Consider the following 57,671-nt stretch of genomic DNA (forward strand, 5'->3'; position numbering starts at 1 on the left):
GCACTCGCTGAGCCCTGGCGGAGGAGTAAAGGCACACCGCCGCGGCGGTGGCCAGGTTGAGACTTTCAGCCTGTCCGTAGATGGGCACTCTGACCACATCGTCCGCCTCGGCGCGTATCTCCTCCGGCAGTCCCCAGGCCTCGTTCCCGAAGATCCACACAGTCGGTCCGGAAAGATCCACGTCGTCGAGCGTGTGCTTGCCCGCGCCGTCGGCCGCCAGCACGCGCATGCCCCGCTCCCTCAGTTGACGCACGGCGGCGGCGACCGGTGCACCGATGACGACCGGCAGATGAAACAGGCTGCCCGCGCTGGCGCGTACGCACTTGCCGTTGTAGGGGTCGACGGAGGCGTCGGTGAAGATCACCGCGTCCGCCCCGGCGGCGTCGGCCGCCCGCATGACGGTGCCGGCGTTGCCCGGGTCGCGTACGTGCGCCAGCATCGCGACCAGCTTCGGCTCCCCGGCCAGCGCCTCCTCCAGCGGCACGTGCACGAGCCGGCACACCGCCAGCAGCCCCTGCGGGGTCACCGTCTGGGACAGCTCGGACATGACCTCGCCGCTGGCCCGGTGGACGGGCACCCCCTGCAGCGTGGCCTGGGTGATGAGCTCGGCGTGCCGCAGCTCGGCCTCGGCCGTGGTGAACAGCTCCAGCGTCACCCCGTCGAGCTTGAGCGCCTCGCGCACCGCCTGCGGCCCTTCGGCCAGGAACCTGCGGTCCTGCTCCCTGAAGGCGCGCTTGGTGAGCCTGCGTGCGGCCTTCACCCTCGGCGACTTCACGTTGGTCAGCTCGGACCCGGCCATGCTCTCCCCCTGATCGTGCGTGGATATAACAAAAGGGCCCACCGTGACGGTGGGCCCTCTGTGTCTGAAGGCGACCTCAGCTCGCGGTGGCCGGAGCGTTCACGTTCGCCGGGAGCGCCTTCCTGGCGGCCTCGACGAGCGTGGCGAAGGTCGCGCCGTCGTTGACCGCGAGGTCAGCGAGGATCTTGCGGTCGACCTCGATGTTGGCCAGGCGCAGGCCCTGGATCAGGCGGTTGTAGGTGATGCCGTTGGCGCGGGCAGCGGCGTTGATCCGCTGGATCCACAGACGGCGGAACGCACCCTTACGGTCCTTGCGGTCCCGGTAGGCGTACGTCATCGAGTGGAGCATCTGCTCCTTGGCCTTGCGGTACAGCCGCGACCGCTGGCCACGGTAACCGCTCGCCCTGTCGAGGACGACCTTGCGCTTCTTCTTGGCGTTGAGCGCCCGCTTCACGCGTGCCATGTTTCTTCTCCCCGGGGGTTCGCGCTACTTGGCGAGCAGCTTCTTGATCTTCTTGGTGTCTGCCGGCGAAACGACGACTTCACCCTTGAGACGACGCGTCAGCGTGGACGACTTCCACTCGTTGTAGTGCGCGCGGCTGGCGCGGCGGCGCTTGAGCTTGCCGGTGCCGGTGAGCCGGAACCGCTTCTTCGCACCGCTGTGCGTCTTCATCTTCGGCATGTCGCCGTCTCTCCTCAATTCGGTCGTGCCGGTGGCCGGGCCGGTGCTGGCCGGCCCGGTCGCGGCTGGTTCGTCTGCCGGTGGCTGCCGGGGCGCGTGGTGTGAGGCTGACCCCAGCCGCAGGTCACGCTTCCTGTACGGAAGGTTCCGCTTCCTGTACGGAAGACTCCTCTTCCGACGCGGAAGGCTCCTCGCCACGCTGCGCCTTGGCGGCAGCCTTTTCGGCCTTGGCCTCGGCCTTCTTCTTGTGCGGACCGATCACCATGATCATGTTACGGCCGTCCTGCTTGGGCTGGGACTCCACGAACCCGAGCTCCTGGACGTCCTCCGCCAGCCGCTGCAGCAGCCGGAAGCCGAGCTCCGGCCGGGACTGCTCACGTCCGCGGAACATGATCGTGACTTTGACCTTGTCCCCCGCCTTGAGGAACCGCACCACGTGACCCTTCTTGGTCTCGTAGTCGTGCGGGTCGATCTTCGGCCGGAGCTTGATCTCCTTGATGATCGTGTGCGCCTGATTCTTGCGCGCCTCGCGCGCCTTCATCGCGGACTCGTACTTGAACTTGCCGTAGTCCATGAGCTTGCACACGGGCGGTCGAGCCGTGGCCGCGACCTCGACGAGGTCGAGGTCGGCCTCCTGGGCGAGCTTCAGCGCGTCATGAATGCTGACGATGCCGACCTGCTCGCCGTTCGGGCCCACGAGGCGAACCTCGGGAACTCGGATACGCTCGTTGATGCGGGGCTCAGTGCTGATGGGGCCTCCTAGGTTTGCGATCCCTACGTGCTCGTCGTGGCGGGGGCCTTCCGCGCCGAAGACGCGAAAAGCCCCGCACGTCGCGCATGCGGGGCCACTGAGCTCTGTGGCTTCGTGGCCTCGAGCTCCCCGGAGAGTCCGGCGTGATCCTGGACCCGGCCACCTTTCGGCGACTCGGGTGGGAGGGAGACCTCCGCTTGCGCGTCCAGCAAGGCATGCCGGACCGATCAGAGAGCTACATTACCACAACCACGCACGCGCCTCGAATCATCCCGCCGGCGCGGGTAATCGCCAAGAAGATCACTGCGGACGGGCCGCGGCCCGCCGGGCGATCTCGGCCTCGCCCGCCGCGCGCATGGCCTCGACCGGCACGTCCGGGCGGCCGGTCATCAGCTCCACCTGGCGCGCCGCCTGGTGCAGGAGCATCGCGAAGCCGCCGACCATCGTGCCGCCCGCGTCACGGACGGCCGTGGCCGCCCTGGTGGGCCAGGGGGCGTAGACCACGTCGAACAGCGCCGGCACGCGGGCCAGCCGCCCGGCGAAGGCGTCGGCGGCCCCCGCGGGCAGCGTGGAGACCACCAGGTCCACCCCGGTGTACGCGTCGAGCTTGTCGAACGTCTCCACCGCCAGCGCCACGCCCAGCCGTTCGGCCACCTCGGCGGTCTCCCCCGCCCTGGCCGGGTCGCGGACCAGCAGCGTGGCCGCGAACAGCCCCAGGTTGCGCAGGGCCGCCAGCGCCGAGGCGGCCGTGGCGCCGCCGCCCAGCACGGTCGCCGACCGCGGCGCGGGCACCCCCGCCTCGGCCAGCGCCTGCTCGATGCCGTGGACGTCGGTGTTGTGCCCGTGGCGCAGGCCGTCGGCGAAGACCACGGTGTTGGCCCCGCCCACCTCGACGGCCAGGTCGGAGACGGTGTCGAGGAGCGGCAGCACGGCGCGCTTGAGCGGCATCGTCAGCGACAGCCCCGCCCAGACGCGCTCGCCGGGCCCCTGCTCACCGCCCTGCTCACCGTCGCGCTGCCCGCGCACGGGGGTCAGCCCGGCGAGCAGGCCGGGCAGCCGCGCCTCGTCGCACTCGATCGCCTCGTAGCTCCACCCGTCGAGCCCCATCGCCGCGTAGGCGGCCCTGTGCAGGTGGGGCGAGAGCGAATGCCCGATCGGCGAGCCCATGACCGCAGCCCGCATCGACACTCCTTCCGGAAACACGGTCCCTACTCCTACCACGCCGCGGGGCCGCCGGTCGTCGGACGGCTCCCGCGGCGGAGGTCAGCCGCCGTTCCGCTTGTACTCGGCCAGCAGCGCCTGGCGTTCGGCCTCGGTGGTGGCGAACTTGGTGACGCGGCTGTTGGGGTCGGTGGCGACGAAGTAGAGCCAGTCGCCCTTGGCCGGGTTGAGCGCCGCCTCGATGGCGTGCTGGCCCGGGTTCGAGATCGGGCCCGGCGGCAGGCCGAGGTACATGTACGTGTTGTACCGGCTCTTGGTCTTCGTCTCGGCGATGGTGGCGGCGGTGCGGTACTTGTTGAGCGCGTACATGACCGTGCTGTCCATCTCCAGCTTCATCTCCGGGTCGCGGTCGAGCCGGTTGTAGATGACGCGGGCGATCTTGGGCATGTCCTCGAACCGGCCGGCCTCGGCCTGGATGATGCTGGCGATGACCACGATGTCCTGGGGCTTGCGGCCCAGGGCCTTGGCGCCGCCTTCGAGGTCGACCTCGTCGGCCGTCTGGTTGAACCGCTTGACCATCGCGCCCAGGATCTGGGCCGGGGTGGCGTTGGGCGGGAACTCGTAGGTGGCCGGGAAGGCGTAGCCCTCCAGTTTGCCCTTGGCGTACGACGGCAGGTCGAGGTCGGCGGTGTCCTTGGCCGCGGCCGCGAACCCCTTGGCCGGCTTGCCCGTCGCCTTGGCCAGCGTGGTCAGCGTGTCGGACAGCCGCAGGCCCTCCTTGACGCCCACCTTGGCCAGCAGCTTGTTCTCGGGGCTCAGCATCGCCACCGCGTCGGCCGCCGCCATCTTCTTGCGCATCTTGTACTGGCCGGGCTGCAGCGACCCGCTCTTGCCGGCGTTGCCGATGGCGGTGCTGAACGCCCTGGCGCTGGCCACGACGCCGAGGCGCACCAGCTCCTCGGCCACCTCCGACGCGCTCTGGCCGTCCTTGATCTCGACGATCACCTCGCCGGTGCCCTGGCCGGTGTAGTCGTCGGGCACGAGGGCGTCGCTGACCCACAGGTAGCCGTAGTAGCCGCCGCCGCCGATGATGCCCGCCAGCACGACGAAGGCGAGCAACGGCGCGATGAAGCCGCCCCGGTTACGACGTCTGCGCCGCCGGCGGTTGCCGCCGCGCTTGCCGGAGCCGCGGGCACGGCGCCGGGACCGGCCCTCGTCGTCCTCGGTGCCGAGCAGGGAGTTCAGGTCGAGATCGCTCATAGCTGCGCTGGCCAATCTCCCGGTACGGCCCGTTCGGCGTCAAGCGGTTGTGCCGAACCGGCGGAGCTCACCGGGCGAAACGGGGGGATCCGCCGGGCATGCTCCCACGACCAGCGGAGATCACTCTGGGTAGCCATGCTAGGGGATGGGAAGAGGGCGCATGACCCGGTATGGGGCTTTTGCGCGGGCACAGGGGGGGTCCCGCCGAACATCAGTCCGTCCCGAGGTTCTTGTTCAACTCTTCCCGGTATCTCACGAACTCGCTCTCTTTGTTGGTGAATTTGGTGATTCTATGCGCCGGATCCGTCGTCACAAACCAGTGCCAATCACCCGCGGCCGGGTTCAGGGCCGCCAGCAGCGCCTTCTCCCCCGGATTGGCGATGGGCCCGGGCGGCAGCCCGCGGCGGTGGTAGGTGTTGTAGGGCGAGTTCACCTTGGTGTCGCTCTCCGTGACCTTCAGTGACCGGCGGTTCTGCGCGTACAGGACCGTGGTGTCGAGCTCCAGCGGGGTGTTGCTCTTGAGTCTGTTGTAGATCACTCTGGCGATCTTGGGGTAATCGGCGTCGGTGCCGCCCTCCGCCTGCACGAGGCTGGCGACCGTGAGCGCCTCCAGCGGGGTCAGGCCGAGCCGCCGGGCCCCCTCCGCCAGGTGGATCTGCCGGGCGGCCACGCCCCACCGCTCGACCATGGCGGCCAGCACATCCACCGCCTTGTCGCCGGGCTCGACGTCGTACGTGGCGGGGAACAGGAAACCCTCGATCCCGGGCGCGTACGAGGGCAGCCCGAGCAGGCTCTTGTCCACGCTCTGCAGCTCCTTCAGCGGCAGCGCGGCCAGCTGGGCGACGCGCCGCAGCACCTCGCCCGCGCGCAGCCCCTCCGGCACCGCCACCCGCCTGACGAGCCGGGAGGCGGGCGCGAGCAGCAGGTCGAGCGCCGCGCCCGCGGCCATGCCCTTGCGCAGCCGGTAGTGGCCGGGACGCAGCCGGTTGGCCACGGCCCGCTCCTGGGCCGCGTTCACGAACGAACGCGAGCTGGCCACCACGCCGGCGTCGGCCAGCGCCGTGCCGATCTCCTCGGCGTTCGCCCCGGGCGGGATGCGGACGGTGACCGTCCCGCTGCCCATGCCCTCGAAGTCCTCGGGGCTCAGGTACGGCCTGACCACCGTGAGCACGCCCGCGCCCGCCGCCACCAGGGCGGCGACCAGCGCGGCGGAGACCAGCCCCGCCTTGCCCAGGGCCCGGCCACGGCGCGACGACCGACTGCCCCCGGCGGCCTCCCCAACCACCGGGCGCGGGCCACTACCGGCAGACCCCTCGCCCGCCGGATGCGGCATGCTCCCGGCAGACTTCCCGCCCACCGGGCGCGGCCCACTGTCCGCAGACCCCTCGCCCACCGGAAGCGGCATGCTTTCGGCAGACCCCTCGCCCACCAGGCGTGGGCCACTGTCGGCAGACTCCTCGCCCACTGGGTGCGGCGTGCTCCTGGCAGGATCCCCATCCGCCGGCCGCGGGCCGCTCCCGGCAGGGTTCTCGCCCGCCGGCCGCGGGCTGCCTCCAGGGTGCTCCTCGGCCGCCGGGTGCGTCTCCTGCTCGGAGTCCGTCCGCAGGAACGGGATGACCTCGCCGCCGTCGTCGTCGGGGGTGGCGTTCACGCCGCCACCTCGCCGGTCGGACGCCCGGCGGGCGAGATCGGGGCCCGCGCACGTTCCATGCCCTCACAACGGGCCTCGTGGTGCCGCCCGGTCATGAGGCAGGTCCGTCGGCCGCCGCGGGGGGCGGTTCGACGGGCCTGCCTGGTGGTCTGTCGGTGGCGCGTTCGGAGTCGAGGGCGTCCTGGAGCAGCACGACGGCGGCCGCCTGGTCGACGACCCCGCGCTGCTTCTTGGCGCGTACGCCGCTGGCCCGCAGCCCGTGCTGGGCCGCGACCGTGGTGAGCCGCTCGTCGAACAGCCGCACGGGCGTGGGCGCCAGCCGGCCGGCCAGCTCGGCGGCGAACGCGCGGGCCAGCCCGGCCGCCTGCCCCTCACGCCCGGACAGCGACGTGGGCAACCCCACGATCACCTCGATCGCCTCGTGCTCGGCGACGATCTCGGCGAGGCGGTCGAGGTCGCCCTTGCCCCGGCGTACGGTCTCGACCGGCGAGGCCAGCGTCCCGCTGGGATCGCTGCGCGCCACGCCGATGCGGACGGAACCGACGTCGACGCCGATCCGCGAACCGAACCTCATGTCATCCGATCTGCTCGCCGATGGCCTGTTCGACCAGGCCGAGCGCGTCGCCGATCGCCTCGGGCCGCGTACCGCCGCCCTGCGCGACATCGTCCTTGCCGCCACCGCCACCCCCAAGAGCCTTGGCGGCGACGCCGACCAGCCTTCCGGCCTTGAGCCCCCGCTCGCGCCCCGCCTCGTTGACCGCGGCGACCACCACGGGCCGGTCGGAGGGGGCGCCGGCGATCACCACGACCGCCGGCCGGTCGGCCGGGAATCTGCCACGCACATCAAGCGCGAGCTTACGCAGGTCGTCGGCGCCGGTGCCATCAGGCGCGCGGTGTGTCACCACGGAGACTCCGTGCAGGTCACGGGCCTGGGACGCCAGCTCGCCGGCCACCTGGAGCACCTGCGCCGAGCGGACCTTCTCCAGCTCCTTCTCGGCGGTGCGCAGGCGGGTGACGATGCCCTCGATGCGCTCGGGCAGCTCCTCGCGGCGCGCCTTGAGCTGCTCGGACAGCTGGGCCACCAGCACGCTCTCGCGGGCCAGGAAGCGGAAGGCGTCGATGCCGACCAGCGCCTCGACCCGGCGCACGCCCGCGCCGACCGACTGCTCGCCCAGCACCTTGACCAGGCCGAGCTGCCCGGAGCTGTGGACGTGGGTGCCACCGCACAGCTCGCGCGAGTAGTCGCCGATCTCGACCACGCGGACCTCGTCGCCGTACTTCTCGCCGAACATCGCCAGCGCGCCCATCGCCCTGGCCTCGGCCTGGGAGGTGTAGAACGCGTTGACCTTGAGGTCGTTGATCAGCACCGCGTTGACCTCGTCCTCGACGTCGCGCAGCACGCTGGCCGGGACGGCGCCCGCCGCGGTGAAGTCGAAGCGGAAGCGGCCCGGGGAGTTCTCCGAGCCCGCCTGCGCGGCCGTCTCGCCCAGCGCGTTCTTGAAGCCGCGGTGGACCAGGTGGGTGGCGCTGTGGCTGCGCGAGATGGCCCGGCGGCGCTCGACGTCGATCTCGGCCTGCGCCTCGTCGCCGGCCTTCAGCTCACCGCTGCGGACCTTGCCGCGGTGGACGATCAGGCCCTTGAGCGGCGACTGCACGTCGAGGATCTCGACCTCGGCGCCCGCCGTGCGGATGACGCCCTGGTCGGCGAGCTGGCCACCGCCCTCGGCGTAGAACGGGGTGCGGCCGAGCACGATCTCGACGGTCGTGCCCGCGCCGGCCGCCGGCACGCTGACGCCGTCGACCAGGATGCCGACGACGGTGGTCTCGGCCTCGGTCTCGTCGTAGCCCAGGAAGTCGATCTTGCCGGCCTTCTCCAGCAGGTGGCCGAAGACGGAGATGTCGGCGTTGCCGGTCTTCTTGGCCGCCGCGTCGGCCTTGGCCCGCTGCCGCTGCTCCTTCATCAGGCGGCGGAAGCCCTCTTCGTCGACCTTCAGGCCCTGCTCGGCCGCCATCTCCAGGGTGAGGTCGATGGGGAAGCCGTAGGTGTCGTGGAGCTGGAAGGCCTGGTCGCCCGAGAGCGTCGAGCCGGACTTGCGCTTGGTCTCCTCGACGGCCACGTCGAAGATCGCGGTGCCGGTGCGGAGGGTGCCGAGGAAGGACGTCTCCTCGGCGTCGATGACCGCGTGGATCTGCGGCGCGTCGACCTTGAGCTCGGGGTACTGCTCGCCCATCACGTTGATCGCGACGTCGGTCAGCTCGTGCATGTAGCGCTCGTCGCCGGAGCCGAGCAGGCGCAGGTTGCGCACCGAGCGGCGCAGGATGCGGCGCAGCACGTAGCCGCGGCCCTCGTTGCCGGGCATGACGCCGTCGGCGACCAGCATGGTGCCGGTGCGCACGTGGTCGGCGATCACGCGCAGGCTCACGTCGGCGCGGTGGTCGCGGCCGTAGCGGGTCTTGGTGAGCTCGGCCGCCTTGTCGAGGATCTTGTAGGTGGTGTCGATCTCGTAGAGGTTGTCGACGCCCTGCAGGATCGTCGCCATGCGCTCCAGGCCCATGCCGGTGTCGATGTTCTTGGCCGGAAGCTCGCCGGAGATGTCGAAGTCGACCTTGGTGCGGACCTGGCTGAGCTGGTACTGCATGAAGACGAGGTTCCAGACCTCGAGGTAGCGGTCCTCGTCGGCGACGGGGCCGCCCTCCTTGCCGTACTCGGGGCCGCGGTCGTAGTAGATCTCCGAGCAGGGGCCGCCGGGGCCGGGCACGCCCATGTGCCAGTAGTTGTCCTCCAGGCCGCGGCGCTGGATGCGGCTCTCGGGCACGCCGACCTTGTTGCGCCAGATGTCGTAGGCCTCGTCGTCCTCAAGGTAGACGGTGGCCCACAGCCGCTCCTCGGGGAAGCCGAAGCCGCCGTCGGACTCGGACCTGGTGAGCAGCTCCCACGCGAACGGGATCACTTCGGCCTTGAAGTAGTCGCCGAAGGAGAAGTTGCCGAGCATCTGGAAGAAGGTGGCGTGCCGGGTGGTCTTGCCGACCTCTTCGATGTCGGGCGTGCGCACACACTTCTGCGCGGTGGCCAGCCGTGACGCCGGAGGCTTGCGCTGCCCCAGGAAGTACGGCTTGAACGGCACCATACCGGCAGGAACCAGGAGTAGCGTGGGGTCCTCAGCGATCAGGCTGGCCGAGGGCACGACCTTGTGCCCACGCTCCTCGAAGAAGCGCAGGAAGCGGCGGGCTATCTCTGCCGACTCCATTGTGGCCATCCTTTGCTGGTAGTCAGTTGTCGATTTCAGCGTTGTCGAGCCCGAAGCGCGCCCGCAACTGGGTTTCGCGCTCGGCGGCCTCGCCGAGCGCGTCAGAGGTAAAGTCTCTCACCCGCGCGAGCATCCCCGCCGCGCCGTCGGCGGTGCGCCGCACGACGTGGGTCGGGTGCAGCGCCTGCAGCCTGCGCATCACCCAGAAGGCGAGGAACGCGCCGAGCGAGAGGTAGAACAGCCGTCTGATCACCGGGACCGCCTCACCCGGGCGGGCCTGCGGGCCTCGATGGCGCGCCGCACGCCGTAGCCGAGCGACGACACCTTGATCAACGGGCCGGTGAAGATGGTCTGCGTCACCGCGCTGAGCTTGGCGGCGTGCGCGCTGACCTGCTTGACGTCCTGGGCGATGGCCTCGACGGCGACGAGCTGCCTGTTGGTCTCGTTGACCGTGACGCTCACGTCGTCGAGCAGCGGCACCAGGCGGTTGTTCAGGTCGGAGACCGCCTTGGTGGTCTCGGTGAGCAGCCTGGCGAGCTTGACGAGCACCATGGCGAGAACACAGACCAGGACAATCCAGCCCGTGGCCGCGATCAGCCCGGCGACCTCTCCAGCGGTAAGCATCCGCTCATCTCCCTCGTACGCTGGGCCGGAACGGCATGAACCCTATCGCGTCCCGGCGACAAGGTTAGTGAGGAAAACGGGCCGGATCCGGCGGCGAGGCCACCTGTGGACACTTCCGTGACCGATCACATGCCGCTCCGACCAGGCGTTCCGCCGCCCGGCCCGCCTCCTGTAACGCCTCCTGTCACGCCTCGGGGACGCGGGCGAAGGCGCGTACGGGAACCCGCCCGACGCCCTCCAGGAACGGCGGCGCGGCCGTGAACAGGGCGCCGGTGGGCGGCAGCCGGTCGAGCCCGGTCAGCCGCTCCACGACCGGCACGCCCGCCGCCAGCAGCACGTCGAGAGCCGCCGACCCCCCGACGCCGTCGAGGCCGTCGGCGTCGGTGCCGACCAGGGACGCGCCGCGCCCGGCCAGCCACGCGGCGGCCTCCGGGGTGAGCCGCCCCCCGCCGGGCGCGCCGGTGTGCAGCAGCACCGCCCTGCCGCGCACGTCGAAGGCGGCCAGCGCGCCCACGCCGATCTCCCGCGCCTCGGCGCCCGCCACGCGCACCACCACGGCGGGCAGTTCGGCGGTGCGGGCCAGGGGCAGGCCGGTCAGGTCGCCGCCGGGCGCCACCAGGTACGTGCCGCCGTCACCGGGCGGGCGGGCCAGCTCGACCAGCGCTCCCCCGGCCGCCGGCGCGGCCTGCGCGGCGCGGTCGGAGGGCCCTCCCCTGGTGCCCTTGTGCGGCTCGGCGAAGATCTCGACGTTGTCCAGCTCGACGCCGTCGGTCATCAGCAGGCCGAGCGAGGCCACGAACAGCGCGGCGATCTCGTCCTCGGCGGCGTCGGGGCCGGGCAGGTCGACGCGGAAGCCGTGGACGGCGAGGTCGCCGCCGTTGCCGAAGGTGATGCGGGCGTCGAAGCTCGCGCGGTGGTCGGTCATGGTGGCGATCAATCTAGCGCGGCGGGCAGGGCTCAGGAGCCGCGCAGGAAGTCGCGGATCCGGGCCCAGCGGTCGGCCACCGGGGCCTCGGCGCCGTGCCTGGTGGGCTCGTAGTAGCGGCGGTCGCGCACCTGCTCGGGCGCGTAGTCCTGGCGCACCAGGCCGTGGTCGAAGTCGTGGGGGTACTTGTAGCCGCCGCCGTGGCCGAGCTTGGCCGCGCCCGGGTAGTGGGCGTCGCGCAGGTGGCCGGGGACCTGGCCGATCAGGCCCTTGCGGACGTCGCCGACCGCCGCGCCGATGGCCTTGACGACCGCGTTGGACTTGGGCGCCATCGCGCAGTGGATGACGGCGTGGGCCAGGTTGATCTGCCCCTCGGGCAGCCCGATGAGCTGCACGGCCTGGGCCACGGCCACCGCCGTCTGCAGGCAGGTGGGGTCGGCCATGCCGACGTCCTCGGAGGCGAAGATGACGATGCGGCGGGCGATGAAGCGCGGGTCCTCGCCGGCCTCGATCATGCGGGCCAGGTAGTGGAGGGCCGCGTCGGCGTCGGAGCCGCGCATCGACTTGATGAACGCGCTGATCACGTCGTAGTGCTGGTCGCCCTGGCGGTCGTAGCGCACGGCCGCCTTGTCGGCGGCCTTCTCCACCACCTCGACGGTGATGTCGTCGGCCAGCAGGGCGGCGGCCTCCAGGTAGGTCAGCGACCTGCGCGCGTCGCCGCCGGCCAGGCGCACCAGGTGGTCGAGGGCCTCGGGCGCGAGCCGGGCCCGCCCGCCCAGGCCGCGCGGCTCGGCCACCGCGCGCTCCAGGACCGCGCGCACGTCGTCGTCGGACAGCGACTCCAGCGTGAGCAGCAGCGAGCGCGACAACAGCGGCGAGATGACCGAGAAGTACGGGTTCTCGGTGGTGGCGCCGATGAAGGTGACCCAGCGGTTCTCCACCGCCGGCAGCAGCGCGTCCTGCTGGGCCTTGTTGAAGCGGTGGACCTCGTCTACGAACAGCACGGTCTGCCGGCCGCTCATGCCCAGCTCGCGGCGGGCGTTGTCGATGGCGGCGCGGACGTCCTTGACGCCGGCCGAGACGGCCGAGATCTCGACGAAGCGGCGCTTGGTGACGTTGGAGACGACGTAGGCCAGGGTCGTCTTGCCGGTGCCGGGCGGGCCCCACAGGAACAGCGACATGGGGGCCTCGCTCTCGACCAGCCGCCGCAGCGGGGTGCCGGAGCCCAGCAGATGCCGCTGCCCGATCACCTCGTCGAGGGTGCGCGGGCGCATCCGCACCGCGAGGGGTTGCGGGGTGGCCTCCTCAGCCGCCGAATCGAACAGGCTATCCACAACGCGAGATTACACGCCGGTCAGACCCGCCGCGGCCCACACGGCCCTGGCCCCGGAGTCGCCCGCCCGGAAGCAGAAGTAGCCCGCCACGGCGGCCAGGACGACCGTCAGCGCCGACAGCGCCAGCGTGACGGGCCTGCCGAACCGGTCGCGGGTGAGCGAGCCGCGCGCGGGGGTGGTGGCGTACACGAGAGCCAGGCAGACGGCGGCGAGCCCGGCCGCCGACAGCAGCAGCGGGGTCGCGAAGCCCTCGTGGACGGCGATCCGAGCGCCGAGCGGGCCGTCCACGCCGGTGAAGCGCGCCCGCCTGAGACTCTCCCCGCTCTCCTTGGCCGCCAGGACCGCCACGGGGGCGGCCACGGCCAGCAGCACCACCGCCCACGCCGTCACGGCCCGCACGCGAGGCGCCAGCGCGTACGCCCCGCCCACGAGGACGAGCAGCGGCGTCAGCACCACGGCGAGGTGCACGATCAGCGGATGGGCCGGCAGGCCGAGGATCTGGTCGAACACGGTCACTCCTTGGAGGGGCTCACCTGGACTACGTATCTGCCTGTGAAATGGTTCTCTCCTCACTTGCCCCACTCTGCGGCTTCCGCCACTTACGCCCGGCACATATCGGAGGCCGGTAGCATTCGCGGAGTTGTTTGGTCATGTGTCGGCAAAGATGAAGGAGACAACCGGTGAGCGGCGACGACCGCCAGAGCGAGCTGGCCCGGGAGCACAAGGAGCGGCAGGCGAGGCGCGCGGCCGAGCAGACCGCCAAGGCCAGGCGGAACACCTTCATCGGCGCGGGCGTGGCCGTCGTCGTGGTGGCGGGCGGCATCTTCGCCGCGACCACCCTGATGGGCGACGACCAGAAGACGGCCGCGGCGGCGAGCACGCCCTCGCCCTCCGTCAGCACCAGCATCCCCGCGCCGACGTCGCTGCCGAGCACCACGCCGCCGAAGCAGGCGGGCAAGGTGTCGTGCACCTACAAGCGGGACGAGTCCGCGCCCAACAAGTTCGTCGGCCTGCCGGGCAAGCGGCCCAACCTCAAGCTCAAGACGATGACCGTGAGCACCAACCACGGCGACATCGTGATCGACGTCGACGCGAACGCGACCCCGTGCTCGGTCAACTCGATGGCGTTCCTGGCCAGGAAGGGCTTCTACAACAACACCAAGTGCCACCGGCTGGTGACCCCGGAGACGGCCGGCCTGTTCCTGCTGCAGTGCGGCGACCCGCAGGCCAAGGCCGACGGCAGGAACCCGACCGACGGGCAGGGCACGGCCGGCTACGTGTACGCCGACGAGGCCGTCGGCATGCCCTACACCAAGGGCGTGGTGTTCCTGACCCAGCCCGACGGCGCGGCGGGGCAGAACAGCAGCCAGTTCGCCATCTCGCTGTCGGACGAGAACGGCCAGCTGGAGCCGCAGTACTCGGTGCTCGGCATGGTCCGCTCGGGCCTGGAGATCATCGAGAAGGTCGCCAAGGACGGCGTCATCGTCAACGGCGACGACATCGTGGGCGACGGCGGCTCGACCGCGCCGAAGAACCCGATCATCATCAAGCGCGTCACCGTGCGGTAGCACGCGGAACACGACGGCGGGCGCTCCCCTTCGAAAGGGGGGCGCCCGCCGTCGTCGTGTCAGGACTCGGACTTGGGCTGGGCGTCGACGCCCGCCTCCTTGCGCTGGTCGGCCGTGATCGGCGTCGGCGCGCCGGTCAGCGGGTCGAAGCCGGAGGCGGTCTTCGGGAACGCGATCACGTCGCGGATCGAGTCGCCGCCGGACAGCAGCATGCAGATCCGGTCCCAGCCGTAGGCGATGCCGCCGTGCGGGGGCGGGCCGTACTTGAACGCCTCAAGCAGGAAGCCGAACTTGCTCTCGGCCTCCTCCTTGGAGATGCCGAGCACGTCGAAGACCCGCTGCTGCATCTCGGCCCGGTGGATACGGATCGAGCCGCCGCCGATCTCCATGCCGTTGCAGACCATGTCGTAGGCGTAGGCCAGGGCCTCGGCCGGGTGGTCCTGGAAGTTGTCGGCCCACTCCGGCTTGGGGCCGGTGAACGGGTGGTGCACGGCCGTCCAGCCGCCCTCGCCGTCCTCCTCGAACATGGGGGCGTCGACCACCCACAGGAACGACCACTGCGACTCGTCGATCAGGCCGCAGCGGCGGCCGATCTCCAGGCGGGCCGCGCCCAGCAGGTCGCGGGAGGCCGAGCGGGCGCCGGCGGCGAAGAAGATCGCGTCACCGGGGGCGGCGCCGACCTTGGCGGCCAGGCCGGACAGCTCCTGCTCCGACAGGTTCTTGGCGACCGGGCCGCCGAGCGTGCCATCCTCCTGGACCAGCACGTAGGCCAGGCCCTTGGCGCCGCGGCTGCGGGCCCACTCCTGCCAGCCGTCGAGCTCCTTGCGGGTCTGCGAGGCGCCGCCCGGCATGACCACCGCGCCGACGTAGTCGGCCTGGAAGACGCGGAAGGAGGTGGCCGAGAAGTAGTCGGTCATCTCGACGAGCTCCTGGCCGAAGCGCAGGTCGGGCTTGTCGGAGCCGTAGCGGGCCATGGCGTCGGCGTAGGTCATGCGCGGCAGCGGCATGGGGATCTCGTAGCCGAGGATCTCCCGCCACAGGCGGCCGACCAGCTTCTCGCCGACCTCGATGACGTCCTCCTGGTCGACGAAGGACATCTCGACGTCGATCTGGGTGAACTCGGGCTGGCGGTCGGCCCGCAGGTCTTCGTCGCGGTAGCACTTGGCGAGCTGGTAGTAGCGCTCCAGGCCGGCGACCTGGAGGAGCTGCTTGAACAGCTGGGGCGACTGCGGCAGGGCGTACCAGTTGCCGGGCTGCAGGCGGACCGGCACCAGGAAGTCGCGCGCGCCCTCGGGGGTCGAGCGGGTCAGCGTCGGGGTCTCGACGTAGACGAAGCCGAGCTCGTGCATCACCTCGTTGGCCAGGTAGGTGGCCTTGGAGCGGGTGCGCATGGCGGCGGCGACCTGCTGGCGGCGGATGTCGAGGTAGCGGTACTTGAGCCGGGCCTCCTCCGACACGCCGACGTTGCCCTCGATGGGGAACGGCAGCGGCGCGGACTCGCTCAGCACCTCGACCCGCTCGGCCACGACCTCGATCGCGCCGGTGGGCAGCTCGGGGTTCTCGTTGCCCTCCGGGCGCACCCTGACCTGGCCGACCACCTGCACGCAGTACTCGGCGCGCAGGTCGTGGGCGTGGTCCTCCTCGCGGAAGACCACCTGCGCCGAGCCGGAGGCGTCGCGCAGGTCGATGAAGACAACGCCGCCGTGGTCACGGCGGCGGGCCACCCATCCTGCGAGCGTCACCTGCTGCCCGGCGTGCTCCTCACGGAGCGACCCGGCCGTATGCGTGCGGATCACTGCACTTTCCCTTTCAAAACGTCGGCGACCTGGGCCAGCGGCACCTGGGTCTGTTCTGCGGTGGTCAGGTCCTTCAGTTGCACGGCCTCGGCCGCGAGGTCTCGCTCGCCCAGGATCAGCGCGAAGCGGGCGCCGGATCTGTCGGCGCCCTTCATCGCTCCCTTGAGCCCCTTGCCGCCGAAGGCCATGTCGGCGCTGACGCCCGCCTCGCGCAGCTCGGAGACGAGCAGGAACATGCGGCGGCGCGCGTCGTCGCCCAGCGGGACACCGTACACCTGGACGCGGCCCGGCGCGGCCTCGCCGAGCAGACCCTCGGACTCCATGGCCAGGTACGTGCGGTCGGCGCCGAGCGCCCAGCCGACACTGGGCAGCGGCGGCCCGCCCAGCATCTCGCTGAGCCCGTCGTAGCGGCCGCCGCCACCGACGGCCGACTGGGAGCCGAGCCCGCCGTGCACGAACTCGAACGTGGTGCGTGTGTAGTAGTCGAGCCCGCGCACCAGCCGGGGGTCGTCCTCGAAGGCCACGCCCGAGGCGGTCAGCAGCGAGCGGACCTCCTCGTGGTAGGCCTTGCAGGCGGCGCACAGGTGGTCGACGACCAGCGGCGCGCCGGTGAGCTGGGCCTGCACCTCGGGCCGCTTGTCGTCGAGCACCCGCAGCGGGTTGATGTCGATGCGGGCCCTGGTGTCCTCGTCGAGGTCGAGCCCGCGCAGGAAGTCCTGGAGCGCGGCCCGGTAGGCGGGGCGGCAGTTCCGGTCGCCGAGCGAGTTGAGCAGCAGCCTGACCTGGCGCAGGCCGAGCGAGGCGAAGCCGCGCACGCCGAGCAGGATCAGCTCGGCGTCGAGCGCCGGGTCCTCGGAGCCGAGGGCCTCGGCCCCGACCTGCCAGAAGTGGCGGTAGCGGCCCTTCTGGGCACGCTCGTAGCGGAACTGGCTGCCGGAGTACCACAGCTTGACCGGGAGCTGGCCGTTGTGCAGGTTGTGCTGGAGCACGGCGCGCACGACCGAGGCGGTGCCCTCGGGGCGCAGGGTCAGCGACCTGCCCGCCTTGTCGGGGAAGGTGTACATCTCCTTCGACACCACGTCGGTGGACTCGCCCACGCCCCGCTTGAACAGCTCGGTGTCCTCGAAGACCGGGGTCTCGACGTAGCCGTAGCCCGCCTGCCGCAGCGGCGCGGCCAGTGCCTCGCGCACGGCCAGGATGGCCTCGGAGCTGGGCGGCAGCCAGTCGAAGGTGCCTTTGGGTGCTTGGAAGCTCATTAGATCCCTCGTGTGGGACCGGCCTGCGGCGCCGCTTCCTTCAGGTAAGGGTTGGTGGCGCGCTCGCGGCCGATCGTGGTCTGTGGTCCGTGGCCCGGCAGGACGACCGTATCGTCAGGCAGCGGCAGGCACTTGGTGGCCAGGCTGCTCAGGATGGTCGCGTAGTCGCCGCCGGGAAGATCGGTGCGGCCGATGGAGCCGGCGAACAGCAGGTCGCCCGAGAACATGATCTCGTCGCCGGGCAGCCGGAAGCTCACCGACCCCCTGGTATGGCCCGGGGTGTGGTCGACCACGAGATCGAGGCCCGCCAGGCTGAGCGCCGCGCCGTCGGACAGCTCGCGCACGTCGTCGGGCTCGCTCAGCCTGATGTCGCCGAACAGCGAGACACCGCCGCCCCAGCCGGCCGAGGGGTCGCTCAGCAGGTGGCGGTCGTCGGGGTGGATCCACGCGGGGACGTCGCGCGCGCCGCAGACGGGGGCGACCGACCACACGTGGTCGAGGTGGCCGTGCGTGAGCAGCACCGCGACCGGCTTGAGCCGGTGCTCGCGCAGCAGCTCGTCGACGCCTTCGGCGGCGTCCTGGCCCGGATCGACGATCACGCACTCCTCGCCGGCCGCGGGCGCGACGACGTAACAATTGGTCTGGAGGGCCCCTGCGGGGAAGCCTGCGATGAGCATCTGCCTCAGGTGATCTCGTCGAAAAGCCAATGGGAATGTAACCGAAGGGTACCGGTGCGGGTCGCCGGGCTGCGAATCATTACCCATTGGCCGATACGATTCGCCCACCTCAGTTGATTGACTATGGGAGGCAAAGCGGTGGCCACGGGCAAGGACCGGCAGAAGCAGCTGGCACGTGAGCACTACGAGCGGCAGATGCAGCGCCGCATCGAGCGCGAGCAGAAGGCCAAGCGCACCGCGATCATCGGCTCCACGGTCGGCGTGGTGGTCGTGGTGGGCGGCATCGTGGCCGCGGTCGCGCTGCTCGGCGGCGGCGACTCGACGACCGAGGCGTCCGCCTCGCCCTCGGCCTCGGCCCCGCAGGACACCGCGTCGGCGGCGGCCAGCACGGGGCCGAAGCCGTACAACGCGGCGACCGGCACCTGCGACTACGTCAAGGAGGCCGCCGGCGGCCAGGTCAAGGACGTCGGCATGCCGCCGGCCAAGGTCAAGACCGAGCCGGCCAAGAAGACGATGACGCTCGCCACGAACCTGGGCGACATCGTGGTCGAGCTCGACAACGCCAAGGCGCCGTGCACGACCAACTCGCTGGCCTTCCTGGCGAGCAAGAAGTTCTACGACGGCAGCAAGTGCCACCGGCTCGGCAGCGACAAGTTCCCCATGCTGCAGTGCGGCGACCCGACGGCCAAGGCCGACGGCAAGAGCCAGGACGGCGCGGGCGGCCCCGGCTACGTGATGGCCGAGGAGAACCTCCAGGGGGCCACGTACAAGCGCGGCACGGTGGCGATGGCGAAGACCTCGGCGCCGGGCAGCACGGGGAGCCAGTTCTTCCTCGTTTACGGCGATCTCGGACTCACCCCGGATTACACGCCGGTGGGTACGATCACCAAGGGGCTCGACATCCTGGACAAGGTGAACAAAGCGGGCGTCATCGCTGACATGGGAGATGGGACCGGAGCACCGAAGCAAACCCTCGAAATCAAAGACGTGACAATCGCCGGCAAGAGCTGACGTAATACAAACTAGGGACGAAGTAGTCCCGAAGGGTCTGATGGATAGTGCGGGAGGACACGGTGAGCACCGACCCGTGGGGCCGGGTAGACGACGACGGCACCGTCTACGTGCGTACGGCTGAGGGAGAGCGGGCCGTCGGCTCCTGGCAGGCCGGTGAACCCGAAGAGGCACTGGCCTACTTCCATCGCAAGTACGACGAGCTGTCCGGCCAGGTACAGCTCCTCGAACAGCGGGTCAAGGGCACCGACCTGGCGCCCGCGCAGGCCGAGGCGAGCATCGCCAAGCTGCGCGAGGCCGTCGCCGACGCCCACGCCGTGGGCGACCTGGCGGCGCTGACGGCCCGCCTCGACGGCCTGACCGAGCTGGTCGGCCATCGCCGCGAGGAGGTCAAGGCCGCCCGCGACCAGGCGCGCGCCGAGGCCAGGGCGGTCAAGGAGCGCATCGTCGCCGAGGCCGAGCGCATCGCCGACGAGACCACCCACTGGAAGTCGGGCGGCGAACGGCTGCGCCAGCTGGTGGAGGAGTGGAAGGCCGCCGACCGGATCGACCGGGTCACCGAGGCCGCGCTGTGGAAGCGGCTGTCGGCCGCCCGCACCGCCTTCGCCAAGCGCCGCAAGCAGTACTTCGCGGGCCTGGACGAGCAGCGCGAGGGCGTCCGCTCGGCCAAGGAGCGCATCGTCGCCGAGGCCGAGGCCATCGCCGGCTCCACCGACTGGGGCACGACCGCGGCGATCTACCGCGAGCTGATGCAGCAGTGGAAGACCGCCGGGCGCGCCTCGCGCGAGGCCGAGGACGAGCTGTGGGGCCGCTTCAAGGCCGCCCAGGACCAGTTCTTCCAGGCCCGTTCGGCGGTCTTCGCCGAGCGCGACGCCTCGCTGGCGGCCAACGCCGAGGTCAAGGAGGAGCTGCTGGCCGAGGCCGAGAAGATCCTCCCGGTCACCGACGCGCGCACGGCCAGGGCGGCGCTGCGGCACGTCCTGGAGCGCTGGGAGGCCGCCGGACCGGTGCCGCGCGAGCAGCGCGACCGGCTCGAAGGCGGGCTGCGCAAGGTCGACGAGGCCGTGCGCAAGGCCGAGGACGCCGAGTGGAAGCGGTCCAACCCCGAGGCCAGGGCCCGCGCCCAGAGCACGGTCGACCAGCTGCGCGCCTCCATCGAGCAGCTGGAGAAGCGGCTGTCCAAGGCGCAGGCCGCCGGCCGGGCCAAGGACGTCAAGGAGGCCGAGGAGGCGCTGGTCGCCCGCCGTTCGTGGCTGGAGGAGGCCGAGCGCACGCTGACCGAGTTCAGCTGAACCGATCTTCGGAAGGCGGCCGGGGTCCTACGCTGACGGCATGGACCCCGTCAGCGTCGCGCGCGCCCTCGTCGACGAGCTGTTCCCCGGCGCCCTGTACGCCTTCGTCGGCGGCAGCGTGCTCACCGAGCGCCGCACCAGCACCTCCGACCTCGACGTCGTGGTGGTGCTCGACGGGCTGGCCGTGCCCTACCGCGAGTCCCTGCGCTGGCACGGCTGGCCCGTCGAGCTGTACGTCCACAGCGAGACCAGCCTCGACGCCTACGTCGACCGCGACCTGGCCGAGCGCAAGCCGGGCGTGGCCCGCATGTGCGCCGACGGCGCGGTGCTGGTCGACCGCACCGGCGGCCGGGCCAGCGACCTTCAGGCGGCGCTCGGCGACCGGCTGGCCGCCGGTCCCGGCGGCCTGGCCGCCGCCCGCGCCGACCAGGCCCGGTACGCCCTGTCCGACCTGCTCGACGACCTGGCCGGCGCGACCGACCCCGGCGAGCAGCTGTTTATCCGCTGGCAGGTCGTCCAGGAGACCGCCAGGCTGGCCCTCGACGTGGGCGGCAGGTGGCGGGGCAACGGCAAGTGGCTGCTGCGCGAGCTGCGCGGGCACGACCCGGCGCTGGCCGACGAGCTGCTGGCGGCCCATTCCGACCCGGCACTGCTGACCTCGGTGGCCTCAGGCGTCCTGGAACGGGCCGGAGGGCGCCTGTGGGAGGGCTACCGGGCCGAGGGCGACCCCTTTCACCTCCCGCTGCGTCACATCGCCTCGGACGCGCTGTCGGGCGACACGGCGCAGAGCGCGGGGATGCGCAGGCTGGCCGCCGTCAGCGGGGCCACGGCCGGCTCCTCGGCCCTGTGGATGGGCCAGACGCACGTCGCGCCCGCCACCCGCTCCTCCGACCACCACCACGGCGCCTCGGAGACCGCCATCTACGTCGTCAGCGGCACGCCGCGCTTCGTCTTCCTCCAGGACGGCCGCGAGCGGCGCCTCGAGGCGGCCCCCGGCGACTACGTCTACGTGCCGCCCTACACCCCGCACCGCGAGGAGAACCCCGACCCCGAGCGGGAGGCCGTCGTGGTGATCGCGCGCAGCACGCAGGAGGCCATCGTGGTCAACCTGCCGGACCTGAAGGGCTGACCCCCGGCCGGCCGCTCAGCTGCCGGCGCCGCTCACCCGGTAGACGTCGAAGACGCCCTGGATGCTGCGCACGGCCTTGAGCACGTGGCCCAGGTGTTTCGGGTCGCCCATCTCGAAGGTGAACTTGCTGATCGCCACCCGGTCGCGCGAGGTGGTCACGGACGCGCTGAGGATGTTGACGTGCTGGTCGGACAGGGTGCGCGTGACGTCGGACAGCAGGCGCGGCCGGTCGAGCGCCTCGACCTGGATGGCCACCAGGAACACGCTGTCGTCGCCGGGCGACCAGCTCACCTCGACCAGCCGGTCGGGCTGCTCCCTGAGCTGCTGGACGTTGGTGCAGTCGGCGCGGTGCACGGACACGCCGTGGCCGCGGGTGACGAAGCCGACGATCTCGTCGCCGGGCACCGGCGTGCAGCACTTGGACAGGCGCACCCACACGTCGGCGTCGCCCGCCACGACCACGCCCGCGCCGCCGCCGCGCGGGCGGCCGCGCAGCCGGGTCGGCAGGGACGTCTCGGCGATGTCCTCCTCGGCGCTCTCCACGCCGCCGATCGAGGCCACGAGCTTCTGCACGACCGCCTGCGCGGCGATGTGCCCCTCCCCCACGGCCGCGTAGAGCGCCGAGACGTCGGGGTAGCGCAGGTCGCGGGCGAGCGCCAGCAGCGCCTCGCCGGACATCAGGCGCTGCAGCGGCAGGCCCTGCTTGCGCATGGCGCGGCCGATGGCCTCCTTGCCCGCCTCGATCGCGGTCTCGCGGCGCTCCTTGGAGAACCACTGCCGGATCTTGTTGCGGGCCCGGCCGGACTTGACGAACTTCAGCCAGTCGCGCGACGGCCCGGCGTCGGGCGACTTGGAGGTGAAGATCTCGACCGTGTCGCCGTTGCCGAGCCGCGACTCCAGCGGCACCAGCCGCCCGTTGACGCGCGCGCCGATGCAGCGATGGCCGACCTCGGTGTGGACGGCGTAGGCGAAGTCGACCGGCGTGCCGCCCTCGGGCAGGGCGATGACCTGGCCCTTCGGGGTGAACACGTAGACCTCGGAGACCGACAGGTCGAAGCGCAGCGACTCCAGGAACTCGCCCGGGTCGGAGGTCTCCTTCTGCCAGTCGAGGAGCTGGCGCAGCCAGGCCATGTCGCTGCCCGGCTTGACCTTGCCGGTGGGCCCCGGCGCGCCGACCTCCTCCTTGTACTTCCAGTGGGCGGCCACGCCGTACTCGGCCCTGTGGTGCATCGCGTGGGTGCGGATCTGCAGCTCGACCGGCTTGCCCTCGGGACCGATCACCGTGGTGTGCAGCGACTGGTACATGTTGAACTTGGGCATCGCGATGTAGTCCTTGAACCGGCCGGGGACCGGGTTCCAGCGCGCGTGGATCGTGCCCAGCGCCGCGTAGCAGTCGCGCACGCTGTCGACCAGGACCCTGATGCCCACCAGGTCGTAGATGTCGTCGAAGGCGACGTCGCGGGCGATCATCTTCTGGTAGACGGAGTAGTAGTGCTTGGGCCGGCCCTTGACCACCGCGCGGATCTTGGCCTCGCGCAGGTCGCCGGAGACCTTCTCGATGACCTCCTGCAGGAACAGGTCGCGCCGCGGCGCGCGCTCGGACACCATGCGCGCGATCTCGTCGTAGCGCTTGGGGTAGAGCATGGCGAACGCGAGGTCCTCCAGCTCCCACTTGATCGTGTTCATGCCGAGCCGGTGGGCCAGCGGCGCGAAGATCTCCAGCGTCTCGCGGGACTTCTGGTGGCGCTTGTGCTCGGGCAGGTAGCGCATGGTGCGCATGTTGTGGAGCCGGTCGGCGAGCTTGATGATCAGCACGCGGATGTCGCGCGACATCGCCACGACCATCTTGCGCACGGTCTCGGCCTGCGCCGCGTCGCCGAACTTGACCTTGTCGAGCTTGGTGACGCCGTCGACCAGCGAGCCGATCGTGTCGCCGAAGTCGGCGCGCAGCTCGTCGAGGCTGTAGGCGGTGTCCTCGACGGTGTCGTGCAGCAGCGCGGCGCACAACGTCTCGTCGTCGGTGCCCAGCTCGGCCAGGATCGTCGCCACGGCGAGCGGGTGGGTGATGTACGGGTCGCCCGACTTCCGCTTCTGGTCGCGGTGGTGGTAGGCGGCCATGTCGTAGGCGCGTTCGATCAGGCGCAGATCGGCCTTGGGATGGGTGGCCCGGACCGTGCGGAACAGCGGCTCCAGCACCGGATTCATGGCCCCACCCCCAAACCGCCGTCGACGCACCGCAGGAACGCCGGGCGCGTCGGCATTACCAGCGTCGGTTACGTCGGGCGCGACCACATCACGGGGCACTCAGACTCCTCACGTTCGAGTCCAGATCCCCCCAGTGTATCCAGGCTGGGAACCCGGACTCGCTCGGGCCGTCTCAGACGATCACCAGGGAGTGCAGGTCGACGGCCGGCAGACGCTCGCGCCCCTTGAGAAAAGCCAGCTCCATCAGCACCGCGATGCCGACCACGTGCGCGCCCGCCCGCTCGACGAGCTCGATGGTGGCCTTGGCCGTGCCGCCGGTCGCCAGCACGTCGTCGACGATGAGCACCCGGTCGCCGGGCGCGAAGGCGTCGCGGTGCACCTCGATGGTGGCCGAGCCGTACTCCAGGTCGTAGGACTCCTCCAGCGTCGCGGCCGGCAGCTTGCCCTTCTTGCGCACCGGGACGAACCCGGCCGCCGCCCGGTAGGCCACCGGCGCCGCCAGGATGAAGCCCCTGGCCTCGATGCCGACGATCTTGTCCACCTCGGTGAGGCCGGCCAGCTCGTCAACCACGGCCGCCATCGCGACGGGGTCGCCGAGCAGCGGGGTGATGTCCTTGAACAGCACGCCGGGCTTGGGATAGTCGGGGACGTCCCTGATCCGGTCCAGGATCAACTGGCTGAGCTCGCTCATCGTGCTTCCATCGCCTTCCTCGTGGGTGCCGCGCTCCATGATGGCCTACTCCGGACCCTCCTCGGACCGCGCGACGTCCCGGACGGCCTGTGACCGGCCTCAGACGCCCGCCGGGGACAGCCTCGGCCACCGGGGCACCCCACGGCCCCCTCCGGCGCCGCACGGCCCCCCTGAACGCGACGGCGCCCCCGCCCTGACGGACGGGGGCGCCGGGACGAGCCACGGACGGGGGCTCAGCCCTTCGCGACGGCTGCGCTTTTGGAACCCTTCGCCCCTTTGCCGGTGGTGGAGGCGAGCCGGCGCGCGATGGCCTGGTACTTCGGCTCCCGCTCCTTGAGCGTCACCAGCATCGGCGTGGCCACGCACAGGGACGAGTAGGTGCCGACGATCATGCCGACGAACAGGGCCAGCGACAGGTCCTTCAGCGTGCCCGCGCCGAGCAGCGTGGTGCCGATGAACAGGATGGCCGCCACCGGCAGGATCGCGACCAGCGAGGTGTTCAGCGACCGGATCAGCGTGTGGTTGAGCGCGTTGTTGGCCGCCATCGAGTACGTCATCTTGGAGGTCGTGCCCAGCTTGGCCGTGACCTCCTTGATCATGTCGAACACCACGACCGCGTCGTAGAGCGAGTAACCGAGGATGGTCAGGAAGCCCAGCAGCGTCGCCGGCGTGACCTCGAAGCCCGACCAGGCGTAGACGCCGGCGGTGATGACGAGGTCGTGGATGAGCGCGACGATCGCCGACAACGCCATCTTCGGCTCGAACGCCATCGACAGGTACAGGATGATCGCGAGCATGAAGACGCCCAGGCCGATCCAGGCCTTCTGGGAGACCTCACCGCCCCAGGAGGCGCCGATCGACTGGACGCTGACGTCCTTGACCGGGACCTTGTACTCCTTGGCGATCGTGGTCTGCATCTGGTTGAGCGTCGACTCCGTCAGGGTCTCGGTGGTGACCCGCCAGTTGTCGCGGGCCCGCTGCACGATCACCTGGTGGGCGCCCTGCGTGCGGAAGTCCTCGCGGACCTCCTCGACGGTGCCGCTGCTGGCCGGGAACGTGAAGACCGTTCCGCCCTTGAACTCGACGCCCAGGTTGAGCCCGTTGAACAGGATGCCGGCCAGGGAGACGGCCAGCAGCAGGCCGGACAGGCTGTACCAGAGCCTCCACTTGCCGACGAAGTCGACATCGATCTCGCCGCGGTAGAGGCGACGCCCCAGTCCCATCTCAGGCCTCCTGCGGAGTGGTCGTGGCGGCCGGCTCGGTGCTCATGCGCTCTGCGTCGAGGCCGGACAGCGGGTGCCCCTTGGCGAAGAACTTCAGCCTCGCCAGCAGGGCGATGAACGGCTTGGTGAACATGAACACCACCACGATGTCGATCAGCGTGGTCAGGCCCATCGCGAAGGCGAACCCGGCCACACCGCCCACCGCCAGGAAGTACAGCACGATGGCGGCGATGAACATGACGGCGTCGGCGATCAGGATCGTGCGCCGGGCACGGACCCAGGCCACCTCGACGGCCGCGCGAAGCGTCCGCCGACCTTCCTTCATCTCATCACGTATGCGTTCGAAGTACACGATGAAGGAGTCGGCGGTGATGCCGATCGAGACCACCAGGCCGATGATGTGCGGCAGCGAGAGCCGGAAGCCGGCGTTGTGGCCGAGCACGACCACCGCCGTGTACGTCAGGATCGAGGCCACGACGAGGCTCAGCACCGCGACGATGCCGAGGCCGCGGTAGTACAGCAGCGAGTAGAGGACCACCAGGCCGAGGCCGATGATGCCGGCGATCAGGCCGCCTTCGAGCTGGTCGGCGCCGAGCGTCGAGGACACGGTGTCGATCGAGCTGCGCTGGAACTTCAGCGGGAGGGCGCCGTACTTGAGCTGGTCGGCCAGGTTGGTGGCGCTGACCTGGTCGAAGCCGCCGGTGATCTCGGCGCGGCCGCCGGGGATCGGGCTGATGATGTTCGGGGCCGTGATGACCACGCCGTCGAGGACGACCGCCACCTTGTTGCGCGGCTCCTGGGCGTTGTAGGCGGTGGTGGTGAGCTTGCTCCACTCGCCCGCGCCCTTGCTCTTGAAGTCGAGCTGGACGATCCACTCCACGGTGCCCTGGCGCACGCCGGCCGAGGCGGTGTCGATGTCGGTGCCGACGACCTTGGCGACGTCGAGGACGTACTTGTAGCTGCCGTCGGTCTCGCAGGCCGCGTACTGCTTGTTCGGGTCGTCCTGGACGCCCTGGCCGCGGTTCTTGGGGTCGGCGCAGTCGAGCTTGTGGAACTGCTGCAGCACCGCGGGGTCGATGCCCTGCGTATTGATGCCGGCGTTGGGGTCCTGGTTCGGCTGCGTGGGCGGCGTGCTCGGCGACGGCGTCGGCGTGGCGTTCCTGCCCTTGGTGTTCTGCTTCTGACCCGTCTGGTTCTGGGTCGTCTGGCCGCGGCCGGTCTGCGTGGCCTCGGGCGTGGCGCCCGGTGTGGGCGCGGTCAGCGCGGACGACAGCGCCTTGCCCGTCGGGGACGCGCTCGGCGTGGTCGCCGACTGCGTGCCGGACGGCTTGCCCGACGGCCTGGCGGTCGAGGACGGCTTGGCAGACGGCGAGGCGCCCGGTGTGGGCGCCTCGGTGGTCAGGTTCTGCGGGACCTGCGTGGCCTCCATGGCGAGCACCTGGCGGAAGCGCAGCTCCGCCGTGGTGGCGACCAGCTTGATGGCCTCGCTCTGTCCGACGCCCGGGATGGAGATGATGATGTTGTCGCCGGACTTGGCGACCTCCGCGTCGGAGATGCCGGTGCCGTTGACCCGGTCGCGGATGATGTTGACCGCGCGGTCGAGGATCTCTTCAGGCGGAGACTGACCGGACTGGGTCACGGGTGACAACGTCACCGTCGTTCCGCCGGCGAGGTCGAGTCCCAGCTTCGGCGTGAACGCCTTCTGCAGGAACATCGTCCCGCCCAGGGCGAGGATGAGCGCCAGCAGCACCAAGAGCGTGCGCCCTGGTCGGCTGTGGCGGCTGGTCGGTCGGGCCACTGGTCGTCGATTCTCTCAGATAGGGGTTTGTCGCAGAGCTTAGTCAGGACTGCTTGCTGCTGGAGCCCTGATCGCCGTTGGGCTCGACGGTCGTGTCGGACTCCTTGGCGTCACCGTCGGACAGGTCGGTCACGACCGGCTCGTCGGCCACCACCGGAGCGTCACCGGGCTGGACCACACGGCCGATGGCCGCCTTGACCCAGCGCGTCTCGATGCCGGGCGCGACCTCCAGCACGACGTCCTCGTTGTCCACCGCGACGACCGTGGCGAACAGGCCGGTCGTGGTCATGACGCGGGCGCCCGGGGTCAAGGAGTTCTGCATCTGCTGCGCTTCCTGCTGGCGCTTGCGCTGCGGACGGATCAGCAGGAAGTAGAACACCACCACCAGAAGGATCAGCGGCAGGATGCTTCCGAGTTGTCCCATGTCCATAGGGGCGACCTTCCATAGTCGTTCAAGAATTTGACACCGGCCTCGCGCCGGAAATTCCGTTGCGTAGCTCTCGGGCCGCGCCGCTCAGCCCGTCAGCCTACACAGCCAGCCAAGGCACGGAGTGTAGGCGGTTGTTATGAAACGCGGCAACGAGGCAGCGATTCGGCGCGCGGGGAAGTTCCCGATTTGAAATGGTTGCAACCGTTTCGTGATCACGGTGAAACGGCGGCCCCGAACGCGTCCGGCGGTGGTGTCATACCCAGGTGTGTCCAGGCGGAAGCGGTCGCGACCCGGCCGCGCGGGGTCCTGGCCAGCAGCCCCTGCCGCACGAGGAACGGCTCGGCCACCACTTCGACGGTCTCGGGCTCCTCCCCCACGGCCACGGCGAGCGTGGAGAGACCGACGGGACCGCCGCCGAACTTGCGCAGCAGCACCCCGAGCACCGCCCGGTCGAGCCGGTCGAGCCCTTCGGCGTCGACTTCGTAAAGATTGAGCGCGGCCGAGGCAATGTCTCGATCGATCACTCCGTCGGCGCGCACGTCGGCGAAGTCGCGGACGCGGCGCAGCAGCCGGTTGGCGATGCGGGGCGTGCCGCGCGACCGCCGGGCGATCTCGTGGGCGCCCTCCTCGGGCAGGACGACGCCGAGCAGCCGCGCCGACCGGTGGAGCACCTGCTCCAGCTCGCCGACCTCGTAGAAGTCCATGTGGGCGGTGAACCCGAACCGGTCGCGCAGCGGCGCCGGCAGCAGGCCGGCCCGCGTGGTGGCGCCGACCAGCGTGAACGGCGCGATGTCGAGCGGGATCGCGGTCGCGCCCGGCCCCTTGCCCACGACGATGTCGACCCGGAAGTCCTCCATGGCCAGGTAGAGCATCTCCTCGGCGGGCCTGGCCATGCGGTGGATCTCGTCGATGAACAGCACCTCGCCCTCCGTCAGCGTGGACAGGATGGCGGCGAGGTCGCCGGCCCGCTCCAGGGCGGGGCCGGAGGTGATGCGGAGCGGCATGTTGAGCTCGGCCGCGATGATCATGGCCAGGGTGGTCTTGCCCAGGCCGGGCGACCCGCTCATCAGCACGTGGTCCGGCGGACGCTGCCGGCGCATGGCGCTCTCCAGCACCAGGGACAGCTGCTCGCGCACCCGGCCCTGGCCGATGAACTCGCCCAGCCGCTTGGGCCGCAGCGCCGCCTCGATCTGCAGCTCGTCGCCGCCGGCGTCGGCGGAGACCAGCTCACGCTCATAGTCCATGGCCACCGCTCCTTCCCGCGCGCCGGGGCGTCGTCTCGGACTTCATGATCATCGTACGCTGAGCGACCGGAGCGCGGCCTTCAGCAGCGCGGCCACCTGCGGCTGGCGGCCGGCGGCGAGGTCGGCCTCGGCCTCGGGCGCGACCCCGGCCACGGCCTCGTCGGCGTCCTTGCTCGAATAGCCCAGGCCCACCAGGCCGGAGTGCACCTGCTCGCGCCACAGGGCGGCGCGCCGCTCCCCGCCGATCGCCGCGTTGACGGCCTCCTCGGGGGTGCCGAGCCGGTCCTTCAGCTCCAGGACGATGCGCTGGGCGCCCTTCTGCCCGATGCCCGGCACCCGCGTGAGCGCCTTGAGGTCGGCGGCGGCCACGGCCACCCGCAGCGCGTTGGGCGTGTGGACGGCGAGCATCGCCAGCGCCAGCTTGGGGCCGACGCCGCTGGCCGTCTGGAGCATCTCGAAGACGGCCCGCTCGTCGTCGCCGGCGAAGCCGTAGAGGGTCAGCGACTCCTCGCGCACCACCAGCGAGGTGGCCAGCCTGGCCTGCTCGCCCACGCGCAGCGTGGCCAGCGTGCCGGGGGTGCAGTGGGCGAGGATGCCGACGCCCCCGACCTCGATCACGGCTCCGTCGGGCGCGACCGACGCCACCCTGCCCGCCACCGACGCGATCACGACTCGATCTCCTTCTTCACGAACTCCACGAAACGGTCGGCCCGCGCTCTCCGCACGGGTCAGCGCCCCTTGCCGGCGCGGGTCATGGCCTCGGCCAGCCGGTGCTGGGCGCCGCCGCGCCAGATGTGGCAGATGGCCAGGGCCAGCGCGTCGGCGGCGTCGGCCGGCTTGGGCATCTCGGCCAGCCGCAGCAGCCGGGTGATCATCGTGCCGACCTGCTTCTTGTCGGCCGTGCCGCTGCCGGTGACGGCGGCCTTGACCTCCGAGGGCGTGTGCAGCGCGACCGGCAGCCCGCGCCGGGCCGCGCACAGCACGGCGATCCCGGCCGCCTGCGCGGTGCCCATGACCGTGCGGACGTTGTGCTGGGCGAAGACGCGCTCCACGGCCACGGCGTCGGGACGGACCTCGTCGAGCCAGCGCTCGATGCCGGCCTCGATGCCGACCAGCCGGGTGCCGAGCTCCTCGTCGGAACCCGTGCGCACCACCCCGACGGCCACCAGCGACAGCGGCGCGCCCGGCCGCCCCTCGACCGCGCCCAGGCCGCACCGGGTCAGCCCCGGATCGACGCCCATCACCCGCACCGGCTTGCCTCCCGCGCCGCCGAACATCTGTTCGGCACGAGACTCTACCCCGGCTGAGCTGGCCGCGCACCGTGAATCGCCCGCCGCGAACGGCGGGCGGGCCCGTCAGAAGTAGTCGAGCATGTACGGCTTGGCGGCGAAGGCGGTGTCGAGCAGCTCGTCGTGACGATCGTCGCCGGACATCAGGCCGGTCCTGCGCAGCGTCGCGGTGGGCACGCCGGCGTACAGGGCGGAGAAGCCGCCCACGCTCAGCGCCGCGCCCCCGCCGCCCGCCGGGGCGGCCGGGACGGCCGTGCCGGAGCCGCCGGAGAACTCCAGCCGGAAGGAGCCGCCGCCGCGCAGCGGGTCGTCCACGGAGACCACGGCCCCGCCCGTGACGGCGGCGGGGAAGCCCCTGCGCGCCACGGCCGCGGCCACGTCGAGCACCCTGAACATCCAGCGCACCTGCGTGACGCGGTCGGTGGAGCGCTCGCCGAGCAGCCACAGCACCGGGTCGTCGGGGGCGACCGGCGCGGTGACCTTCCTGGCGATGGACGACGAGCTGCCCACCATCGACCACAGCGCCCTGGCCGTCTCCCCGGACCCGGCGACCAGGTTCTCGACGTGCATGTCGTCGCCGTTCCAGCGGTAGACGAGGTAGCCGTCGGGGGCCAGGTAGAGGAAGTCCTCCTCGTTGGACAGCCAGACGCGCCAGGCGTTCTCGTCCCAGGCGACGGGGCCGCTGGAGCGGGCCGCCTCGTGCGTGCGGTGGAGCAGGGAGACGACCTCGGCGGCGTCGGCGGGGCCCATCCTGCGCAGCTTGACCTCGCCGGACGGCCTGATGCGGCGCAGCGACTCGGCGGGCAGCGTGATCATGTGCCGGGCTCCGGCGTGCTCGTAGCCGAGCGAGCGGTACAGGGGCGTGGTGGCCGGGTAGAGCGCCGAGACGGCGTCGCCGTGGGCGGCGGCGCGGTCGATGACGGCGCGCATGATGGCGGTGCCGACGCCGTGGCCGCGGTCCTCCGGGTTGACGGTGACCCCCGCGACGCCGGCCATGGGCTGCGGACGGCCGTACCACCATTGGGTGAAGCCGCGCAGCCGGGCCGAGGCGGCGAGCCTGCCGCCCTCGAACGCGCCCAGGTAGCGACCCTCGCCGAGCGTGGGCGTCACGGTGTGGCGCCACCGCTCGGCCTCCGCGCCGGAGATCGGGCCGAAGGAACGTTTACGCAGGTCGAGAACGTCGTCAAGGTCGTCGGGGGTGAGATCGCGAATTTCCACAACCACTCAACCTACGGGCTGGTACGGGCAGGTCGCGATCCGTTTACGCGGACGGCGAGCCTGTCCAGGTACCGCAGCTGGGCGGCCACGACGGCGGCCAGCGCGACCACGACGACGACCAACGGGGTGCTCGCGCCGACGTCGGGGACGCCGTGGAAGCCGCCGAGCCGGCCCATCTGCGTGACGGGCACGGTGAACAGCTCCGGGCTCTGGGCCACGAGCAGCGGCCAGAGCACGTCCTGGGCGTTGACCAGCGTGACGGCGCCGGCCAGCACGCCCGCCATCGGCAGGGACGGCAGCAGCACGCCGCCGAAGAAGTCCCGGTCGTTCCGCTCGGCCAGCCCCTTGCACAGCAGCGTCAGCACCAGCAGCGCCGGAACGCTGACCAGCAGCGGCGGGAACAGGGCGAAGAAGGTGTCCACGAGGCGCAGGTTGCGCATGTTCTGCCAGTCGGCCACGCCGAGGGGGCCGGTGCCGACGAACAGCCAGGGGGCGAACGGCAGCAGCAGCCACTCGCTGCGCGCGCCCAGGGGACGCAGGCCGCCGATGCCGAGGGCGGCCAGGTAGGCCACGCCGACCGACACCAGCGCGCCGGCCACGGCGGGGACCCAGGTGTTGACCTGCCCGCGCAGCCCGCCGGACGCGGCGCCGTCGCCGCCCGCGAGCACGCCGGAGATCCACGGCCAGGCGCAGACCAGCCCGACGGCCACCACCAGCACCAGCGCCACGGCCCCGGCGACGACACCGCCTCCGGCCCGCGCCCGCCCGGACTCCGGGCCGGGGAACGCTCCACGCCGATCCCGCTTGGGGAGCACGGTGACACGGAGGCGGGCGGCCACCGCGACGACCACCGCGACGACGCCGAGCACGCCGAGAAGTACGCCCGTCAGGGCCGCGACGGCCGCCCCAGGGCCGAACTGGGCCATTCTGAAGGCGAAGTCGTACTGGAGGCCCGCGAGGGTCTGTGTGGCGCGCTCAGGGCCTCCCCGGGTGAGCGCCATGCCGATCGAGAACGCCTGCGCCCCCACGGCGACGGTCGCCAGCGCCACCAGCACCCCCACCACGATCGTGGCGCGCCCGGCGGTGCCGCCGCGCAGCGCGGGCAGGAACGCCGTCAGCGCCAGCGCGCACACCACCCCGAAGGTGGCGGCCACGACGACGAGCCGCAGTGTCCCCGGGGCCGTGGCGGGGTCGCGCAGGCCCTCGGCCAGCGTGGCGATGCCCGGCCCGTCGGGCGACGTCCCCCGCAGCCAGGCCGCCGCCACGCCGATCGGCGAGAACGTGACGATCGCCAGCGACGTCACGACCAGGCCCGCGCGCCGCAGCAGGGCGCCGCCCCGGTCGAGCGCCAGGGCGAGCAGCGGCCCCACGACCACGGCCACCAGCAGGGGGCCCACGGTCAGCGAGAGCGTGAAGCCCAGCGCCCGCCAGAACTCCTCGCCGCCCAGCACCTTGCCGTAGTTGTCCAGGCCCACGAAGCTGCTCGGCTGCAGCACGCCGCCGCTGTGCAGGCTGAGCACGATCGTCTGGACCGTCGGCAGGACCAGCGTGATCAGGGTGCCGAGCAGCGCGGGCACGGCCAGCAGCCAGCCCAGCGCGCGGTAGGACGCAGGAGGCCGGGCGGCCGGGGGCACGGGTACAGGAGTCGGTGGGATGGGGGAATTCACGTCGCCCGACCCTAGCCGCGTCAGGGCGCGGGCGCACGCGTAACGGCCGGGTGGGCATTTGGTGTCGAAGACCCCCGGGCCCGGCAAGTGCCAGGTCAAGGGCGGAAACCGGCCCCGGGAAAGAGTGAGGGCCCGGGGTCGCCCCCGGGCCCTCGGTGGCGCAGGATCAGTCGAGGGCGGCCAGGACGTCGTCGGAGACGTCGAAGTTGGCGTAGACGTTCTGGACGTCGTCGCTGTCCTCCAGCGCGTCGATCAGGCGGAACACCTTCTTGGCGCCCTCCTCGTCGAGCGGCACGCTCATCGTCGGCAGGAAGCTCGACTCGGCCGAGTCGTAGTCGATGCCGGCCTCCTGGAGCGCCTTGCGGACCGGCACGAGGTCGCCGGCCTCGGAGACGACCTCGAAGGAGTCGCCCATGTCGTTGACCTCTTCGGCGCCCGCGTCGAGCACGGCCATCAGGACGGTGTCCTCGTCGAGGCCGTTCTTGGGCACGATCACGACGCCCTTGCGGTTGAACATGTACGACACCGAGCCCGGGTCGGCCAGCGAGCCGCCGTTGCGGGTCAGCGCGACGCGGACCTCGGAGGCGGCGCGGTTGCGGTTGTCGGTGAGGCACTCGATGAGCACCGCGACGCCGCCGGGCGCGTAGCCCTCGTACGTGATGGTCTGCCAGTCGGCGCCGCCGGCCTCCAGGCCGCCGCCGCGCTTGCGCGCCCGCTCGATGTTGTCGTTGGGCACGGAGTTCTTCTTGGCCTTGAAGATGGCGTCGAAGAGGGTGGGGTTGGCGTCCGGGTCAGGGCCACCGGTCCGTGCCGCCACCTCGATGTTCTTGATGAGCTTCGCGAACAGCTTGCCGCGCTTGGCGTCGAGCGCGGCCTTCTTGTGCTTCGTCGTCGCCCATTTGGAGTGGCCGGACATTACCTAGAGCTCCCTCACCATGTCTACGAAGTAACGGTGCACGCGCGTGTCCCCGGTCAGCTCGGGGTGGAACGAGGTCGCGAGCAACGGCCCTTGACGGACCGCGACGATCCTATCCCCAGGCTCGGCCGTACCCAGCACCTGAACGTCAGTGCCGATCGATTCCACCCACGGAGCACGGATGAACACAGCGTGTACGCGTTCGCCCGCGAAGTCCAGGTCCGACTCGAACGAGTCCACCTGGCGGCCGAAGGCGTTGCGCCTGACCACCATGTCGATGCCGCCGATGGTCTGCTGGCCCTCGATGCCGTCCTCGATGCGGTCGGCCAGCATGATCATGCCGGCGCACGAGCCGTAGGCGGGCATGCCCTCCTTGATCCGCATCCGCAGCGGTTCCAGCATGTCGAAGGTGTCGGCGAGCTTCCACATGGTGGTCGACTCGCCGCCGGGGATCACCAGGCCGTCGACCGCGTCGAGCTCGGCCGGGCGGCGCACGGCGACGGCCGACGCGCCGGCCTCCTGGAGCATGCGCGCATGCTCGCGCACGTCTCCCTGGAGAGCGAGTACACCGATCGTGGGCACAGCGATCCTTCCGTTAAGGTCCGGTTTCCGACAATTCAACACCATGATGGCCCGGCATCTTCCTACCAGAGCACTCTGGCGTAAAAGCGGGGTCAGGCGGCGGCCTGGACGGCGTCCACGCGGGCCAGGGCGCTCAGGTGGTGGCGGCGGGCGTACAGGAAGGCCATGCCGATCGCGCAGCAGGCGGCCCCGACGACGTAGGGGACGGCGATGCCGATCTCCTCGCCGAGCTTGGTCGCGACGAACGGCGCCAGCGCGCCGCCCATCCAGCGCACGAAGTTGTACCCGGCCGAGGCGACGGGCCTCGGGGCGTCGGAGACCTCCATGGCCGACTCGGTGAAGACGGTGTTGTTCAGCCCGATCGGGATGCCGGACAGGACGGTGAACACGATGATCCCGGCGTGCGCCCCGGCCGTCCCCGACACGGCGATGCCGACCTGGAAGAGCGCGAGCAGGCCCAGGGCCAGGTGGAGCACGTTGACCGAGCCGATCCTGCGCTGCAGCGGCGGCGCGCCGAACACCGAGGCCAGCGCCACGCAGACGCCCCAGCCGAAGAACACCGCGCCGATGCCGTACGGCGACATGTGCAGGATGAACGGGGTGAAGGCGAGGATCGTGAAGAAGGCGAAGTTGTAGAACAGGGCGGTGAAGGCGGTCGTGGACAGCCCGCCGTGGGCCAGGGCCCGGATGGGGGCGCCGAGCCCGGTCTTGACCGCGGGCTTGGGCCCCGTCCTGAGCAGGCTGGCGATCAGCACGAAACCGGCGGCCATCAGCGTGGCGGTGCCGAAGAACGGCGCCCGCCAGTTCCAGTCGCCGAGCAGCGCGCCGACCAGCGGGCCGGCGGAGATGCCGAGACCGAGCGCGGCCTCGTACAGGATGATGGCCGACTCCGCGCCGCCGCTGGCCGCGCCGACGATGACGGCCAGCGCGGTGGCCACGAACAGGGCGTTGCCGAGGCCCCAGCCGGCGCGGAAGCCGACGAGCTCGGCGACGCTGCCGGAGGTGCCGGCCAGCGCGGCGAACAGCACGACCAGCGCCAGCCCGGCCAGCAGCGTGCGCTTGCCGCCGATGCGGCTGGAGACCCAGCCGGTGATCAGCATGGCCACGGCGGTGACCAGGAAGTAGCTGGTGAACAGCAGGGACACCTGGCTGGGCGTGGCGTGCAGCCCTTGGGCGATGGAGGGCAGGATGGGGTCGACGAGGCCGATGCCCATGAAGGCCACGACCGCGGCGAACGCGGTGGCCCAGACGGACATCGGCTGGCGCAGGATTCCGCCGCCGGTTTGCATGTTGTCCCCTTACTGGGTGGTTCTGTCGATGCCGAGCTTGGCCAGGACGGGCAGGGCCGCGGCGAGCACGTCGCGTTCGTCGTCGGTGAGCGCGGCCAGGTCCTGGGCGAGGCGGGCGATCCTGGCCCGGCGCACGGCGTGCAGCCGGTCGCGGCCCTCGCCGGTGAGCTCGACCGTCCTGACGCGGGCGTCGGCCGGGTCGGAGCCACGCGCCACCAGGCCCGCGTACTCCAGCCGGTTGATCTGCACGGTCATGGTCGGCAGCTGGACGGCGTGCTCCTCGGCCAGCTCGGTCATCCGGCGCGGGCCGTGTTCGAGCGAGCCGAGCACGGCGTACTGCTGGGTGGTGACGGGCTGGCCGGCGCTGGAGCGCCGCAGCAGCAGGACCAGGTGGCGCAGCACCTTGGAGACCTGCTCGGCCATCTGGGTGGGATCGTCCCTCATACTTAGCCCAACTAACTTAGCCTGGCTAATATTCCGGGCGAAGAAAAGGCGGCGTCCCAGCCCCCGGGGACGCCGCCTGCCTCAGGGCTACGGGCGTTCGGTCTCCAGCCGGACGGTGTCCTCCACCGTCACCTGCTTCCTGGCGCCGATCGCCGGGTCCAGCGGCCGCAGGTACGTCTGCCGCACCCCCGGCACCCGGTCCTCCACCACGAACGTCGCCCGCGTGTACGCCTGCGCCCCAGGCTCGCGCACCTGCGGCACGACCTTGAAGTCGGCCGTGAGCAGGTCGCGCTCGATCTTCGTCAGCACGTATCCGCGCTGGTTGTTGTAGAACTTCAGATGCGGGTTGATCGTCAGGTACGGATGCGTCGCCGGGTCGGAGTCCGCGCCGTCGCCGCCCGTGGTGATGGAGGTGGCCACGAGTTCCGAGCCCACGGTGGGGCCGGTCGGGTCGTCGTAGTCGAGCTTGAGGTCGCTGGCCCAGTGGGCGTGCACGTCGCCGGTCAGCACCACCGGGTTGCGCACCTCGGCGTCCACCCAGCCCTGGGTGATGCGCCGGCGGGAGGCGACGTAGCCGTCCCAGGCGTCCATCGAGGTGATCTTGGCGGGGCCGGCGTTGTTGTCGCGCTGGGCGAAGAACACCTGCTGGCCCAGGATGTCCCACTGGGCGCGCGAGCGGTGGAAGCCGTCGATCAGCCACTGCTCCTGGGCCGCGCCGGTGATCGAGCGCGCCGGGTCCACGGCGGCCGGGCAGTCGCGGTAGCCGTCGCCGCAGCCCTGGTCGTCGCGGTACTGGCGGGTGTCCATCATGTGGAAGGTGGCCATCCTGCCCCACCGGATCCGCCGGTAGAGCTGCATGTCGATGCCGCGCGGGATCGACGTGCGGCGCAGCGGCATGTTCTCGTAGTAGGCGCGGAAGGCGGCGGCGCGGCGGGCCAGGAAGTCCGGCTGGGGCACCTGCGGCTTCTCCGGCACCTCGTCGGCCCAGTTGTTGTCCAGCTCGTGGTCGTCCCAGACGACCAGCCAGGGCGCGGCGGCGTGCGCGGCCTGCAGGTCGGGGTCGGCCTTGTACTGGGCGTGCCGCTGGCGGTAGCCGGCCAGGGTCTCGGTCTCGGGGCCCTCGTGGTCGCGGACGTTGCCGCCCGGGATGGTGTAGGTGTCCTTGGTGTATTCGTACTGGTAGTCGCCCAGGTGCAGGATCAGGTCCGGGTGCTCCTCGGCCAGCCTGCGGTAGGAGGTGAACCAGCCGTGCTCGTACTGGGCGCAGGAGACGAAGGCCATCGACAGCGCGCCGCCGTAGGACAGCGGGTGCGGGGCCGTGCGCGCCCGTCCCATGGGCGAGACGTACGGGCCGACGCGGAAGCGGTACCAGTAGTCCCGGTCCGAGCTCAGCCGGTCGACCTCGACGTGCACGCTGTGCCCCCACTCCGGCACGGCGACCGCCACCCCCGACCGGACGACGCGGCGCCCGCGCTCGTCGGCGTAGACCTGCCACTGCACCGGGAACGGGCGCTGCGGCATGCCGCCGAAGCCGTCCTCGGCCAGCGGGTTCTGCGCCAGCCTGGTCCACAGCACGAACCCCTCGTGATCGGGGTCGCCGCAGGCCACGCCGAGCGTGAAGGGATCGGTCGACAACCCGCGCGAGGCCAGTGCCTGCGCGGTCTGTACGGCGGGGTCCGGCTCGGCGCTCGCCGCCGTGGCGGGGATCGCCGCGGCGGCGCCCGCCGCCAGGCCGGTGACCAGGAAGTGCCGTCGGTTCAGCTGGGACACGGTGCGCTCCTCGGGACGATCAAGGGTGAGGGACGCCCGTAGCCTGACCGAGTCGCATGACAGGCCGGTGAACCGCGGACAACACGAAAGAGGCGACATCCTTCGCGAATGCCGCCTCTTACGAAGCTTTTCATCGTCACATGACGATCATGGACCTACGGCGGGCCGCCGGCCTGCGGCGACGCGCCGGTTCACCAGCCGCGCTCGGCCAGCCGGTGCGGCTGCGGGATCTCGTCGACGTTGATGCCGACCATGGCCTCGCCGAGACCGCGCGAGACCTTGGCGACGACGTCGGCGTCGTCGTAGAACGTGGTGGCCTTGACGATGGCCGCGGCGCGCTTGGCCGGGTCGCCCGACTTGAAGATGCCCGAGCCGACGAACACGCCCTCGGCGCCGAGCTGCATCATCATGGCGGCGTCGGCCGGGGTGGCGATGCCGCCCGCGGTGAACAGCACGACCGGCAGCTTGCCGTTCCTGGCGACCTCGGCGACCAGCTCGTAGGGGGCCTGCAGTTCCTTGGCGGCCACGTAGAGCTCGTCCTCGGCCAGCGTGGTGAGGCGCCTGATCTCGGCGCGGATGGTGCGCATGTGGGTGACGGCGTTGGAGACGTCGCCGGTGCCGGCCTCGCCCTTGGAGCGGATCATGGCCGCGCCCTCGGTGATGCGGCGCAGGGCCTCGCCCAGGTTGGTGGCGCCACAGACGAAGGGCACGGTGAACTGCCACTTGTCGATGTGGTTGGCGTAGTCGGCCGGGGTGAGCACCTCGGACTCGTCGACGTAGTCGACGCCGAGCGACTGCAGGACCTTGGCCTCGACGAAGTGGCCGATGCGGGCCTTGGCCATGACGGGGATCGACACGGCGGCGATGATGCCGTCGATCATGTCGGGGTCGCTCATCCTGGACACGCCGCCCTGGGCGCGGATGTCGGCGGGCACACGCTCAAGGGCCATGACGGCGACGGCGCCGGCATCCTCAGCGATCTTGGCCTGCTCGGGGGTGACGACGTCCATGATGACGCCACCCTTGAGCATCTCGGCCATGCCGCGCTTGACGCGGGCCGTTCCGGTGACGGGGGTGCTTTCAGGCGTGCTGGACACGGTCTTCCTCACGGGCTCTCAGGGCGGACGGTAAGTTATCAAACCCATCGTAGGTCCTGATGGACCCCTCCCCCGACATGCCACGATGTCAGGATTTGCCGCTCAAGTTATACAGAACGGCCATCAAGGGGTGACGGGCTTGCGGCTGGCGAGCGCGATCCAGACCTGGCCGGGGGCGAAGTTCATCGGCTCGCCGCTCTCAGTGGTGAACGTCGTACCGGTCTCCTCCGATTCCCGTTCCCAGTTGGCCGCGTAGGCTTTGCCGTCGCGCAGCACGACGGCCTTGCCCTTGCCGGTGGTGTGCACGAGCGGGGTGTAGCTCTGGTGGAAGTCGTGGAACTGCGAGCGCTCGGTCTTGGTGTACTGCACGACGATCGTGGGCGCGCCGAGCTGGCCGCCCTCGGCCGCCATGTCCTTCTTGCCGTCCTGCCAGATCAGCCACTGCTTCTTGGCCTCCGACCAGGCGAAGGTGAAGCGCGCCGCGGGCCACCTGACGGTGTACGACTTCTTGTCCACGCCGCCCTCGGCGGGCGCGTCGCCGAAGGTGAAGCCGATGTCCTTGGCCTCGGTGGCCTTGGGGGCGCCCGACAGCAGCTTCTTGGTGTTGGCGAACAGGTTGTAGGGGGCGTAGCGGCCCGGCTGGCGGAAGTAGGCGCCGGGGTTGCGGGTGTCGCCGACGTCGTACAGCGGGGCCTTGGCGATGAACGGCAACATCTTGGTCTGCGCGCCGGAGTAGGCGAACGCCGGCTTGCCGAACTGCGGGACGATGTGCAGGTCGGAGATGCGGGCGCTGCGCACCGGGCCCACCTTGGCCGGGATCTTCGAGGAGAAGATCGCCATCAGCCGGGTCAGGCCGGCCTCGACCTGCTCGACGTAGACGACGTCCGCGCTCTTGAGCCCGAGCTGGGGCTTGCCCGCGGCGGTGTTCTCGATCTTCACCGCGAGCACCGGCTTGAGCTCCTCGAAGGGCTGCCCGGTGAACGGGTGCCCCTCGGCCTGCTCGGTGGGCTCCTCGGAGGGGGCGGCGGTGGCCGCCTGCGGCGCCTTGCCCGGCGCGGGAGGCTCGTCGGACGAGCAGGCCGCGACGGGCCCCAGCACGGCCGCCCCTGCCAGAGTCACCGAGATCATCCGGGATAGCCGCACCTTGCAACAACTCCTCGCCTTTGCCCAGAAATCGGGAGAAGCTTACCGGCCTCTCCACATTTGGTCATTCAGGCGACATAGTTGCGGGCGGATTGTCATCAATCTCGAAGAATTCCGGGAACTCGGTGTGACCGGCCAATCGCAGCGTCCTGGCCAGCCAGCGCCGCTGCGCCGTACGGGTCACCCCGACCGCGTTGTTGTAGAACCGGCGCGAATAGACGACCTTGGCCACCGCGGCGTCGAGCTCCTCCAGCAGGTCGCCACCGCCGGGCGCCTCGGCCAGCTTCTCCCTGAAACGCTCCTGGTCGGCCGCGGCCCGCAGAGCCCGCGACAGGTCGCTCTCGGCGTGCTCGCGCTCCTCGGGCCCGGCGATCCTGGCCTCGTGGGCGGCGGCGGCCAGCACCAGCGAGGTCGCGGGGTCGAGCAGGCGCGAGCCGGCCAGTTCGAGCACCACGGCCCGGCGCCGCATGAGCGCGGCGTCCAGCGCCTCGCGGGCCAGTTCGAGCCGGATGTGCAGGCGGTCGAGCCGGCCCGCGCGCCAGGAGACGTAGACGGCCGTGAGCACGACGACGATGCCCACGATCAGCACGATCATGGTGGATGTCACAGCGGTTCCCTACAGGAGCTCTCGGCAGGCGGTCACAGGTCTTCCTCCACCCGGCCCGCGCCGCTGGTGGTCACCGTCTCATAGACGCGCACCACGTCGCGGGCGACCGTGGACCAGTCGTACTTCCTGACCGCCACCAGCGCCTCGGCGGCCAGTTTGGCGCGCCGCTCGGGCGCGTCGAGCAGTGCGGCGGCCTCGCGGGCGAGCGAGGCGGCGTCGCCGTTGGCGAACAGCGCGCCGGCCTGCCCCTCGCCCAGCACCTTGCGGAAGGCCGGGATGTCGCTGGCCAGCACCGTCGCCCCCGAGGCCATGGCCTCGGCCAGCACGATGCCGAAGCTCTCGCCCCGGGTGTTGGGGGCGCAGAACACGTCGACCGAGTGGTAGGCACGGATCTTGTCGGCCTCGCTCACCATGCCGAGCACGGTGACCCGCTCGTGGAAGGGCTTGGGCACCTTGTCGTAGACGTCTTTGGCGTCACCTGGCCCGGCGATGAGCAGCTTCAGGCCGGGACGCTCGGCGGCCAGGGCGTTGAAGGCGTCGAGCAGGATCGGCAGGCCCTTGCGCTCTTCGTCCATGCGGCCGAGGAAGCCGATCGTGGCGCCGTCGGGGCCCCAGCCGGGCAGCGGCTCGGCCTCGGTGTAGCGGGCCACGGTCACCCCGTTGGGGATCAGCACGGTGTCGCCGCCGAACTGCTCGACCAGGCTCTTGCGCGCCGCGTCGGAGACCGCGATGCGGCCGCTCAGCTTCTCCAGTGCGCTGCGCAGCAGCGGTTCGGCCACGGCGATGGCGCGCGAGCGGGTGAAGGAGGCGTGGAAGGTCGCCACGATCGGCCCCTTGGCCGCCCAGCAGGCCAGCACGCCGAGGCTGGGGATCAGCGGCTCGTGGATGTGCAGCACGTCGAAGTCGCCCGTACGCACCCAGCGCCGCACCCGCGCGGCCGACAGGAACCCGAACGACATCCGGGCCACCGACCCGTTGTAAGGCACCGGCACCGCCCGGCCGGCGCCCGTCACGTACGGGGGCAGCTCGTCGTCGTCGGCGGCGGGCGCGATGACCGAGACCTCGTGCCCCTGCGCCATCAGCGCCTGGGCCAGGTCGTCGATGTGCTGCTTGACCCCGCCCGGCATGTCCCAGGAGTAGGGGCAGACGATGCCGACCTTCATTTCGGCAGGTCCTCCAGCCAGAGCCGCTGCAACATGTGCCAGTCCTCCGGGTGCTCGGCGATGCCCTTCTCGAAGACGTCCGTCATGGCCTGGGCGACGGCCGCCACCTTCTCCTGCCGGGTGCCCTCGGCGGGCACCGGGATCTCCTCGTGGATGTGGATGCCCCAGTCGTCGCCCACGAAGTAGACGGTGGCCGGCAGCAGCGCGGCGCCGGTCTGGACGGCCAGCAGCGGCGGCCCGGCCGGCACCTTGGTGGTGGCGCCGAAGAAGCGCACCTCGATGCCGCTCTTCGTCAGGTCGCGCTCGGCGGGCAGGCAGACCACGCCGCCCTTGCGCACGCGGCCGGCGAGGGTGCCGAAGTTGTGGCCGTCGCCGCCGGTGAGCGGCAGCACCTCCATGCCGAGCCCCTCGCGGAAGGCGACGTAGCGGCGGAACAGCGACTCGGGCTTCAGCCGCTCGGCGACCGTGGTGAACGGGTGGCCGACGCCGACCAGCCAGGCGCCCGCCGCGTCCCAGTTGCCCATGTGCGGCAGGGCCAGCACCACGCCCCGGCCCGTGGCCAGGGTGTCGTGGATGTGCTCGGCCCCGATGACGTGGGTGCGCCGGACGATCTCCGGCCGCGGGATCGAGGGCAGGCGGAAGACCTCGTGGAAGTAGCGGAAGTAGGAGCGCATGCCGGCCCTGCTCAGCTCGCGCAGCTCCGCGCTGCCGGCGTCGATGCCGGTGACCCTGGCCAGGTTGGACTCCAGGCGGCGCACGGACTTGCCGCGCTTGCGCCACACCCGGTCGGCCAGGAGGCGGAAGACCGCCGCCGTGGGCCGCTGGGGCAGCAGCGGGACCAGCTTCCAGCCCGCTGCGAAGCCCGCCGCCACGATGCGGTCGCCGATGGAGGTCTTCTCGCTCATCGCTCCCTCGTCTGCCGGTGGACGTGCACGACCCGCTGCACGACGGTGATGGTGGAGGCCGCCGCCAGCAGCCACATCCCGAGCGGCAGCACGTACGGCACCCCGACCCCCGAGAAGAAGGTCGCGACGAGGGCCACGACCAGCCGCTCGGGACGTTCGGCCAGCCCCACGTCCGCCGTGAGCCCGAGGCCCTCGGCCCTGGCCTTGGCGTAGGAGACCAGCGACCCGGCGACGAGGCAGGCCAGCGTCACGCCGGCCATCAGCGTGTCGCCCCCGGCGACGAAGTACAGGATCAGGCCGGCGAAGATGGCGGCGTCGGCCACCCGGTCGAGCGTGGAGTCGAGGAAGGCGCCCCAGACGGTGCCCCCCTTGCCGCCCAGCCGGGCCACGACGCCGTCGAGCAGGTCGAACAGCACGAAGACGGTGATGAGCAGCGCCCCCCAGGCCAGCCGGCCCAGCGGGAACAGGAGCAGGGCCGAGATCACCGTGCCGAGGGTGCCGATCGCCGTGACGGCGTTCGGGCCGATCCCGCGGCCGACGAGAGCCCTGCCCAGCGGGGTGAGTATCCGGGTCATGGCCGGTCGCAGGAGTTTGAGCATCGCGGTCCGATCGTAGGCCATCACGTGAGCGGCCACTTTCTTTGCCCCGCACCCCTTGTGATATTCGCCACAGGGGTATTTGGTGAACACACCGCGTCCATGCGGTTCCTGACACCCTCCGCGCGGGCGCGGCGTTGGATGCACCGACGACGTGGGAGGCGAAGTGGCGGAAAGGAACTCCGGCGGGGCCATGGGAGCCGCGGGCAGGGCACCCACGGCCGACAGGGCGGATGCGATACGCAACGTCGTGCTGGTCGGCCACTCGGGAGCGGGCAAGACCACCCTGGTCGAGCAGCTGCTCGCGGCGACGGGCACCGTCCAGCGGCCGGGCCGGGTGGAGGACGGCAACACGGTCACCGACTTCGACGAGGTCGAGGTGCGCCAGCAGCGGTCGGTCAACCTGGCGCTGGCGCCGCTCGTGCACAACGGCATCAAGATCAACCTGCTCGACACCCCGGGTTACGCCGACTTCGTCGGCGACCTGCGCGCCGGGCTGCGCGCCGCCGACGCCGCCCTGTTCGTCGTGTCGGCCTCCGAGGGGATCGACGGGCTCACGCAGATGCTCTGGGAGGAGTGCGCCCAGGTCGCCATGCCCAGGGCGGTGGTGATCACCAAGATCGACCACCAGCGCGCCGACTTCGACGAGGTGCTGGCCACCTGCCAGGACGTCTTCGGCGACGGCGTCGCGCCGCTCTACCTGCCGGTGATCACCAACGGGCACGTCAACGGCCTGATCGGCCTGCTGTCGCAGAAGTTCTACAACTACGCCACCGGCGCGCGCACCGAGAAGGAGCCGGGCGCCGAGTACGAGGCGCAGATCGACGAGCGGCGCGGCGAGCTGATCGAGGGCATCATCCAGGAGAGCGAGGACGAGTCGCTCATGGACCGCTACCTGGCGGGCGAGCCCATCGACACCAAGGTCCTGGTGGACGACCTGGAGAAGGCGGTCGCCCGCGGCAGCTTCTTCCCGGTGCTGTGCAGCGGGCTCGGCGACGGCCACGCGGTGGGTATGACGGAGCTGCTGGAGCTGGTGACCCAGGGCTTCCCCTCGCCGCTGGAACACCCGATGCCCGAGATCACCGACCTGTCCGGCAAGCCGGTCGGCGGCATCGCGTGCGACCCCGACGGCCCGCTCGTGGCCGAGGTCGTCAAGACCACCAGCGACCCGTACGTGGGCCGCATCAGCCTCGTCCGCGTCTTCTCCGGCACGCTGCGCCCCGACATGACCGTGCACGTCTCCGGCCACGGCCTGGCCGACCGCGGGCACGAGGACCACGACGTCGACGAGCGCATCGGCACGCTGACCAGCCCGCTGGGCAAGACCCAGCGCCCGGCGGCCAAGGGCTCGGCCGGGGACATCGTGGCCGTGGCCAAGCTGTCGCGGGCCGAGACCGGCGACACGTTGTCGGAGGTCGACCGTCCGCTGCTGATGACGTCCTGGCAGATGCCCGATCCGCTGCTGCCGGTGGCGATCAGGGCGAAGTCGAAGGCCGACGAGGACAAACTGGCCCAGGCGCTCGGCCGGCTGGTGGCCGAGGACCCGACGCTGCGCCTGGAGAACAACGCCGAGACCCGGCAGCTCGTGCTGTGGTGCATGGGCGAGGCGCACACCGACGTGCTGCTCGACCGCCTGGCCAACCGGCACGGCGTCGAGGTCGAGCGGATCGAGCTGCGGGTGCCGCTGCGCGAGACGTTCGGCGGCCGGTGCCAGGCGATGGGCCGCAACGTCAAGCAGACCGGCGGCCACGGCCAGTACGCGATCTGCCATCTGGAGGTCGAGCCCCTGCCCTCGGGCGGCGGGTTCGAGTTCGTGGACAAGATCGTCGGCGGGGTGGTGCCCCGGCAGTTCATCCCGTCGGTGGAGAAGGGCGTGCGGGCCCAGATGGAGCGCGGCGTGGTGGCCGGCTACCCCATGGTGGACGTGCGCGTCACGCTCTACGACGGCAAGGCCCACTCGGTCGACTCCTCCGACATGGCCTTCCAGATCGCGGGCCAGCTCGCGCTGAAGGAGGCGGCCTCGAAGGTCCCGACCCTGCTGCTGGAGCCGGTGGACGAGCTGTCGGTGCTGGTGGCCGACGACCACGTGGGCTCGGTGATGTCCGACCTGTCCTCGCGGCGCGGGCGCGTGCTCGGCACCGAGCCGGTGGGCACCGGGCGCACGCTGGTCAAGGCCGAGGTGCCCGAGCTGGAGATCACCCGCTACGCCATCGACCTGCGTTCGATGTCGCACGGCACCGGGACGTTCACGCGCACGTTCCTGCGCTACGAGCCGCTGCCGCCGAACCTGGCGAGCAAGGTGGCGGCCACCGAGTGATGGGTACGGAGCGGCGCTGAGCCGGGAGGGCGAGGCATGTCCCTCCCGGCCCGCACGTTTGATCACCACATCTACCGTTTCGTAACAGAAGCATCACGACTGCATTTCTTTTTTCAGGTCCGATCACGCGGGAGCAGCTGCCAGACTGGTTTGCACTATGCGAACTGGACGCCCACTCCTAGCCGCTGCAGCCCTCGCGGTCGTGACCACCAGCGCCGCCTACGTGTTCGGCCCCGGCGCGACCGAGAGCCCCGCAGCGACCAAGAAGACGACGACCACCGCCCCCGCCACCGCCGAGGCGACGGCGGCCTGCAAGCCCGACCCCCGCTACCCCAAGCGGCAGCTGCGCGGGGTGTGGATCGCGACGGTCAAGAACATCGACTGGCCCTCGCGCGCCGGCCTCGGCCAGGCCCGCCAGAAGGCCGAGTACGTCAAGATCCTCGACAGCGCGGTCAAGCGCAATCTCAACGCCGTCTTCGTCCAGGTCCGGCCCGCCTCCGACGCGCTCTACCGCTCCTCGCTGGAGCCCTGGTCGCAGTACCTGACGGGCACCGCGGGCAAGGACCCGGGCTGGGACCCGCTCCCGTTCCTCATCGACGAGGCCCACAAGCGCAACCTGGAGTTCCACGCCTGGTTCAACCCCTACCGCGCGGCCGAGACCGCCGACCTGTCCAAGCTCCCGGCGAACCACCCGGCCCGCCAGCACCGCGACTGGACGGTCAAGTACGGCGGCGGCCTCTACTACAACCCCGGCCTGCCGCAGGTGCGCGAGCACGTCACGAAGGTCATCACCGACGTGGTCAGCCGCTACGACGTCGACGGCGTGCACTTCGACGACTACTTCTACCCCTATCCGGGCGGCGGCGGCACGTTCGACGACAAGGCGGCCTTCGCCAAGTACGGCAAGGGCCGGAAGCTGGCCGACTGGCGCCGCCACAACGTGAACAAGCTGGTGGCCAAGGTCGACGCGGCCGTCCACGACACGAAGAACCACGTGAAGTTCGGCATCAGCCCGTTCGGCATCTGGCGCAACAAGTCCAACGACCCCGACGGGTCGGCCACGGCCGGCATGTCCGCCTACGACTCGATCTACGCCGACGCCCGCTCCTGGATCGAGGACGGCACGGTCGACTACGTCGCCCCGCAGCTCTACTGGCCGCGCGGCTTCAAGGCGGCCGACTACAAGACGCTGACGGCCTGGTGGGCGGGCGCGGTCAAGGGCACCGACGTCCAGCTCTACATCGGCCAGGCGCTCTACCAGGTCGGCACCAGGACCAACGCCGCCTGGGCCAACCCGGGCGAGCTGTCGGCGCACCTGACGGTGAACCGGCGCTACGAGCAGGTCGACGGCGACATCTACTTCAGCGCCAAGCAGCTCCTGACCAACCCGCTCGGCGCGATCGACCGGGTGGCCAAGGAGCACTACAGCCGTCCGGCGCTGCTGCCGATCATGGAGGACCGCGGCGGCGAGGCCCCCGGCAAGCCGGCCGGCGTCAAGGCGAGCGGCTCCACCGTGTCCTGGACGCCGTCCGAGGGGGCGCGGGCCTACGCGGTGTACCGGGTGCCGGAGTCGGGCAAGGACTGCCACACCGCCGACGCCCGCAACCTGGCGGCCGTGGTGACGACGACGTCGTACCCGGCCAAGCCGGGCACGTACCTGATCACCTCGCTCGACCGGCAGCACCACGAGAGCAAGCCGGTGAAGGTCAAGGTGGGCTGAGCCGAGGCCCGTCCCGTTCGTCCGTCGACGCCACGCCGGTGATCCGGCGTGGCGTCGTCGTGTTCCGGGCGGGGAGCTCAGCGGCCGGTCTGCTCCCAGGCGCGGGCCAGGGCGGCGACCGCCTGGTCGAGGAGGGCGGGCGGCAGGGCGAAGCTGAGGCGCAGGCGGTCGCGGTGGCGGCCGTCCGGGGAGAACAGCGAGCCGGGGGCGACGGCCACGCCCTGCTCGCGGGCGACGGCGGCGAACCGGTCGGTGTCGGCGCCCGGCAGCCGGGCCCACACCGACAGGCCGCCCTGCGGGCGTGACCAGGTCCACGACGGCAGGCGCGCGGACAGCGCGGCGGTGAAGTGGTCGCGGCGGCGGGCCAGCTCGGCCAGCCAGGCCGGGACGGGGTCGCCGTCGAGCAGGTCGGCGGCCAGCCGCTGGGAGACGGCGCTGGTGGCCAGGTCGGCGTCGAGCTTGGCCTCCAGCAGCCGGGCCAGCAGCGGCTCGGGGGCGGTGAGCCAGCCCACCCGCAGGCCGCCCCACAACACCTTCGACAACGAGCCCACCGTCACCGTGCCGTGCGGATGGGCCAGGGCCAGCGGCTCCGGAGGCGTCCGGCCGTCGAACACCACGGGCGCGAGGGTCCGGTCCTCCACCAGCGGGACGTCCGCCGCCGCGGCCAGCTCGGCCACGTGCCGCAGGTCGGCCACGCGGCCGGTCGGGTTGTCCACCGGCAGCGCGTACACGGCGGCCGGGCGGTGGCGGGCCAGCGCGTCGCGCACGGCGTCCGGGTCGGCGAGGTCCACGGGGACGGCGTGGGCCCCGGCGCGCCGGAACACGCTGAGCGCGCCTCCGTAGGCCGGGTCGCCGACCAGCACGCGGTCGCCGGGCCGCAGCAGCACCCGGGCCGCCAGGTCGATGCCCTGCTGGGCGCCCGAGGTCACCAGGATCTCGCGGTGCGGCCCGGCGTCCAGGGCGGCCAGCACGGCGCGCAGCCGCGAGTCGCCCATGGCGTCGTAGCCGTGGCCGCTCGGCGCGCGCATCAGGGCGGCGGCGTCCAGCGGGGGCACCGCCAGGTGCGAGGGGTCGGGGACGACCGAGGTCGACAGGTCGGCCAGCACCGCGCCGCCCTGCAGCAGGCCGCCGAACGTCGGGACGCCCAGCACGTAGGTGCCGCTGCCGTGCCGGCGTTCGCACAGGCCCTCATCGCACAGGGCGTTGAAGGCGGCGGCGACCGTCCCGCGGCTGAGCCCGACCGCCTGGGCCAGGTCGCGCTCGGAGGGCAGGCGGGTGCCCGGGGCGATGGCGCCGGTCTGGGCCAGGTCGGTCAGCGCGCCCGCGAGCCGCCGGCTGGCCGTGCCCTCGTGGAGCCGGAGCCGGTCGCGGACCAGGGTGACAAGGTTCTCTTCTCTTCCCACGCCACTATTATCCGGTTACTGTGCCACTTATCAATGAATTGGCCTACATCTTGTGATTGTTGGCGGCCATTTACGGAGAGGAGCGGCACGATGCGCGAGGCCGAGCACATCTGGATGGACGGCGAGCTGGTGCCCTGGGGCGAGGCCCGGGTGCACGTCCTGACGCACGCCCTGCACTACGGCACCGCCGTGCTGGAGGGCACCAGGGCCTTCGACACGCCGGACGGCCCGGCGGTGTTCCGGCTGGAGGAGCATCTGCGGCGGCTGGCGCGCAGCGCGCGGATCATCGGGATGCCGTTGCCGTACACCTTGGAGGAGCTGCGGGCGGCCACGCTGGCCACGGTCGCGGCCAACGGCCAGTCCTCGTGCTACATCCGTCACCTGGCCCACCGCGGCTACGGCGAGATGGGCGTGGCGGCGCGCGGCTGCCCGACGGTGGTCTCGATCGCGTCCTGGGAGTGGGGCGCGCTGCTGGAGGCGGGCGTGCGGCTGATGACCAGCTCGTGGCAGCGCAACGACCACCGGGTGACGCCGACCGCGGCCAAGGCCACCGGCCCCTACCTGAACTCGGTGATGGCCAAGTCCGAGGCCATGCAGGCGGGCTTCGACGAGGCGGTGCTGCTGAACGCGGCCGGCAACGTCAGCGAGTGCACCGGCGCCAACGTCTTCGTGGTGCGCGACGGCGTGCTGACCACACCTCCGTCGCACGCCGGCGCGCTGGAGGGCATCACGCAGGACACCGTCGCGCGGCTGGCCGCCGACCTGGGGCTGACGGTCACCAGGGAGGATCTGCTGCGCACCGACCTGTACACGGCCGACGAGATCTTCGTCTGCGGCACGGCGGCCGGGATCGTGCACGTCAGCGCGGTCGACCACTGCGAGTTCGGCGGCCCCGGACCGGTCACCGGCAAGCTGGCCGACGCCTACGAGGCCGCCGTGCACGGGCGCGACGACCGCTACCGCCACTGGCTCACCCCCGTGCGCGGCTGACGGACCGCGCCCACCGCCGCCCGTGAGAAGGTAGGGGAATCGGTGGCGCCGGATCGCGACGTGCTCTAGCGTGCCACGGACGTCATCGATCGCGGGAGGTCGTCGGGGTGAGGCGCGCGCTCGTGGTGCTGGCCGTTCTGGCCGGTTCCGTACTGCTCGGCCTGCAGGGCACGGCCACGGCCGGCGGCTCGGCTCCCGGCGCGGGCAGGGTGGCGCTCATCGGCGTCCCCGGCCTCAGCTGGGACGACCTCGACCAGGCCGACGCCCCCAACCTGTGGGAGCTGACGCGCGGCAGCGCGATCGGCTCGCTGTCGGTGCGCACGGTCAGCAACATCACCTGCCCCTATGACGGCTGGCTCACGGTGTCGGCCGGCACCAGGTCGGCCGCCGGTTACGCGTGCGGCGCGCCTCCTGCCCCCGAGACCCGGGGCGCGGGCGCGGTCATCCCCGACTACCGCTACCTCATCGACGTCGCCGGGCAGCGCAACGCCGGCACGCTGGGCGAGGCGCTGAAGGCCGCGGGCAGGTGCTCGATCGCGATCGGTCCCGGCGCCGCGCTCGCGCTGGCCGACCGGCAGGGCGCGGTGCAGCGCTACCACGCCTCCCCGCTCCAGGTCCGCACGGCCGACCTGGAGCAGTGCCCGCTGATCGCCATGGACGTCGACGACCTCGTCCACCCCTACCTGGCCGGCGGCAAGCTGCCCAAGGTGCCCGAGCAGCTCGGCCCGAAGGAGCGCCGCGACGCGCTGCGCCTGGCCGACGCCAAGGCCGGCGCGCTGCTGTCGATCCTGCCGCCCGGCACGACCGTGCTGCTCGCGGGCCTGTCCGACCACGGTTCCGTGCCGCACCTGCGGGTGGCCGCGCTGCGTGAGCCGGGGGCGCAGGGGCGGTTGCTGGGCGCGGCCTCCACCCGCCGCGCCGACATCTCGATCCTGCCCGACCTGACCGCGACCGTGCTGGCCCGGCTCGGCGTGCCTGCGCCGGCCACGGTCGTCGGGGTGCCGCTGCAGCTCGGCGACGCCGGTGCGACGATCGACCGGCTGCGCCGGGCCGACGCCACCGCGCAGGCCATCCGGTCGGTCAAGGGCGTCTACTTCACCGTCGTGGCGGTGTTGCAGGTGCTGTTCTACGTGGTCGCGTTCCTGCTGCTGCGGCGGCGAAAGGGCCTGTCGCCGGTGCGCCTGGCCGCGGTCGCGCTGGCCGCCCTGCCGGTCTCCAGCTACCTGGTCAACCTGCTGCCCTGGTCGACCCTGCCGCAACTGGTCGCCGGGGTGCTGGGGTGGGTCGTCGTGGTCACCGCGCTGGCCTTCGGCGGGCCCTGGCGGCGTCGTCCGCTCGGCCCGCTCGCCGTGGTGGCCGGCATCACCGCGCTCACGCTCGCCGGCGACCTGCTGACGGGCACGACGTTGCAGCTCAACAGCGTCATGGGCTACAGCGCCGAGGTCGGGGCCCGCTACTACGGCCTGGGCAACATCCCGTTCGCGCTGCTGGCCACCGGCACGCTGCTGGCCACCACCGTGATCGCCCACCGCTGGCCGGGGCGGCCCGGGGTGGCCGCGATCGTGGTGCTCGGGGCGTTCGCGATGGTGCTGGGCGGCTCGGGCATGGGCAGCGACTTCGGCGGCGTGATCGCGTTCGTGCCGGGCATCGCGGTGACCGCGCTGCTGGTGGCCGGCAAGCGGGTGTCGATCGTGAAGCTGGGGGCGTTCTGCGTGGCCGGGGCGGTGATCGTGATGACGTTCGCCGTGCTCAACTACCTGCGTCCGCCCGACGAGCAGACGCACCTGGGCAGGTTCGTGGGCCAGGTGCTCAGCGGCGAGGCGTTCGAGGTGATCTTCCGTAAGCTCCAGGCCATGCTGGCCACGCTGCTCAGCCCCAACCTCATGCCCATCGTGATCGCGGCCGTGGCCTTCCTCGTCTACGCGATCCTGCGGCCCGAGCAGGCCAGCGCGGGCGTGGTGCCCGCGGCGTTCCGCCACTCCCCCGCCCTGCGGGCCGGTCTGATCGGCACGCTGGTCAGCGGGGTGATCGGGATGCTGGTCAACGACTCGGGCGCCGCGGTGTTGTCGATGGCTCTGGCGCTGGCCGTGCCGCTGCTGCTCGCGGCGGGCATCGGCGCCCTCGGCCGCGAACAGCCGGCCGAGGCTCCCGCCCCCGCCCACCTGGCCCACGCCGGCGACTGACGCCTCGGGCGGCGAGCCCGGGATCAACCCCGCCGACCGGCGCCTCAGGCCGACGCGGCTACCGGTGACGCTAGTCCTCCCAGGCGTCGGCGAGCAGTTGCCGGGTGTCGTGCAGGAGCTGGGGCAGCACCTTCGTCTGGGCCACGACCGGCATGAAGTTCGTGTCGCCGCCCCACCTCGGCACGACGTGCTGGTGCAGGTGGGCGGCGATGCCGGCGCCCGCGACCTGGCCCAGGTTCATGCCCACGTTGAAGCCCTGCGCGCCGCTGGCCCTGCGCAGCGCGCGCAGCGACCGCTGGGTGAACTCGCCCAGCTCGGCGACCTCGGCCTGGGTCAGCTCGTCGTAGCCGGACACGTGCCGGAAGGGCACGACCATCAGGTGGCCGGAGTTGTACGGGTAGAGGTTGAGGACGGCGTAGACGACCTCTCCCCTGGCCACGATCAGGCCGTCCTCGTCGCTCATCCGGGGGATCTCGTCGAACGGGCAGCCGTCGCCCGGCCCGGTGCCCGTCGGCTTGTTCTCGCCCTTGATGTAGGCCATGCGATGCGGGGTCCACAGCCGCTGGAAGTTGTCGGGCGCCCCGGCTCCTGCCTGATCGTGCATACCAAGCAGCATAGGACCCCGCGCCGAGAAGCCGCTCTTCCGGCATGATCCTCCGCCCTCCGCGACGGGCCTAAGGTGAGGGCATGGCACAGCGACTCGAACCCATGCCCGCCGACTGGCAGCGCGCCCTGGCCGTCGTGGCCCACCCCGACGACCTGGAGTACGGCTGCGCCTCCGCCGTCGCCACCTGGACCGACGCCGGGCGCGAGGTCTCCTACCTGATCGCCACCCGCGGCGAGGCGGGCATCGACACACTCGACCCCGCCGCGTGCGGGCCGGTGCGCGAGCGCGAGGAGCGGGCCAGCGCCGCCGTGGTCGGGGTCACCACCGTGGAGTTCCTCGACCACGCCGACGGGGTCGTCGAGTACGGGCCGGCGCTCAGGAGGGACATCGCCGCCGCCATCCGCAGGCACCGCCCGGAGCTGGTGATCACCCTCAACCCCGACGACACGTGGGGCGGCACGTACTGGAACACGCCCGACCACCGGGCGGTGGGCCGGGCCGTGCTGGACGCCGCCGGAGACGCCGGAAATCGCTGGATATTTCCTGACACCGACGCCGCACCCTGGAACGGCGTGCGCTGGGTCGCCGTCGCCGGCTCCAACTCCCCCACCCACGCCGTGGACGTCACCGACGGGCTGGAGCGGGGCGTGCGGTCGCTGCTGGAGCACCGCGCCTACATCGAGGCCCTGACCGACCAGGCCCCGGAGGTCTACGCCCGCGAGCTGATCGAGGGCTCCGCGCGGGAGGCCGCCGAACGCTTCGACGGCCGCCCGGCGGTCGCCTTCCGCCTGTTCCTCCGCTGACACCCGGCCGGCACCGACACCCGGCCGGGGCCTGGGCCGCCCGGAGAACGACTCAGGCCCGCAGGGCCGAAAAGACCGGTCCCGGCCGCGCCGGGACCGGCGGGTCAGACCTGGACGCGGCGTTCCACGGCGTTGACGATCTCGGCGATGGCCTCCTCGACGGGCACGCCGTTCTTCTGCTCGCCGTTGCGGTAACGGAAGGACACCGCGCCGTTGGCGATGTCGTCGTCACCGGCCAGCAGCATGTACGGGACCTTCGCCTTCTGGGCGTTGCGGATCTTCTTCTGCATGCGGTCGTCGGCCGCGTCGACCTCGACCCTGATGCCCCGCTCGCGCAGCCGCTTGGCGACGTCCTGGAGGTAGGGCACGTGGGCGTCGGCGATCGGGATGCCGACCACCTGCACCGGCGCCAGCCACGCGGGGAACGCCCCGGCGTAGTGCTCGACCAGGACGCCGAAGAAACGCTCGACCGAGCCGAACAGCGCCCGGTGGATCATGACCGGCTGCTGCCGGGAGCCGTCGGCCGCCTGGTACTGCAGGTCGAACAGCTCGGGCAGGTTGAAGTCGAGCTGGATGGTGGACATCTGCCAGGTGCGGCCGATGGCGTCGCGCACCTGGACGGAGATCTTCGGCCCGTAGAAGGCCGCGCCGCCCGGGTCCATCACCAGGTGGAGGTTCTCGGCCTCGGCCACCTCGCGCAGCGTGGTGGTGGCCTCCTCCCACACCTCGTCGGAGCCGACGAACTTCTCCGGGTCCTTGGTGGACAGTTCGAGGTAGAAGTCCTCCAGGCCGTAGTCGCGCAGCAGTTCGAGGACGAAGCGCAGCAGCGAGGTCAGCTCGTCGCGCATCTGCTCGCGGCTGCAGTAGATGTGGGCGTCGTCCTGGGTCAGGCCGCGCACCCGGGTCAGGCCGTGGACCACGCCGGACTTCTCGTAGCGGTAGACCGTGCCGAACTCGAACAGCCGCAGCGGCAGCTCGCGGTAGGACCGCCCGCGCGCCCTGAAGATCAGGTTGTGCATCGGGCAGTTCATCGGCTTGAGGTAGTAGCGGGCGCCCTCCAGCTCCATGGGCGGGAACATCCCGTCCTTGTACCAGTCGAGGTGGCCCGAGACCTGGTAGAGGTTCTCCTTGGTGATGTGCGGGGTGTTGACGAACTCGTAGCCGGCCTCCTCGTGCCTGCGCCGCGAGTAGTCCTCCATCACCTTGCGGATCACGCCGCCCTTGGGGTGGAAGACCGCCAGGCCCGAGCCCAGCTCGTCGGGGAAGGAGAACAGGTCGAGCTCGGCGCCGAGCCTGCGGTGGTCGCGCCGCTCGGCCTCCTCCAGCATCTTCAGGTATTCGTCCTGCTTGTCGCGGGACTCCCAGGCGGTGCCGTAGATGCGCTGGAGCTGCGGGTTCTTCTCGCTGCCGCGCCAGTAGGCGCCGCCGGAGCGCATGAGCTTGAACGCCGGGATCGACCGGGTGGAGGGCACGTGCGGCCCCCGGCACAGGTCCTTCCAGCACAGCTCGCCGCTCTTGGCGTCGAGGTTGTCGTAGATCGTGAGCTGCCCGGCCCCGACCTCGACGCTCTCCTCGTCGGCCGCGCCGCCCTTGAGCCCGATCAGCTCCAGCTTGTACGGCTCGCCGGCCAGCTCCTCCCGCGCCTCGTCGTCGCTGACGGCCCGGCGGGAGAACAGCTGCCCCTGCTTGACGATCTCCCGCATGCGCTTCTCGACGCGCTTGAGGTCGTCGGGGTTGAACGCCTGCTTGACGTCGAAGTCGTAGTAGAAGCCGTTCTCCACGGGCGGGCCGATGCCCAGCTTGGCCTCGGGGAACAGCTCCTGCACCGCCTGCGCCATGACGTGCGCGGTGGAGTGGCGGACGATGGCCCGGCCGTCTTCGCTGGAGACCTCGATCGGCTCGACCACGTCGTCCTGGGCCAGCGGGTGGGCAAGGTCGCGCGGCTCGCCGTTGACCCGGGCCGCGATGACGGTGCGGCCGTCGGCCTCCAGCGCCTCACCGGCCGTCGTGCCGGCCGCGACCACACGCTCGGCTCCGGCGAGGGTGATGCGTAGCTCGGCTGACACGGTGTCTCCCTTGGATCGCGCTCGATGCCCGGCACCGAGGCTGGTTCGATGGTGAACACCGATGCTATCGCGGGTGAAACCCCAGCCTTGTCAGGTCCTGGCGGGTGCCATGGAAGATGTTCCGGTCGAGCGGACTGCTGGCATATTGGTGGATTGTCCAGTCGCGCCACGGCGGCGGCACGAGAGGTTCGCCGCGCGGCCTCTCCGGGGAGGCGATCCACAGCGGGTAGTCGGCCAGGCCGGCGCAGTTCCCCGAGCGGGCGAACCAGTGGAAGGTGTAGATGAAGGGCCGCAGGCCGGCGTGCCGCTCGACATGGTGGCACCAGCGGCGCGCGTACCTGGCGACCTGCTCGGGGCGCTGCCCGTCGCCGGTCTCCAGGTCGAGCGCCACCAGGTCGCCCCTGCGCAGGCCGCCCGCCGACCTCAGCACCGCCAGGAAGTGCCGGGCGTGCTCGATCGGGTCGCCCTTGGGCCGGGCGAAGTGGTACGCCCCGCACACCAGCCAGCTCTCGCGCATTCCTGACCAGTTGCGGGCGAACCACCGGTCGGTCCAGTCGCCGCCCTCGGTGGCCTTGGCGAAGGCGAAGGAGACCCCGGCCTCGGCGTGACCGGCCCAGTCGACGGAGCCCTGCCAGTTCGACACGTCTATGCCATGCAGCAAGCGCTTCACCTTGCCGGAGTTTATTGAGATGTCCCCCTATGAACCCTTCGACGCGCCGATGAGCAGCTCACGGGTGCGTTCCCGCTCGGCGAAGGTCGCGCCGACGAAGTCGGTCACCCCGGCCTGGCGCAGCCGTTCGAGCTGGGCGAGCACGGACTCCTCGTCGCCGACCACCGCGACGTTCCCGGGTCCGGCGGCGCCCTCGCGGTCGAGCATGGCCCGGTAGGAGGGCAGCGTGCCGTAGACGGCGAAGATCTCGTTGGCGCGCTCGACGGCGGCGGCGGGGTCGTCGGTGACGCAGACGGGCAGCGCGCAGACGATCCGCGGCGCCGGGCGGCCCGCCTCCGCGGCGGCGGCGGTGATGGTCGGGGCGACGTGCTCGGCCACCGTCTTCGGGCCGGTCATCCACAGCACCGTGCCGTCGGCGACCGTGCCGGCCAGCTTCAGCATGCGCGGGCCGAGGGCGGCGATGAGCACCGGGAAGCCCGCGCCCGGCGTGGTGAGCCGCACGTCGGCCCTGATCGTCTCGCCCGCCGCCTTGACCTGCTCGCCCCGGCTGGCCGGGAGCAGCACGTCGAGGTACTCCTTCATGTGGCGGTAGGGGCGCTCGAAGCTCAGGCCGAACATGTGCTCGATGACGACCTGGTGCGACAGGCCGATGCCGAGCGCCAGCCGGCCGCCGAGCGCGGCGTTGGCCGTCATCGCCTGCTGGGCCAGGGCCGCCGGGTGCCGCGGGTAGGTGGGCACGACGGAGGTGCCGAGCTCGATGCCGGGCACCTGGGAGCCGGCCACGGCCAGCGCGGTGAGGGCGTCGAGGCCGAAGATGTGGGACAGCCAGGCGGAGGCGAAGCCGTCCTCGGCCGCCTGGGCGATGTCGTCGCGGAGCGCGCCGAGCGGGTCGGGCCCTTGCCGTTCATTCAGGAAATATCCGAAACGCATGGAAACAGAACTCCATTCTGGAGGCAGACGCGCCTGTATCTTCCCACGCCGCCGGGCGCGCTCACCCGTACGAAGGGGGCGAATTTGTAAAGTGGCCTCATGACGCACGATCGCGCAGGACAGCCCGCCCAGCCCGCCGACCTGGTCGACGTCGCCCGGCTGGTGACCTCCTACTACGCCCTGCACCCCGACCCCGCCGAGGTGGCGCAGCGGGTGGCGTTCGGCACGTCGGGCCACCGCGGGTCCTCGCTGCGGACGGCCTTCAACGAGGACCACATCCTGGCCACCAGCCAGGCCATCTGCGAATACCGCGCCTCCCAGGGCACCGACGGGCCGCTGTTCCTGGGCATCGACACGCACGCGCTGTCCGAGCCCGCCCGTGTGTCGGCGCTGGAGGTGTTCGCGGCCAACGGGGTCGAGGTGCTGGTCGACTCCCGCGACGGCTACACGCCGACCCCCGCCGTCTCGCACGCCGTCCTGCGGCACAACCGGGGCCGCACGTCCGGGCTCGCCGACGGCGTGGTGGTGACGCCGTCGCACA

Annotated in this window: 53 protein-coding genes (2 of these 53 cut by a window edge); 10 read left to right on the top strand and 43 right to left on the bottom strand. The window is 71.5% G+C overall.

From position 1 onward, the window contains the following. The 14 genes from AB0J46_RS42875 to AB0J46_RS42940 all read right to left on the bottom strand — a co-directional run. Positions 1-799: the 5' portion of an RNA methyltransferase gene (locus AB0J46_RS42875; protein WP_357986153.1), read on the bottom strand. 5 nt of this gene lie to the left of the window's left edge; 799 of the gene's 804 nt are visible here — the first part of the coding sequence; it begins with the start codon at positions 797-799; its stop codon lies off the left edge, out of view. Positions 800-875: 76 nt separating this feature from the next. Beyond that, positions 876-1,262, bottom strand: coding sequence for a 50S ribosomal protein L20 (rplT, locus tag AB0J46_RS42880; protein WP_364340860.1), 387 nt, complete (start codon positions 1,260-1,262; stop codon positions 876-878). A gap of 24 nt (positions 1,263-1,286) precedes the next feature. Further along, a complete protein-coding gene (gene rpmI, locus AB0J46_RS42885; RefSeq protein ID WP_125635662.1) occupies positions 1,287-1,481 on the bottom strand; it encodes a 50S ribosomal protein L35 in 195 nt (64 codons plus the stop codon). Positions 1,482-1,605: 124 nt separating this feature from the next. Then, positions 1,606-2,232: a translation initiation factor IF-3 gene (infC, locus tag AB0J46_RS42890; RefSeq protein WP_352364978.1), complete on the bottom strand. Its 627-nt coding sequence runs from the start codon at positions 2,230-2,232 to the stop codon at positions 1,606-1,608. A 300-nt stretch (positions 2,233-2,532) separates the two neighbouring features. Beyond that, complete coding sequence (locus AB0J46_RS42895) at positions 2,533-3,414, bottom strand: shikimate dehydrogenase (RefSeq protein WP_364340862.1); 882 nt, start codon at positions 3,412-3,414, stop codon at positions 2,533-2,535. An 81-nt stretch (positions 3,415-3,495) separates the two neighbouring features. Then, complete coding sequence (mltG, locus tag AB0J46_RS42900; RefSeq protein ID WP_358285788.1) at positions 3,496-4,653, bottom strand: endolytic transglycosylase MltG; 1,158 nt, start codon at positions 4,651-4,653, stop codon at positions 3,496-3,498. Between the two features lie 211 nt (positions 4,654-4,864). Next, positions 4,865-5,938: an endolytic transglycosylase MltG gene (mltG, locus tag AB0J46_RS42905; protein ID WP_364340864.1), complete on the bottom strand. Its 1,074-nt coding sequence runs from the start codon at positions 5,936-5,938 to the stop codon at positions 4,865-4,867. A gap of 457 nt (positions 5,939-6,395) precedes the next feature. Further along, positions 6,396-6,878 carry a Holliday junction resolvase RuvX gene (gene ruvX / locus AB0J46_RS42910; protein ID WP_364340866.1) on the bottom strand — a complete coding sequence of 161 codons (483 nt, stop codon included), beginning with the start codon at positions 6,876-6,878 and terminating at the stop codon, positions 6,396-6,398. Between the two features lies 1 nt (position 6,879). Next, positions 6,880-9,552, bottom strand: a complete 2,673-nt coding sequence (gene alaS / locus AB0J46_RS42915) for an alanine--tRNA ligase (RefSeq protein ID WP_364340868.1) — start codon at positions 9,550-9,552, stop codon at positions 6,880-6,882. A gap of 22 nt (positions 9,553-9,574) precedes the next feature. After that, positions 9,575-9,805 carry a hypothetical protein gene (locus AB0J46_RS42920; protein ID WP_352327836.1) on the bottom strand — a complete coding sequence of 77 codons (231 nt, stop codon included), beginning with the start codon at positions 9,803-9,805 and terminating at the stop codon, positions 9,575-9,577. Beyond that, complete coding sequence (locus AB0J46_RS42925) at positions 9,802-10,176, bottom strand: DUF948 domain-containing protein (RefSeq protein WP_352327837.1); 375 nt, start codon at positions 10,174-10,176, stop codon at positions 9,802-9,804. Before AB0J46_RS42925 ends, AB0J46_RS42920 begins: the two co-directional genes overlap by 4 nt. 184 nt (positions 10,177-10,360) lie before the next feature. Continuing rightward, positions 10,361-11,101 (bottom strand): hypothetical protein, encoded by a 741-nt coding sequence (locus AB0J46_RS42930; RefSeq protein ID WP_364340870.1) that lies wholly within the window; start codon positions 11,099-11,101, stop codon positions 10,361-10,363. Between the two features lie 32 nt (positions 11,102-11,133). Continuing rightward, positions 11,134-12,435: a replication-associated recombination protein A gene (locus AB0J46_RS42935; RefSeq protein WP_364340872.1), complete on the bottom strand. Its 1,302-nt coding sequence runs from the start codon at positions 12,433-12,435 to the stop codon at positions 11,134-11,136. Positions 12,436-12,444: 9 nt separating this feature from the next. Continuing rightward, positions 12,445-12,945: a hypothetical protein gene (locus AB0J46_RS42940; protein WP_364340874.1), complete on the bottom strand. Its 501-nt coding sequence runs from the start codon at positions 12,943-12,945 to the stop codon at positions 12,445-12,447. Between the two features lie 170 nt (positions 12,946-13,115). On the opposite strand from AB0J46_RS42940, the gene AB0J46_RS42945 reads away from it, so the two are divergent. Further along, on the top strand, positions 13,116-14,003 hold the full coding sequence (locus AB0J46_RS42945) for a peptidylprolyl isomerase (protein ID WP_364340876.1): 888 nt from the start codon (positions 13,116-13,118) through the stop codon (positions 14,001-14,003). Between the two features lie 59 nt (positions 14,004-14,062). On the opposite strand, the gene aspS is transcribed toward AB0J46_RS42945, so the two are convergent. The 3 genes from aspS to AB0J46_RS42960 are packed head-to-tail and all read right to left on the bottom strand — an operon-like array spanning position 14,063 to position 17,732. After that, complete coding sequence (gene aspS / locus AB0J46_RS42950; protein WP_364340878.1) at positions 14,063-15,799, bottom strand: aspartate--tRNA ligase; 1,737 nt, start codon at positions 15,797-15,799, stop codon at positions 14,063-14,065. Continuing rightward, the gene (hisS, locus tag AB0J46_RS42955; RefSeq protein WP_364340880.1) at positions 15,796-17,055 is read right to left on the bottom strand and encodes a histidine--tRNA ligase; all 1,260 of its coding nucleotides are present in this window, start codon (positions 17,053-17,055) and stop codon (positions 15,796-15,798) included. Before hisS ends, aspS begins: the two co-directional genes overlap by 4 nt. Next, positions 17,055-17,732 carry an MBL fold metallo-hydrolase gene (locus AB0J46_RS42960; RefSeq protein ID WP_364340882.1) on the bottom strand — a complete coding sequence of 226 codons (678 nt, stop codon included), beginning with the start codon at positions 17,730-17,732 and terminating at the stop codon, positions 17,055-17,057. The genes hisS and AB0J46_RS42960 overlap by 1 nt, the downstream gene beginning before the upstream one ends. A 138-nt stretch (positions 17,733-17,870) precedes the next feature. Between AB0J46_RS42960 and AB0J46_RS42965 the strand changes: the two genes are divergently transcribed. The 3 genes from AB0J46_RS42965 (at position 17,871) to AB0J46_RS42975 (ending at position 21,164) form a co-directional block, all read left to right on the top strand. Further along, on the top strand, positions 17,871-18,743 hold the full coding sequence (locus AB0J46_RS42965) for a peptidylprolyl isomerase (RefSeq protein WP_364340884.1): 873 nt from the start codon (positions 17,871-17,873) through the stop codon (positions 18,741-18,743). 62 nt (positions 18,744-18,805) lie between these two features. Beyond that, positions 18,806-20,035, top strand: coding sequence for a DUF349 domain-containing protein (locus tag AB0J46_RS42970; RefSeq protein ID WP_364340886.1), 1,230 nt, complete (start codon positions 18,806-18,808; stop codon positions 20,033-20,035). A gap of 40 nt (positions 20,036-20,075) precedes the next feature. Further along, positions 20,076-21,164: a cupin domain-containing protein gene (locus AB0J46_RS42975; protein ID WP_364340888.1), complete on the top strand. Its 1,089-nt coding sequence runs from the start codon at positions 20,076-20,078 to the stop codon at positions 21,162-21,164. A 15-nt stretch (positions 21,165-21,179) separates the two neighbouring features. On the opposite strand, the gene AB0J46_RS42980 is transcribed toward AB0J46_RS42975, so the two are convergent. The 21 genes from AB0J46_RS42980 to pgsA all read right to left on the bottom strand — a co-directional run bounded on the left by AB0J46_RS42980 (position 21,180) and on the right by pgsA (position 43,444). Then, entirely contained in the window at positions 21,180-23,369 is a 2,190-nt protein-coding gene (locus tag AB0J46_RS42980) for a bifunctional (p)ppGpp synthetase/guanosine-3',5'-bis(diphosphate) 3'-pyrophosphohydrolase (RefSeq protein WP_352330550.1), read from the bottom strand. Between the two features lie 172 nt (positions 23,370-23,541). After that, positions 23,542-24,060 (bottom strand): adenine phosphoribosyltransferase, encoded by a 519-nt coding sequence (locus AB0J46_RS42985; RefSeq protein WP_364340890.1) that lies wholly within the window; start codon positions 24,058-24,060, stop codon positions 23,542-23,544. Positions 24,061-24,293: 233 nt separating this feature from the next. Continuing rightward, positions 24,294-25,283 (bottom strand): protein translocase subunit SecF, encoded by a 990-nt coding sequence (gene secF, locus AB0J46_RS42990; RefSeq protein WP_352361431.1) that lies wholly within the window; start codon positions 25,281-25,283, stop codon positions 24,294-24,296. A 1-nt stretch (position 25,284) separates the two neighbouring features. Further along, positions 25,285-27,081, bottom strand: a complete 1,797-nt coding sequence (gene secD, locus AB0J46_RS42995) for a protein translocase subunit SecD (RefSeq protein WP_364340892.1) — start codon at positions 27,079-27,081, stop codon at positions 25,285-25,287. A 43-nt stretch (positions 27,082-27,124) separates the two neighbouring features. Beyond that, complete coding sequence (yajC, locus tag AB0J46_RS43000) at positions 27,125-27,505, bottom strand: preprotein translocase subunit YajC (protein WP_364340894.1); 381 nt, start codon at positions 27,503-27,505, stop codon at positions 27,125-27,127. 218 nt (positions 27,506-27,723) lie between these two features. Further along, complete coding sequence (gene ruvB / locus AB0J46_RS43005) at positions 27,724-28,755, bottom strand: Holliday junction branch migration DNA helicase RuvB (RefSeq protein ID WP_358285751.1); 1,032 nt, start codon at positions 28,753-28,755, stop codon at positions 27,724-27,726. 48 nt (positions 28,756-28,803) lie between these two features. Then, entirely contained in the window at positions 28,804-29,424 is a 621-nt protein-coding gene (ruvA, locus tag AB0J46_RS43010; protein WP_358285749.1) for a Holliday junction branch migration protein RuvA, read from the bottom strand. A gap of 59 nt (positions 29,425-29,483) precedes the next feature. Further along, complete coding sequence (gene ruvC / locus AB0J46_RS43015; RefSeq protein WP_364341007.1) at positions 29,484-30,005, bottom strand: crossover junction endodeoxyribonuclease RuvC; 522 nt, start codon at positions 30,003-30,005, stop codon at positions 29,484-29,486. Positions 30,006-30,110: 105 nt separating this feature from the next. Next, complete coding sequence (locus AB0J46_RS43020) at positions 30,111-31,262, bottom strand: GNAT family N-acetyltransferase (RefSeq protein WP_364340896.1); 1,152 nt, start codon at positions 31,260-31,262, stop codon at positions 30,111-30,113. Between the two features lie 11 nt (positions 31,263-31,273). Then, positions 31,274-32,929: a sugar ABC transporter permease gene (locus AB0J46_RS43025; RefSeq protein ID WP_364340898.1), complete on the bottom strand. Its 1,656-nt coding sequence runs from the start codon at positions 32,927-32,929 to the stop codon at positions 31,274-31,276. Between the two features lie 166 nt (positions 32,930-33,095). After that, a complete protein-coding gene (locus AB0J46_RS43030; protein ID WP_125635615.1) occupies positions 33,096-33,845 on the bottom strand; it encodes a YebC/PmpR family DNA-binding transcriptional regulator in 750 nt (249 codons plus the stop codon). A 3-nt stretch (positions 33,846-33,848) separates the two neighbouring features. After that, positions 33,849-34,472, bottom strand: coding sequence for a pyridoxal 5'-phosphate synthase glutaminase subunit PdxT (gene pdxT, locus AB0J46_RS43035; RefSeq protein WP_364340900.1), 624 nt, complete (start codon positions 34,470-34,472; stop codon positions 33,849-33,851). 47 nt (positions 34,473-34,519) lie between these two features. Next, positions 34,520-35,716 (bottom strand): MFS transporter, encoded by a 1,197-nt coding sequence (locus AB0J46_RS43040; RefSeq protein WP_364340902.1) that lies wholly within the window; start codon positions 35,714-35,716, stop codon positions 34,520-34,522. Positions 35,717-35,725: 9 nt separating this feature from the next. Further along, positions 35,726-36,160: a MarR family transcriptional regulator gene (locus AB0J46_RS43045; RefSeq protein ID WP_352361412.1), complete on the bottom strand. Its 435-nt coding sequence runs from the start codon at positions 36,158-36,160 to the stop codon at positions 35,726-35,728. Positions 36,161-36,247: 87 nt separating this feature from the next. Beyond that, on the bottom strand, positions 36,248-37,930 hold the full coding sequence (locus tag AB0J46_RS43050) for an alkaline phosphatase D family protein (RefSeq protein WP_364340904.1): 1,683 nt from the start codon (positions 37,928-37,930) through the stop codon (positions 36,248-36,250). Positions 37,931-38,121: 191 nt separating this feature from the next. Further along, positions 38,122-39,027, bottom strand: coding sequence for a pyridoxal 5'-phosphate synthase lyase subunit PdxS (gene pdxS, locus AB0J46_RS43055; RefSeq protein ID WP_364340906.1), 906 nt, complete (start codon positions 39,025-39,027; stop codon positions 38,122-38,124). Between the two features lie 123 nt (positions 39,028-39,150). Beyond that, the gene (locus AB0J46_RS43060) at positions 39,151-40,155 is read right to left on the bottom strand and encodes a DUF3048 domain-containing protein (protein ID WP_364340908.1); all 1,005 of its coding nucleotides are present in this window, start codon (positions 40,153-40,155) and stop codon (positions 39,151-39,153) included. 79 nt (positions 40,156-40,234) lie between these two features. Beyond that, complete coding sequence (locus AB0J46_RS43065) at positions 40,235-40,777, bottom strand: hypothetical protein (RefSeq protein ID WP_364340910.1); 543 nt, start codon at positions 40,775-40,777, stop codon at positions 40,235-40,237. 32 nt (positions 40,778-40,809) lie between these two features. Beyond that, on the bottom strand, positions 40,810-41,940 hold the full coding sequence (locus AB0J46_RS43070) for a glycosyltransferase family 4 protein (protein WP_352361402.1): 1,131 nt from the start codon (positions 41,938-41,940) through the stop codon (positions 40,810-40,812). After that, complete coding sequence (locus AB0J46_RS43075; protein WP_364340912.1) at positions 41,937-42,845, bottom strand: phosphatidylinositol mannoside acyltransferase; 909 nt, start codon at positions 42,843-42,845, stop codon at positions 41,937-41,939. The genes AB0J46_RS43070 and AB0J46_RS43075 overlap by 4 nt, the downstream gene beginning before the upstream one ends. Beyond that, the gene (gene pgsA, locus AB0J46_RS43080) at positions 42,842-43,444 is read right to left on the bottom strand and encodes a phosphatidylinositol phosphate synthase (protein WP_364340914.1); all 603 of its coding nucleotides are present in this window, start codon (positions 43,442-43,444) and stop codon (positions 42,842-42,844) included. The genes AB0J46_RS43075 and pgsA overlap by 4 nt, the downstream gene beginning before the upstream one ends. A gap of 163 nt (positions 43,445-43,607) precedes the next feature. On the opposite strand from pgsA, the gene AB0J46_RS43085 reads away from it, so the two are divergent. Continuing rightward, the gene (locus tag AB0J46_RS43085) at positions 43,608-45,758 is read left to right on the top strand and encodes an elongation factor G-like protein EF-G2 (RefSeq protein ID WP_358285725.1); all 2,151 of its coding nucleotides are present in this window, start codon (positions 43,608-43,610) and stop codon (positions 45,756-45,758) included. A gap of 202 nt (positions 45,759-45,960) precedes the next feature. Next, the gene (locus AB0J46_RS43090) at positions 45,961-47,478 is read left to right on the top strand and encodes a family 10 glycosylhydrolase (protein ID WP_364340916.1); all 1,518 of its coding nucleotides are present in this window, start codon (positions 45,961-45,963) and stop codon (positions 47,476-47,478) included. Positions 47,479-47,555: 77 nt separating this feature from the next. Here AB0J46_RS43090 and AB0J46_RS43095 read toward each other — a convergent pair whose 3' ends face one another. Beyond that, positions 47,556-48,881, bottom strand: coding sequence for a PLP-dependent aminotransferase family protein (locus tag AB0J46_RS43095; protein ID WP_364340918.1), 1,326 nt, complete (start codon positions 48,879-48,881; stop codon positions 47,556-47,558). Between the two features lie 90 nt (positions 48,882-48,971). Here AB0J46_RS43095 and AB0J46_RS43100 point away from each other — a divergent pair, with 90 nt between their 5' ends. Next, positions 48,972-49,871: a branched-chain amino acid transaminase gene (locus AB0J46_RS43100; RefSeq protein WP_364340920.1), complete on the top strand. Its 900-nt coding sequence runs from the start codon at positions 48,972-48,974 to the stop codon at positions 49,869-49,871. Positions 49,872-49,978: 107 nt separating this feature from the next. Beyond that, entirely contained in the window at positions 49,979-52,054 is a 2,076-nt protein-coding gene (locus tag AB0J46_RS43105) for a hypothetical protein (protein WP_364340922.1), read from the top strand. Positions 52,055-52,124: 70 nt separating this feature from the next. Here AB0J46_RS43105 and AB0J46_RS43110 read toward each other — a convergent pair whose 3' ends face one another. Next, positions 52,125-52,658, bottom strand: coding sequence for an HIT domain-containing protein (locus tag AB0J46_RS43110; RefSeq protein WP_364340923.1), 534 nt, complete (start codon positions 52,656-52,658; stop codon positions 52,125-52,127). An 83-nt stretch (positions 52,659-52,741) separates the two neighbouring features. Between AB0J46_RS43110 and AB0J46_RS43115 the strand changes: the two genes are divergently transcribed. Beyond that, entirely contained in the window at positions 52,742-53,464 is a 723-nt protein-coding gene (locus tag AB0J46_RS43115; protein ID WP_364340925.1) for a PIG-L deacetylase family protein, read from the top strand. Positions 53,465-53,568: 104 nt separating this feature from the next. Here the strand turns inward: AB0J46_RS43115 and thrS are convergent, their stop codons facing one another. The 3 genes from thrS to AB0J46_RS43130 all read right to left on the bottom strand — a co-directional run bounded on the left by thrS (position 53,569) and on the right by AB0J46_RS43130 (position 57,130). Beyond that, positions 53,569-55,530, bottom strand: coding sequence for a threonine--tRNA ligase (gene thrS, locus AB0J46_RS43120; protein ID WP_364340927.1), 1,962 nt, complete (start codon positions 55,528-55,530; stop codon positions 53,569-53,571). Positions 55,531-55,594: 64 nt separating this feature from the next. Next, a complete protein-coding gene (locus tag AB0J46_RS43125; protein ID WP_352361380.1) occupies positions 55,595-56,191 on the bottom strand; it encodes a glycoside hydrolase family 25 protein in 597 nt (198 codons plus the stop codon). A gap of 36 nt (positions 56,192-56,227) precedes the next feature. Beyond that, positions 56,228-57,130, bottom strand: coding sequence for an LLM class F420-dependent oxidoreductase (locus AB0J46_RS43130; RefSeq protein WP_364340929.1), 903 nt, complete (start codon positions 57,128-57,130; stop codon positions 56,228-56,230). 99 nt (positions 57,131-57,229) lie between these two features. Here AB0J46_RS43130 and pgm point away from each other — a divergent pair, with 99 nt between their 5' ends. After that, on the top strand, positions 57,230-57,671 hold the beginning of the coding sequence (pgm, locus tag AB0J46_RS43135; protein ID WP_364340931.1) for a phosphoglucomutase (alpha-D-glucose-1,6-bisphosphate-dependent). It continues 1,187 nt past the right edge of the window; the window shows 442 of its 1,629 coding nt (coding positions 1-442); it begins with the start codon at positions 57,230-57,232; the stop codon falls past the right edge of the window.

Origin of the sequence: Nonomuraea sp. NPDC049758, assembly GCF_040674635.1 — a bacterium.
In the GTDB taxonomy this organism is placed as follows: domain Bacteria; phylum Actinomycetota; class Actinomycetes; order Streptosporangiales; family Streptosporangiaceae; genus Nonomuraea.

Coding starts and splice junctions, on each gene's coding strand:
- pgsA (WP_364340914.1), bottom strand. CDS start 43,444: ATGCTCAAACTCCTGCGACCGGCCATGACCCGGATACTCACCCCGCTG.
- AB0J46_RS43045 (WP_352361412.1), bottom strand. CDS start 36,160: ATGAGGGACGATCCCACCCAGATGGCCGAGCAGGTCTCCAAGGTGCTG.
- pdxT (WP_364340900.1), bottom strand. CDS start 34,472: ATGGTGTTGAATTGTCGGAAACCGGACCTTAACGGAAGGATCGCTGTG.
- AB0J46_RS42895 (WP_364340862.1), bottom strand. CDS start 3,414: ATGCGGGCTGCGGTCATGGGCTCGCCGATCGGGCATTCGCTCTCGCCC.
- ruvX (WP_364340866.1), bottom strand. CDS start 6,878: ATGAGGTTCGGTTCGCGGATCGGCGTCGACGTCGGTTCCGTCCGCATC.
- mltG (WP_358285788.1), bottom strand. CDS start 4,653: ATGAGCGATCTCGACCTGAACTCCCTGCTCGGCACCGAGGACGACGAG.
- AB0J46_RS42960 (WP_364340882.1), bottom strand. CDS start 17,732: ATGCTCATCGCAGGCTTCCCCGCAGGGGCCCTCCAGACCAATTGTTAC.
- AB0J46_RS42930 (WP_364340870.1), bottom strand. CDS start 11,101: ATGACCGACCACCGCGCGAGCTTCGACGCCCGCATCACCTTCGGCAAC.
- AB0J46_RS43070 (WP_352361402.1), bottom strand. CDS start 41,940: ATGAAGGTCGGCATCGTCTGCCCCTACTCCTGGGACATGCCGGGCGGG.
- alaS (WP_364340868.1), bottom strand. CDS start 9,552: ATGGAGTCGGCAGAGATAGCCCGCCGCTTCCTGCGCTTCTTCGAGGAG.
- AB0J46_RS43110 (WP_364340923.1), bottom strand. CDS start 52,658: ATGCACGATCAGGCAGGAGCCGGGGCGCCCGACAACTTCCAGCGGCTG.
- AB0J46_RS43115 (WP_364340925.1), top strand. CDS start 52,742: ATGGCACAGCGACTCGAACCCATGCCCGCCGACTGGCAGCGCGCCCTG.
- AB0J46_RS43040 (WP_364340902.1), bottom strand. CDS start 35,716: ATGCAAACCGGCGGCGGAATCCTGCGCCAGCCGATGTCCGTCTGGGCC.
- AB0J46_RS43075 (WP_364340912.1), bottom strand. CDS start 42,845: ATGAGCGAGAAGACCTCCATCGGCGACCGCATCGTGGCGGCGGGCTTC.
- AB0J46_RS43060 (WP_364340908.1), bottom strand. CDS start 40,155: ATGATCTCGGTGACTCTGGCAGGGGCGGCCGTGCTGGGGCCCGTCGCG.
- AB0J46_RS43130 (WP_364340929.1), bottom strand. CDS start 57,130: ATGCGTTTCGGATATTTCCTGAATGAACGGCAAGGGCCCGACCCGCTC.
- AB0J46_RS42925 (WP_352327837.1), bottom strand. CDS start 10,176: ATGCTTACCGCTGGAGAGGTCGCCGGGCTGATCGCGGCCACGGGCTGG.
- AB0J46_RS43100 (WP_364340920.1), top strand. CDS start 48,972: ATGCGCGAGGCCGAGCACATCTGGATGGACGGCGAGCTGGTGCCCTGG.
- AB0J46_RS42985 (WP_364340890.1), bottom strand. CDS start 24,060: ATGAGCGAGCTCAGCCAGTTGATCCTGGACCGGATCAGGGACGTCCCC.
- ruvB (WP_358285751.1), bottom strand. CDS start 28,755: ATGGACTATGAGCGTGAGCTGGTCTCCGCCGACGCCGGCGGCGACGAG.
- AB0J46_RS43030 (WP_125635615.1), bottom strand. CDS start 33,845: ATGTCCGGCCACTCCAAATGGGCGACGACGAAGCACAAGAAGGCCGCG.
- rplT (WP_364340860.1), bottom strand. CDS start 1,262: ATGGCACGCGTGAAGCGGGCGCTCAACGCCAAGAAGAAGCGCAAGGTC.
- AB0J46_RS42980 (WP_352330550.1), bottom strand. CDS start 23,369: ATGAATCCGGTGCTGGAGCCGCTGTTCCGCACGGTCCGGGCCACCCAT.
- AB0J46_RS42975 (WP_364340888.1), top strand. CDS start 20,076: ATGGACCCCGTCAGCGTCGCGCGCGCCCTCGTCGACGAGCTGTTCCCC.
- yajC (WP_364340894.1), bottom strand. CDS start 27,505: ATGGGACAACTCGGAAGCATCCTGCCGCTGATCCTTCTGGTGGTGGTG.
- hisS (WP_364340880.1), bottom strand. CDS start 17,055: ATGAGCTTCCAAGCACCCAAAGGCACCTTCGACTGGCTGCCGCCCAGC.
- rpmI (WP_125635662.1), bottom strand. CDS start 1,481: ATGCCGAAGATGAAGACGCACAGCGGTGCGAAGAAGCGGTTCCGGCTC.
- secF (WP_352361431.1), bottom strand. CDS start 25,283: ATGGGACTGGGGCGTCGCCTCTACCGCGGCGAGATCGATGTCGACTTC.